The 53,231-nt window shown below is 65.9% G+C and carries 62 protein-coding genes, 1 tRNA gene and 1 pseudogene; 5 read left to right on the top strand and 59 right to left on the bottom strand.

What is annotated here, in order from left to right; translation table 11 throughout:
- Window positions 1–3,883 precede the first annotated feature (3,883 nt).
- From CZ375_RS03270 to CZ375_RS03070, 43 genes and pseudogenes are all read right to left on the bottom strand, one after another.
- Window positions 3,884–4,168 (bottom strand): hypothetical protein, encoded by a 285-nt coding sequence (locus CZ375_RS03270; RefSeq protein WP_077597875.1) that lies wholly within the window; start codon window positions 4,166–4,168, stop codon window positions 3,884–3,886.
- 68 nt (window positions 4,169–4,236) lie between these two features.
- On the bottom strand, window positions 4,237–4,533 hold the full coding sequence (locus tag CZ375_RS03265; RefSeq protein ID WP_077597874.1) for a hypothetical protein: 297 nt from the start codon (window positions 4,531–4,533) through the stop codon (window positions 4,237–4,239).
- A gap of 8 nt (window positions 4,534–4,541) precedes the next feature.
- On the bottom strand, window positions 4,542–5,129 hold the full coding sequence (locus CZ375_RS03260; RefSeq protein ID WP_077597873.1) for a phage tail tube protein: 588 nt from the start codon (window positions 5,127–5,129) through the stop codon (window positions 4,542–4,544).
- Window positions 5,130–5,141: 12 nt separating this feature from the next.
- Window positions 5,142–5,486: a hypothetical protein gene (locus tag CZ375_RS03255; RefSeq protein WP_143803064.1), complete on the bottom strand. Its 345-nt coding sequence runs from the start codon at window positions 5,484–5,486 to the stop codon at window positions 5,142–5,144.
- The gene (locus CZ375_RS03250) at window positions 5,483–5,779 is read right to left on the bottom strand and encodes a hypothetical protein (RefSeq protein WP_077597871.1); all 297 of its coding nucleotides are present in this window, start codon (window positions 5,777–5,779) and stop codon (window positions 5,483–5,485) included. Before CZ375_RS03250 ends, CZ375_RS03255 begins: the two co-directional genes overlap by 4 nt.
- Window positions 5,772–6,113, bottom strand: a complete 342-nt coding sequence (locus CZ375_RS03245; RefSeq protein ID WP_200799684.1) for a hypothetical protein — start codon at window positions 6,111–6,113, stop codon at window positions 5,772–5,774. The genes CZ375_RS03250 and CZ375_RS03245 overlap by 8 nt, the downstream gene beginning before the upstream one ends.
- Window positions 6,106–6,510 (bottom strand): Gp19/Gp15/Gp42 family protein, encoded by a 405-nt coding sequence (locus CZ375_RS03240; protein WP_077597870.1) that lies wholly within the window; start codon window positions 6,508–6,510, stop codon window positions 6,106–6,108. The genes CZ375_RS03245 and CZ375_RS03240 overlap by 8 nt, the downstream gene beginning before the upstream one ends.
- Window positions 6,511–6,513: 3 nt before the next feature.
- Window positions 6,514–6,723, bottom strand: a complete 210-nt coding sequence (locus CZ375_RS03235) for a hypothetical protein (protein ID WP_077597869.1) — start codon at window positions 6,721–6,723, stop codon at window positions 6,514–6,516.
- A gap of 12 nt (window positions 6,724–6,735) precedes the next feature.
- Window positions 6,736–7,614: a phage major capsid family protein gene (locus CZ375_RS03230; protein WP_077597868.1), complete on the bottom strand. Its 879-nt coding sequence runs from the start codon at window positions 7,612–7,614 to the stop codon at window positions 6,736–6,738.
- A 14-nt stretch (window positions 7,615–7,628) separates the two neighbouring features.
- Entirely contained in the window at window positions 7,629–8,087 is a 459-nt protein-coding gene (locus tag CZ375_RS03225; RefSeq protein WP_077597867.1) for a hypothetical protein, read from the bottom strand.
- Window positions 8,088–8,324: 237 nt separating this feature from the next.
- Window positions 8,325–8,513 carry a hypothetical protein gene (locus tag CZ375_RS08125; protein ID WP_143803063.1) on the bottom strand — a complete coding sequence of 63 codons (189 nt, stop codon included), beginning with the start codon at window positions 8,511–8,513 and terminating at the stop codon, window positions 8,325–8,327.
- A 161-nt stretch (window positions 8,514–8,674) separates the two neighbouring features.
- The gene (locus tag CZ375_RS03220; protein WP_077597866.1) at window positions 8,675–9,562 is read right to left on the bottom strand and encodes a VG15 protein; all 888 of its coding nucleotides are present in this window, start codon (window positions 9,560–9,562) and stop codon (window positions 8,675–8,677) included.
- Window positions 9,537–10,292, bottom strand: a complete 756-nt coding sequence (locus CZ375_RS03215) for a hypothetical protein (protein ID WP_234966830.1) — start codon at window positions 10,290–10,292, stop codon at window positions 9,537–9,539. Before CZ375_RS03215 ends, CZ375_RS03220 begins: the two co-directional genes overlap by 26 nt.
- 616 nt (window positions 10,293–10,908) lie before the next feature.
- On the bottom strand, window positions 10,909–12,336 hold the full coding sequence (locus tag CZ375_RS03205; protein ID WP_077597863.1) for a terminase large subunit domain-containing protein: 1,428 nt from the start codon (window positions 12,334–12,336) through the stop codon (window positions 10,909–10,911).
- Entirely contained in the window at window positions 12,333–12,779 is a 447-nt protein-coding gene (locus tag CZ375_RS03200) for a P27 family phage terminase small subunit (protein WP_077597862.1), read from the bottom strand. Before CZ375_RS03200 ends, CZ375_RS03205 begins: the two co-directional genes overlap by 4 nt.
- A gap of 215 nt (window positions 12,780–12,994) precedes the next feature.
- A complete protein-coding gene (locus tag CZ375_RS03195) occupies window positions 12,995–13,285 on the bottom strand; it encodes an HNH endonuclease (protein WP_077597861.1) in 291 nt (96 codons plus the stop codon).
- 302 nt (window positions 13,286–13,587) lie between these two features.
- Entirely contained in the window at window positions 13,588–13,812 is a 225-nt protein-coding gene (locus tag CZ375_RS08315) for a hypothetical protein (protein WP_200799683.1), read from the bottom strand.
- Window positions 13,809–14,258, bottom strand: coding sequence for a Mom family adenine methylcarbamoylation protein (locus CZ375_RS03190; RefSeq protein WP_200799682.1), 450 nt, complete (start codon window positions 14,256–14,258; stop codon window positions 13,809–13,811). The genes CZ375_RS08315 and CZ375_RS03190 overlap by 4 nt, the downstream gene beginning before the upstream one ends.
- Entirely contained in the window at window positions 14,243–14,836 is a 594-nt protein-coding gene (locus tag CZ375_RS03185) for a ParB/Srx family N-terminal domain-containing protein (protein ID WP_077597860.1), read from the bottom strand. The genes CZ375_RS03190 and CZ375_RS03185 overlap by 16 nt, the downstream gene beginning before the upstream one ends.
- A 50-nt stretch (window positions 14,837–14,886) precedes the next feature.
- Window positions 14,887–15,117: a hypothetical protein gene (locus CZ375_RS03180; protein ID WP_077597859.1), complete on the bottom strand. Its 231-nt coding sequence runs from the start codon at window positions 15,115–15,117 to the stop codon at window positions 14,887–14,889.
- Between the two features lie 148 nt (window positions 15,118–15,265).
- Window positions 15,266–15,478 carry a hypothetical protein gene (locus CZ375_RS08230; RefSeq protein WP_077597858.1) on the bottom strand — a complete coding sequence of 71 codons (213 nt, stop codon included), beginning with the start codon at window positions 15,476–15,478 and terminating at the stop codon, window positions 15,266–15,268.
- A gap of 12 nt (window positions 15,479–15,490) precedes the next feature.
- Window positions 15,491–15,802: a hypothetical protein gene (locus CZ375_RS03170; protein ID WP_077597857.1), complete on the bottom strand. Its 312-nt coding sequence runs from the start codon at window positions 15,800–15,802 to the stop codon at window positions 15,491–15,493.
- A 42-nt stretch (window positions 15,803–15,844) separates the two neighbouring features.
- Window positions 15,845–16,300 carry a hypothetical protein gene (locus tag CZ375_RS03165; RefSeq protein ID WP_143803062.1) on the bottom strand — a complete coding sequence of 152 codons (456 nt, stop codon included), beginning with the start codon at window positions 16,298–16,300 and terminating at the stop codon, window positions 15,845–15,847.
- A complete protein-coding gene (locus tag CZ375_RS03160) occupies window positions 16,293–16,544 on the bottom strand; it encodes a hypothetical protein (RefSeq protein WP_077597855.1) in 252 nt (83 codons plus the stop codon). Before CZ375_RS03160 ends, CZ375_RS03165 begins: the two co-directional genes overlap by 8 nt.
- Complete coding sequence (locus CZ375_RS03155) at window positions 16,537–16,782, bottom strand: hypothetical protein (RefSeq protein ID WP_077597854.1); 246 nt, start codon at window positions 16,780–16,782, stop codon at window positions 16,537–16,539. The genes CZ375_RS03160 and CZ375_RS03155 overlap by 8 nt, the downstream gene beginning before the upstream one ends.
- Window positions 16,779–16,979 (bottom strand): hypothetical protein, encoded by a 201-nt coding sequence (locus CZ375_RS08115; protein WP_143803061.1) that lies wholly within the window; start codon window positions 16,977–16,979, stop codon window positions 16,779–16,781. Before CZ375_RS08115 ends, CZ375_RS03155 begins: the two co-directional genes overlap by 4 nt.
- Before the next feature lie 13 nt (window positions 16,980–16,992).
- A complete protein-coding gene (locus CZ375_RS03150) occupies window positions 16,993–17,235 on the bottom strand; it encodes a hypothetical protein (protein WP_077597853.1) in 243 nt (80 codons plus the stop codon).
- Window positions 17,232–17,432: a hypothetical protein gene (locus CZ375_RS03145; RefSeq protein ID WP_077597852.1), complete on the bottom strand. Its 201-nt coding sequence runs from the start codon at window positions 17,430–17,432 to the stop codon at window positions 17,232–17,234. The genes CZ375_RS03150 and CZ375_RS03145 overlap by 4 nt, the downstream gene beginning before the upstream one ends.
- Before the next feature lie 40 nt (window positions 17,433–17,472).
- Window positions 17,473–17,805, bottom strand: coding sequence for a hypothetical protein (locus CZ375_RS03140; protein WP_077597851.1), 333 nt, complete (start codon window positions 17,803–17,805; stop codon window positions 17,473–17,475).
- A complete protein-coding gene (locus tag CZ375_RS03135; RefSeq protein ID WP_077597850.1) occupies window positions 17,802–18,326 on the bottom strand; it encodes a hypothetical protein in 525 nt (174 codons plus the stop codon). Before CZ375_RS03135 ends, CZ375_RS03140 begins: the two co-directional genes overlap by 4 nt.
- Complete coding sequence (locus CZ375_RS03130; protein ID WP_077597849.1) at window positions 18,323–18,682, bottom strand: hypothetical protein; 360 nt, start codon at window positions 18,680–18,682, stop codon at window positions 18,323–18,325. Before CZ375_RS03130 ends, CZ375_RS03135 begins: the two co-directional genes overlap by 4 nt.
- Window positions 18,682–19,149 carry a hypothetical protein gene (locus CZ375_RS03125; RefSeq protein ID WP_077597848.1) on the bottom strand — a complete coding sequence of 156 codons (468 nt, stop codon included), beginning with the start codon at window positions 19,147–19,149 and terminating at the stop codon, window positions 18,682–18,684. The genes CZ375_RS03130 and CZ375_RS03125 overlap by 1 nt, the downstream gene beginning before the upstream one ends.
- Window positions 19,110–19,526 carry a single-stranded DNA-binding protein gene (locus CZ375_RS03120; protein WP_077597847.1) on the bottom strand — a complete coding sequence of 139 codons (417 nt, stop codon included), beginning with the start codon at window positions 19,524–19,526 and terminating at the stop codon, window positions 19,110–19,112. The genes CZ375_RS03125 and CZ375_RS03120 overlap by 40 nt, the downstream gene beginning before the upstream one ends.
- A gap of 9 nt (window positions 19,527–19,535) precedes the next feature.
- Window positions 19,536–19,880 (bottom strand): hypothetical protein, encoded by a 345-nt coding sequence (locus CZ375_RS03115; protein WP_077597846.1) that lies wholly within the window; start codon window positions 19,878–19,880, stop codon window positions 19,536–19,538.
- Window positions 19,873–20,454, bottom strand: coding sequence for an ERF family protein (locus tag CZ375_RS03110; RefSeq protein WP_077597845.1), 582 nt, complete (start codon window positions 20,452–20,454; stop codon window positions 19,873–19,875). Before CZ375_RS03110 ends, CZ375_RS03115 begins: the two co-directional genes overlap by 8 nt.
- Before the next feature lie 23 nt (window positions 20,455–20,477).
- The gene (locus tag CZ375_RS08110; RefSeq protein WP_143803060.1) at window positions 20,478–21,224 is read right to left on the bottom strand and encodes a conserved phage C-terminal domain-containing protein; all 747 of its coding nucleotides are present in this window, start codon (window positions 21,222–21,224) and stop codon (window positions 20,478–20,480) included.
- Window positions 21,110–21,418, bottom strand: a complete 309-nt coding sequence (locus CZ375_RS08515; protein ID WP_143803059.1) for an ERF family protein — start codon at window positions 21,416–21,418, stop codon at window positions 21,110–21,112. Before CZ375_RS08515 ends, CZ375_RS08110 begins: the two co-directional genes overlap by 115 nt.
- Window positions 21,405–22,484 (bottom strand): DUF1351 domain-containing protein, encoded by a 1,080-nt coding sequence (locus CZ375_RS03095; RefSeq protein ID WP_077597842.1) that lies wholly within the window; start codon window positions 22,482–22,484, stop codon window positions 21,405–21,407. The genes CZ375_RS08515 and CZ375_RS03095 overlap by 14 nt, the downstream gene beginning before the upstream one ends.
- A complete protein-coding gene (locus tag CZ375_RS03090; protein WP_077597841.1) occupies window positions 22,474–22,761 on the bottom strand; it encodes a hypothetical protein in 288 nt (95 codons plus the stop codon). Before CZ375_RS03090 ends, CZ375_RS03095 begins: the two co-directional genes overlap by 11 nt.
- Entirely contained in the window at window positions 22,758–23,120 is a 363-nt protein-coding gene (locus tag CZ375_RS03085) for a hypothetical protein (RefSeq protein WP_077597840.1), read from the bottom strand. Before CZ375_RS03085 ends, CZ375_RS03090 begins: the two co-directional genes overlap by 4 nt.
- Complete coding sequence (locus CZ375_RS03080; RefSeq protein ID WP_077597839.1) at window positions 23,117–23,338, bottom strand: hypothetical protein; 222 nt, start codon at window positions 23,336–23,338, stop codon at window positions 23,117–23,119. The genes CZ375_RS03085 and CZ375_RS03080 overlap by 4 nt, the downstream gene beginning before the upstream one ends.
- 43 nt (window positions 23,339–23,381) lie before the next feature.
- A complete protein-coding gene (locus CZ375_RS08385; protein WP_234966828.1) occupies window positions 23,382–23,519 on the bottom strand; it encodes a hypothetical protein in 138 nt (45 codons plus the stop codon).
- Between the two features lie 368 nt (window positions 23,520–23,887).
- Window positions 23,888–24,088 (bottom strand): annotated as a pseudogene (locus CZ375_RS03070) (helix-turn-helix transcriptional regulator); the annotation flags it as partial.
- A 97-nt stretch (window positions 24,089–24,185) separates the two neighbouring features.
- Between CZ375_RS03070 and CZ375_RS03065 the strand changes: the two are divergent.
- The 3 genes from CZ375_RS03065 (at window position 24,186) to CZ375_RS03055 (ending at window position 25,980) form a co-directional block, all read left to right on the top strand.
- A complete protein-coding gene (locus CZ375_RS03065; protein WP_077597836.1) occupies window positions 24,186–24,818 on the top strand; it encodes a LexA family protein in 633 nt (210 codons plus the stop codon).
- Between the two features lie 223 nt (window positions 24,819–25,041).
- Entirely contained in the window at window positions 25,042–25,719 is a 678-nt protein-coding gene (locus tag CZ375_RS03060) for a hypothetical protein (protein ID WP_077597835.1), read from the top strand.
- A gap of 51 nt (window positions 25,720–25,770) precedes the next feature.
- Window positions 25,771–25,980, top strand: coding sequence for a hypothetical protein (locus CZ375_RS03055; RefSeq protein ID WP_077597834.1), 210 nt, complete (start codon window positions 25,771–25,773; stop codon window positions 25,978–25,980).
- Between the two features lie 11 nt (window positions 25,981–25,991).
- Here CZ375_RS03055 and CZ375_RS03050 read toward each other — a convergent pair whose 3' ends face one another.
- The gene (locus CZ375_RS03050) at window positions 25,992–26,258 is read right to left on the bottom strand and encodes a hypothetical protein (RefSeq protein WP_077597833.1); all 267 of its coding nucleotides are present in this window, start codon (window positions 26,256–26,258) and stop codon (window positions 25,992–25,994) included.
- A gap of 75 nt (window positions 26,259–26,333) precedes the next feature.
- Between CZ375_RS03050 and CZ375_RS08510 the strand changes: the two genes are divergently transcribed.
- Window positions 26,334–27,773, top strand: coding sequence for a recombinase family protein (locus CZ375_RS08510; RefSeq protein ID WP_407668502.1), 1,440 nt, complete (start codon window positions 26,334–26,336; stop codon window positions 27,771–27,773).
- On the opposite strand, the gene CZ375_RS03030 is transcribed toward CZ375_RS08510, so the two are convergent.
- The 13 genes from CZ375_RS03030 to CZ375_RS02970 form a co-directional block, all read right to left on the bottom strand.
- Window positions 27,732–27,806 (bottom strand) — tRNA-Asn (locus CZ375_RS03030). The two genes, CZ375_RS08510 and CZ375_RS03030, sit on opposite strands and share 42 nt — an antisense overlap.
- Window positions 27,807–27,964: 158 nt before the next feature.
- A complete protein-coding gene (rpoD, locus tag CZ375_RS03025; protein ID WP_097677372.1) occupies window positions 27,965–29,332 on the bottom strand; it encodes an RNA polymerase sigma factor RpoD in 1,368 nt (455 codons plus the stop codon).
- 51 nt (window positions 29,333–29,383) lie between these two features.
- Complete coding sequence (gene dnaG / locus CZ375_RS03020) at window positions 29,384–31,288, bottom strand: DNA primase (RefSeq protein ID WP_077597829.1); 1,905 nt, start codon at window positions 31,286–31,288, stop codon at window positions 29,384–29,386.
- Window positions 31,285–32,343 carry a riboflavin biosynthesis protein RibF gene (gene ribF / locus CZ375_RS03015; RefSeq protein WP_159438351.1) on the bottom strand — a complete coding sequence of 353 codons (1,059 nt, stop codon included), beginning with the start codon at window positions 32,341–32,343 and terminating at the stop codon, window positions 31,285–31,287. The genes dnaG and ribF overlap by 4 nt, the downstream gene beginning before the upstream one ends.
- Window positions 32,340–33,266 carry a tRNA pseudouridine(55) synthase TruB gene (truB, locus tag CZ375_RS03010; RefSeq protein ID WP_077597827.1) on the bottom strand — a complete coding sequence of 309 codons (927 nt, stop codon included), beginning with the start codon at window positions 33,264–33,266 and terminating at the stop codon, window positions 32,340–32,342. Before truB ends, ribF begins: the two co-directional genes overlap by 4 nt.
- Window positions 33,263–34,294, bottom strand: coding sequence for a DHH family phosphoesterase (locus CZ375_RS03005; RefSeq protein ID WP_077597826.1), 1,032 nt, complete (start codon window positions 34,292–34,294; stop codon window positions 33,263–33,265). Before CZ375_RS03005 ends, truB begins: the two co-directional genes overlap by 4 nt.
- Window positions 34,295–34,299: 5 nt before the next feature.
- A complete protein-coding gene (gene rbfA / locus CZ375_RS03000) occupies window positions 34,300–34,704 on the bottom strand; it encodes a 30S ribosome-binding factor RbfA (RefSeq protein ID WP_077597825.1) in 405 nt (134 codons plus the stop codon).
- A gap of 3 nt (window positions 34,705–34,707) precedes the next feature.
- Window positions 34,708–37,335 (bottom strand): translation initiation factor IF-2, encoded by a 2,628-nt coding sequence (gene infB / locus CZ375_RS02995; protein WP_077597824.1) that lies wholly within the window; start codon window positions 37,333–37,335, stop codon window positions 34,708–34,710.
- A gap of 49 nt (window positions 37,336–37,384) precedes the next feature.
- On the bottom strand, window positions 37,385–38,632 hold the full coding sequence (gene nusA / locus CZ375_RS02990; RefSeq protein WP_077597823.1) for a transcription termination factor NusA: 1,248 nt from the start codon (window positions 38,630–38,632) through the stop codon (window positions 37,385–37,387).
- 37 nt (window positions 38,633–38,669) lie between these two features.
- A complete protein-coding gene (locus CZ375_RS02985) occupies window positions 38,670–39,146 on the bottom strand; it encodes a ribosome maturation factor RimP (RefSeq protein ID WP_077597822.1) in 477 nt (158 codons plus the stop codon).
- A 299-nt stretch (window positions 39,147–39,445) separates the two neighbouring features.
- On the bottom strand, window positions 39,446–42,019 hold the full coding sequence (gene leuS / locus CZ375_RS02980) for a leucine--tRNA ligase (protein WP_077597821.1): 2,574 nt from the start codon (window positions 42,017–42,019) through the stop codon (window positions 39,446–39,448).
- 151 nt (window positions 42,020–42,170) lie between these two features.
- Window positions 42,171–43,007 (bottom strand): hypothetical protein, encoded by an 837-nt coding sequence (locus tag CZ375_RS02975; protein WP_077597820.1) that lies wholly within the window; start codon window positions 43,005–43,007, stop codon window positions 42,171–42,173.
- A gap of 116 nt (window positions 43,008–43,123) precedes the next feature.
- Window positions 43,124–44,068 (bottom strand): LysR family transcriptional regulator, encoded by a 945-nt coding sequence (locus tag CZ375_RS02970; RefSeq protein ID WP_200799681.1) that lies wholly within the window; start codon window positions 44,066–44,068, stop codon window positions 43,124–43,126.
- A gap of 143 nt (window positions 44,069–44,211) precedes the next feature.
- Here CZ375_RS02970 and CZ375_RS02965 point away from each other — a divergent pair, with 143 nt between their 5' ends.
- Complete coding sequence (locus CZ375_RS02965; protein WP_077597819.1) at window positions 44,212–45,585, top strand: Na+/H+ antiporter NhaC family protein; 1,374 nt, start codon at window positions 44,212–44,214, stop codon at window positions 45,583–45,585.
- A 273-nt stretch (window positions 45,586–45,858) separates the two neighbouring features.
- Here CZ375_RS02965 and CZ375_RS02960 read toward each other — a convergent pair whose 3' ends face one another.
- Window positions 45,859–50,421 carry a hypothetical protein gene (locus CZ375_RS02960; protein WP_077597818.1) on the bottom strand — a complete coding sequence of 1,521 codons (4,563 nt, stop codon included), beginning with the start codon at window positions 50,419–50,421 and terminating at the stop codon, window positions 45,859–45,861.
- A gap of 104 nt (window positions 50,422–50,525) precedes the next feature.
- Window positions 50,526–52,043, bottom strand: coding sequence for an IMP dehydrogenase (locus CZ375_RS02955; RefSeq protein WP_077597817.1), 1,518 nt, complete (start codon window positions 52,041–52,043; stop codon window positions 50,526–50,528).
- Between the last annotated feature and the right edge of the window lie 1,188 nt (window positions 52,044–53,231).

Genomic DNA, 53,231 nt, shown 5'->3' with positions numbered 1-53,231 from the left:
CAGCCGCCGGGACCTCGCGCGGCAGCGACGGGAAGCTCCCGGCTGGCTCCCAGGGGCCGCCGTTCGAGCGCGCCTCGACCTCGTAGGCCGTCGCGACCCTGGACGCGCCCGAGATGGAGACCGTGACGGAGCCCGCCGACGACTTGGAGAGCGTCACGGACGCCGGGGCCGCGGGCGTCGTGCGGACGGTGCCCGCCGCGACGTGGTCGCTCTCGAGGTAGCCGGAGGAGTCCGTGCGCGACCACGCGCAGAGTCGGTACTCGTAGAGGTGGTCGGCGGAGGTGCCGTTGTCGGCGTAGTTCGTCGCGCTCCATGGCAGCTTGGCGATGTTGACCCACGGCCCGCCGTCGGTCCTGCGGTCCACGTAGATGCCGGTCCAGGGACGCTCCCCGTCGAGGCCGGTGTAGTCGGCCTCCCACGAGAGCGCCTGCGACGTGTCGGAGACGCGCCTGACGGACGGGCTGGCGGGCGGCCTGGGCGCGGAGTAGCCGCGCTGCGGGATGGTCACGGAGAGGGCCGCCGTGGCCCCTCCCGTGTAGCTCAGGTACCCCCAGGCGGACACCGAGACGTCGTAGGAGCTCGCGCCCCTCCGCATGTCGCGGTAGCCCGAGCAGACGGTGGCCGTGGACCACTCGCCCAGCTGCACCCCGTCGGCGCTGGCGAGCTGCTGCCCGCCCACGGAGACGCTGCCCTGGGCGTTGGTGCTGCGGGCGTACTGCGACTGGATGCGGCAGGTCGCATGTATGCGCGTGACGGTCTGCGACAGGTCCTCGGTCCACACCTCGAGGACCGTGCGCCAGTCGTCGGTCGCGAGCCAGTCCGAGTAGGCNGTGGAGAGCGCCGAGCCGATGGCGCCGGCCACCTCGCCCTCGCCTGACGCGATGCCGCGCGCCCAGTCGCGCATGAGCGCCTTGCCCGAGTAGGTCGTGTAGCCGTGGCCGCTGAACGGCCCCTCCTTCGCGGGCGAGAACGGGAAGTACGCGCGTATCTTCTCCACGGCGCCAGAGACCGCCGACGTGACGGAGCCGATGGCGCCCATGATGCCGTCCTTCAGGCCGTTCAGGATGGCCCGGCCCGAGTCGTAAAGCCACGAGCCCGCTCCGGAGAAGAAGCCCACGATGCTGTCCTTGACCCCGGTGACGGTGGACACGACGGAGTCAACCCCGGACCTGGCCGCAGACTTGATGCCCTCCCAGACGCTGGAGAAGCGGTCCGAGACCATGCCCCACAGGGCGTCCCACGTGCCGCTTATGGCGTCGAGTACCGAGCCGATGATGCCCTGCACCGCCCCGATGTAGGTGGAGACTATCTGCTGCATCCCCTCCCAGACGGACGAGAGCAGCGACTTGATGCCCTCCCAGACGCCGCCCCAGTCGCCGCTCACGGCGGCGAGGACGATGCTGATGACCGACTGGATGACGCCCATGGCGGCGGTGACGACCGCCTGGACGAAGGGGAAGACCGCGTCGATGACGCCCTTGATGGCGGCCCCCCAGACCTCGAAGAGCCGCCGGACGAACGGCAGCACCGCCTGGACGATTGCGCTGATGCCGTCTATCGCGGGGGCGAGGCCCTGCATGAGCTGCGTGGCGAGCTGCACGACGTGGCCCACGACGGCGCCCAAGGCGGGGGCGATGGCCTCGAGCGCGCTGCCGACCACCGGCAGGACCGCAGCCGCGAGCCCGCCCACGGCGTCCGCCACCGACGAGAGCGCTGGCATAAGCTCGCCGGCGACCTTGCCCACGACGGGGGCCAGCGCGTCGCCGAGCGCGGACATGGCGGGGCCGAGCGCGCCGGAGATTGCCGAGGCCGCCCCGCGCACGCGCTCCATGACGCCGTCGATGGCGGACATCACCTGGGAGGAGTCCACCTGCGGAAGCGGGATGCCCATCCCCGCGACGGCGCCCGCCGCGACGTTCCACGCGGCAGCCAGCGCCTCGGAGACGAGGGGCGCGAGGACGCCCCCGAGGCCCGCCAGGACCTTCGGGAAGGCGTCGATGATGCCCTTGCCTATCTGCGCCACGCGCGGGGCCACGTTCTTGGCCACCGCGCCGATGGACGTGAGAAGGTCGTCGGTGAGCTTGGAGAAGTCGGCGTCGTCGCGCGCGAGGCCCGTGACGAAGTTCTGCCACGCCGCCTTGGCCATGCCTATCGAGCCGGAAATCGTGGAAGCCGCCTCCTTGGCGGTCGTCCCGGCGATGCCCTGGGCCTTCTGAACTCGGGCGATGGCCTCGATCACGTCGGCGTAGGAGTCGATCGTCAGGTCGTTGCCGTCCTTCATGACCCCGGGGAGCTTGTTGGCGTCGGAGAGGAGCCTCTGCATCTCCTCCTTCGTGCCGCCGTAGCCCAGCTTCAGGTTGTCGAGCATCGTGTAGTTCTGCTTGGCGAATCCCTGGAACGCGTTCTGCACGTCCTGCATGTTGCTGCCGAAGACGTTCACGTTGTCGGCCATGGAGGTCATGGCGAGGTCCGTGTACCTCGCGGCCTGGACCGTGTCGCCGCCCAGCGAGCTTATGAGCGACGCGGAGGAGCTCGTCGCTTGCTCCATGTACGTGTTGGCGTCCATTCCCGCCGTCTTGAAGGCCTCGGAGGCGTTCGCCATCATCAGGCGCTGGGCCTCCTCGAGCTGGGAGTACTTGCCGCTCGCCTCACCGACCGACTTCCCGACGCTCGCCGCGTACTCCTGAAGCGTCATGCCAGCCGTGCCGAACAGCTTGCTCACGCCGCCGGCGAGCTGCTCGTAGTCGGCATAGCTGTTCAGCACCGCACCCGTTACAACTGTTACCGCCGTGACCACCGCCACCGCGCCCACGCCTGCGGCCTTCGCTGCCGTCCTTAGGGCGCTCGTCACGTGGCCCGCCGCCTTGGACATGCCGTCCTTGAGCCTGGACGCCGCCTCGCTGCCAGCCGAGCCTAGGGCCGGGGCCATGGGCGCGAGCGCGGCCTTGGCGGTGGAGGCGATGGGGCCGAGGATGGTTCCCACGGTGGAGCCGAGGGACTTCAAGGGCGTCAGGATGTGCGTGGCCGCCGCGCCCATGATGGACNGGCATAGCTGTTCAGCCCCGCCCCCGTTACACCTGTTGCCGCCGTGACCACCGCCACCGCGCCCACGCCTGCGGCCTTCGCTGCCGTCCTTAGGGCGCTCGTCACGTGGCCCGCCGCCTTGGACATGCCGTCCTTGAGCCTGGACGCCGCCTCGCTGCCAGCCGAGCCTAGGGCCGGGGCCATGGGCGCGAGCGCGGCCTTGGCGGTGGAGGCGATGGGGCCGAGGATGGTTCCCACGGTGGAGCCGAGGGACTTCAAGGGCGTCAGGATGTGCGTGGCCGCCGCGCCCATGATGGACTTGCCCGCGCTCGCCGCCGTGGAGAGGCCGGTCTTCACCGCGCCCGAGACGGTGGAGAGCAAAGACCCGGCCCTGCCCGCCACGCTCTCCAGGGGCTGCGGTATCAGGTTCGCCGCAGCCGCCATGATTGACCTGCCCACGGAGGCGACCGTGGAAAGCCCCGCCCTCACGGCGGAGGCCGCGCCGGAGAGCTTGGAGGCCATGCCCTCCCTTATCCCCACGAACGCGCCCTTGATGCTGTTCGATGCGGACGTGGCGTAGCCCGTCAGGGTCTGCCACGCGCCGCTCTGCGTCATCGCGGCCCTGAGCCTCGCCCCCGACTCCTCGAAGGCGAGGGCCATGTAGCCCGCTTGGTCCTTGGCCGTGGCCGCGAGGTTGGAGATGGCGCCCCTCGACTTGGAGGCCCCCCTCTCGGTGCCGCCGGACAGGCCGTTGCCGAAGGTCTTCCCGGCGGACGTGCCGGCGCTGCCGAAGTCGCTGCAAATCTTCTTGGCGAACCCGTCCATGGATGGCATTATCGCCACGTATGCGGTCCCCACGTTAGCCATCTACGCGCCCCTCCAATCCCAGAAGCCTCGTTATCTCCTCCTTGTCGCGCAGGGCGCTGTCCCTGCGCTCCCTCGCCTCCGCCAGCTCCCCTGGCATCTTCACCGGCTCGGGCGGCCTCGGAGGCCTCCTCTTGGGGTCGGACATGCCCCACGTAAGCCCCGCAAGCTCGTTCTCGATGAGCCGGAGCAGGTACGCCTCCACGCCCCACTCAAGCTCGGGGCACTGCCTGCGTGCCGCCCTGGACTCCGCCGGGAGGTGCTTCCAGAGCAGCGCCATCCGCCCACAGTCCTGCGGCCCGCCCTCCAACGGGAGGGCGATGCCGTAGAACTGCTGGAAGTCCGCTACTACTTCGCCCCGGTGGCGTTCGAGGTCTGAGGCGAAGCCGAGGAGTTTTTTGCGTCCTCCCCCACCGCGTTCATCGCCGCCGTGACCAGGGTGTCGATTTGCGACACGTTGCCGCCGAGCCTGCGCATGTACTCGCTGTCGCGGCCCATGAAGATTCGCTCCATGACCTCGAACGGCGCGCCCATGTCCCCGTCGGCATTGAACATGAGCTTTGCCGTGTCGTAGTCCGTGAGCTGGTCGGCGTCGCAGGAGAACTCCCCCTCCACGCCCTCGACCGTGAAAACGACTTCCTTCATGTCCCCTCCTATGCGGCGTTCGTCTCGGTGGACTGGATGTAGTCGTAGCAGGTGTTGCCGCTCTCGTCGGTCAGGTACTTGGCCGTAAGCTCGCGGGCCGCGAGCTCGCCGACCGCGAGCGTCATGTCCCCAAGCTCCGAGCACTGGAACAGGGGCACGACCTTGCGCCACTTGCGGTCGTTCTTCAGGAGCAGGTCGAGGACGATGGCCCACGTTCCGCCCGAGTTGCCGTTGTGCTTCACCGTGATGACGCCCGCCTTGTCGGTCACGTTCTCGTCGCCGTACATGAGCTTGAGCGTCGTGGCCTTGATCTCGGCGAGCGTCAGCGTCGCGGTCTCCACGCGGGAGGTCTGCGGGCTGTCCATGAGGTCGCCGTTCATGTCCACCATGTCCTCGGAATCGCTCTCGACGCTCTCGGCGTAGCCGTCGGCGCTGATGAAGCCAAGGACCTTGAACTCGGGGCCGAGGGCGGTCTTGAAGTCGGTTGGGAGCTTCGTGCCCACAGGGGCGACGAAGATGTAGCCCCCGCGCACGCCCTTGGTGCTGGAAACGTTGTCGGTGGAGTTCGCCGTGTACTCCTTGTTGGTTCCGGCCATTTCATCTCTCCTTTACTCGCAGATGGTCAGCTCTGCGTTCGTCTGGTATCTCTCCTGCATCGAATCCGGGTCGGGCCAGCGGTAGGTGCCGTCCGGGTAGGCCTTGAAGACGTTCGGCTCCTCGGTCAACTCGTAGATGGCGACCTCAACCAGCCCCGCGATTTCCGCCGCCCGCCTGCGGGTCTCCGCCCACGACTGCACGGCCAGCGAGCATGTCTTTGGGTAGAGGCCGGGGCCTGAGCCGGTGAGCTCCACGGATATGAACTCCCTCGGCCTGTCCTCCGGCACCTCGAGCACCGCCTTGACGCCCGTGGCGTCCATGAGCCGCCTGGCGACCACGCGCTCGACGTCCATCATGACTTCCTCGAATCAAGCGCCTGCTTCAAGCGGTTGTGCTTGCGCTCGCTGTTGTTCGCGTGGGGCGTGCCGGTGGCGACGCCGCAGTAGTTGGACATCTTGCCCCGCGACCTGAAGACGCGGTACCCGGCGCCCAGCTCCTTCGCGCCCTTGGTGTAGGTGGAGTTGCACTCGGCGGCGATTGACCGCGCAGGGGCCTCGCACAGCGCCTGCACGGGCGCGGAGTCCAAGACCTCGACGTAGCCCGTCCGCTTCCACTTGTAGTCCTTGAGCTTGACGCCGCACCTAGCCATCCGTCCGGGTCACCTCCACGGTCAGGTTCCACGGGGTCGGGGTGTTGGCGTCGGTGTAGCGCTGCGGGTCTCCCACGACCTGAAGCGCCTCCCCGCGAACCTCCACCGAGCGGCCTTTCAGCTCTCCGGTGAAGGTCTTGGGGAAGCAGAGGGTGTAGGCCACGGTGACGCCCTCGGGGCGGGACGCGTCCAAGTCTGCGGTCGCGCCGGGGGCGACGACCACGTTTGAGACCTCCTCGCGGGTCGCCTCCCCGTAGGTCGGCTCGCCCAGCTCGTCGTAGGTAACGCCATCGGTCACGACCGTGACCGTCTCGCCCTTGATGAGGCTAAGCATCGTCCGTCACCTCGTCCCGCTCCTCGGGGGTCAGCACCCTGCGGCGCTGTCCCGTGAGGCCCAAGTCCGCGAGGTCGGTCTTGCCCAGCCACATGTCGCCCACCGCCCCGTCGAAGGTGACGGAGGCCGTGTAGCCCCCGGCACCTTGGCTGAACTGGGTGGCCCCCTCGTAGCCCTCGGGAGCCGTCAGGGCGTTGTGGACGAGCTTGCAGCACACCGCAGCCGCCGCGCGGTCGAACGCCGTGTGGGCGCCCTTCACGTAGGCCTCTCCCCAATGCGCCTCGTATGCCGAGAGCATCAGGTTCGAGGCGTCCTCAAGGAGCACCTTCACACGGGCCTCGCCGGTGACGGTGCCGTAGCGCTTGGTGTAGTCCCCTATCGCGGCGAGCGCTGCCATGTGCTACTTGACCTCCTCGTAGGCGAGCCCGGCCTTCACCAGCGCGTCAACGAGGGCGTTGTGCGCCTCCCGCGTCTGCGCAGCCGTGGCCTTGTCGCCCAGCTTCGGGAGCGCCCCCAAGAGCGCCCCGCCGTCCTCGGCCAAGAGAGCGACCTTGCCCGGGCAGATGGGCGACGCCTCCTCCGGCTTGTGGACGAAGAACCTCTGCACCATCTAGGCCACCCCCTAGGCGCTCTTCAGGACGGAGAAGCCCTTGGGGTCAAGCACGGCATAGGCAAGCACGGCCTCGGTGCGGTAGGCAACCTGGTTGCTGCCCTTCAGGTCAACGCCGGTGTTGTCCGGGTCGCCGTACTCGATGACCTCGGCGGTAATGTCGCGCACCATGCCCCACTTGATGAGGCCGAAGTCGCCCATGATGGCCTTGACGCCCGTTGCCTTGGCGGCGAGCTTGCCGTTCACGGTGCCGGAGGCGGCAGCGGGGATGCCGTCGATGTTGCCCAGGTTGAGGGACAGCGGGATCTCCGGGTAGAGGCGCTGGCCGGTGGATGGGACGCGAACCTTGCGCAGCTCGCTTGCGAACGCGCGGGAAACCGCGAGGCCGTTGATGTTGTACTCGATGAGCGCGTCGGTCAGCCTGTCGATGTCCGCCGTGGGGTCGCTCGTGGCCGTGACTGCGGTCGCGCCCGCCGTAAGGGCCTCGTAGCCGGTGAGCGCAGCGCCGCCCTTGGGGTTCACCGCGTGGTACACGATGTAATCGAGGGCGCGGCCAAGCGCGGCCGTCTGGTCGGCGATGATGTTGGTCACGATTTCGAGCTGGTTGTCCTCGTCGGCCCAGCGCAGCTCGTCGCTCACGCGGGTCGTGGTGACAATCTTGGCCCGCTTCGCCACGACGGGCTTGGTGTCGATGTTGTAGCTGCCCTTCTTGGCTCCCTCGGCCACGACCTCGGCCTCTGCGGTCGGGTTGAACACGAGATACGTCTTGTCCGCGAACTTCTGCGGCACGCTCGGGGAGAGCGCCGCGATGGTGGAGGTGTCCTTCACCTTGTTGATGAGCGTGGTGACCACCTCACGGGGAAGAACCACCTTGCTAGTGTCAGCTGCCATTTGCTGGCTCCCTTCTAGTCATTTCCGAGGAGCTTGCGCGTGAAGTCGCGCAGCCCCGCATCGTCCTTGCCATCGCCGCCCGTGGAGAACTTTCCGGGGTTGTCCACCTTGGCTGCGGGCCTCTTCTTGTTGAAGGCGAGGAGCTTGTCCGCCCATGCCTCCATCTCTTCCTCGGTGTCACCGGCCAAAAGGTCGGCTGGCACGCCCTTCTTTTGCGCGACCTCGGCTGCGAGCTTGCGCTTGGCCTCGGCCTTGTCGGCAGCTTCGAGCTTCGCTTCGAGCGCCGCGATGCGCTCGCCGGCAGACTTCTCGGCCTGCTCCGCCACCTTCTTGTTGGCCTCGGCCCGCTTCTCCCACTTGCGGGATTCCTTCTTCAGCTCTTCGTACTTCGCCTGCCAATCGACCTCGTTTCCCTGCGGCTCCGTGGGTTCGGTAGGCTCGTTGCCCTGCGGCTCCGTGTTGCCGTCTGCCATGTCGCTGCTCCTTCCCGCACCGTGCGGTGCGCCCCAAGGCCGTGCGGCCATTCCGGGGTCTGTGTGTATGTGCGCCGTGCGGCGCTTCGTGAAGGAGTGTCTAATACGCGTGAGATTTGCCCGTCTCGGCATGAAAAGGGCCGCCCGGAGGCGGCCCTTGGCGATTTGTGCTGCTATAATGCAGATAGGAACGGCATGCTGCCCTCTACTTTTGAGGTTTTCGGTGCCGTTCCTTTTTTATTTGACTGCCAGGTACCTACCGTCCTTTAGCAGCAAGCGGACATGAGCTACTTCTGGGTACTCCGTGACAAGCTCATTGGCTGCGCCTATTAGCGCCTTGTCGCTTATGTGCTCAGATACCGTGTTGTCCACGACCATGCATTTGACGCCTTCCTTTCCAGCTGTGCTGTCAAGGTAGTTCTTCATTGCGCCCCATGCGTTTCCAGACGTTCCGATTGTCTTGATCTCGATTCCGTTTTCCAGGTCCGGAAGACCTACCTTGCGCTTTCGCCCGTCTTCCTGAACCCACCTGTAATCTTGGATGAACGTCGAAGCAACACCGTGATGCGCCAGCCTCTTCGCCGTCCCTATCTCAGCTTTTGTGCCCGCTTCTTCACCTCTTTGCTGACAAACCCGACTCTTGGCTCTTCGCCGGTCTTGAACCACTTAGGGTCTCTCGTCTCGATTTCCTGCGAGACGCGCTTGTTGAGGTACTTCTGGAAGGCCGCGCCCTCCTTCTTGCCGTGGCTGGCGATGTACGCCTCGCGCTCCTCCTTCGGCAGCGCGTCCCACTCGGCGCGTATGCCGTCGCGCCCGCCCAGGGTTTCCAGGACGTCGTTGTAGCGCGAATACATGCCGTCCGCATCGTAGCCCTTCACGGTTGCCTTGCCGAAGCTCGGCACCACGCGGCAATCGCAGTCCGCGTGCACGTGGCTCGCTGCCTCCTCCGTGGTGTAGTGGAAGCCGAAGCTGGCCAGCATGAGGCAGAATCCGCACGTCTCGCCGCCGGTGGGCACGCGGGCATATCGCGGCTTCTTCGGGTCGCGCCGGGTGTTGTAGGCAACGCAGTTGTTGGCAGAGCGCCGCACGTCCGCGTCAATCCTCGACAGGCACTCGCGCCGGTACTTGTCCGTGTCACCGTTGACCACGTACTGAATCATGGCCTTCACGGCACCGGCAAGCGCCTGCGGGTCGCGCCTAGAGTCGGCAACGGCTCTGTGGGCACCGCGCACGCCCTGCGCCGCCCTACAGCCCTCGTAGAACTCCGCCGCCTTGCCTGCTGCATAGGTGTCGCAATAGGCGCTCTCGATTGCCTCCAGCGCCTCTATGCACTCAACGCGCAGCCCCGCCACGTCCGCGCCGTCCCACTCCCTGAAAATCTCGTCAAGCGCGGTAGCCGCCAACGCCTGCGCCGAGGTCGAAAGGGCGTTGACGGCCCCCGTCAGCTCGTCAAGCAGGCTGCGCGGTATCTCCATCGCCGTCCTCCTTCGGGGTCAGCAGGGAGAGAACCGCCTGATTGGCCTGCGCCCTCTTATAGTCGCTGTTGATGCGCTGCATCTGCTCGTCGGTGTATCCGAGCGTTTCCAGCGCCACGTCGCTTGCGGCAATCTTCGGGAGCGCCTGCACCTGCTTCAGCATCGCGTCGCTCTGGGAGACGACGGAGGGGTAGGCGGGGGACATGAACCGGGCGTTCACGTTGAGGCCTGCGTCGCGCTCCGTTGCGAAGTCCGTCCCATGGAGCACAGCGAGGGCCATGTAGGCCACGTTCCGCAGGGCGTGGCCGTTCTCCGCGTTCAGGTTCTTGGCATCAATGACCAAAGGCTCCAAGGCTGCCGCGATGGCATCCGAAGAGTTTGGATTGTCGTTCGAAACGCCGAAGAACGAGACGGGAACGTTGGTCACGCTGGACATTTGGCACGCCAACTGCCGCAGGTATTCCGTGAGCGGGGCCATTTGGAGCTGCGCGGCCTGCCAGACGGTCGGCACATCGCCATCAACGTCCTTCGTCACCTCGTTGATAGCTCCCATGGAGGCGTCGTACTTGTTGCCATCGTCCGTTATGCGCTTGTACGTCCCCAGAAGCCACGTCTGGGGAAGCGTGGCGCACTCCGATGCCACCTCCATGCGCGCCCGTTGCCTGATGGCGTCGTCGGTGATGCTCATTACGGCGCGGGAGATGCGCGAGGAGCCGAATGGACGCTCCAAGGTCGCGCCGTGGGCCATAGGCTCCATGAGCGGCCTTCCCATGCCGTGCTCGCGGTACTCCGCGACCCAGCCGTTGTCGCTGCGGCGGAGAACGATAATCGTGTCCGTGNTTGGGATCCCCCCCCCACACCCCCCGCCAGTATGGCCTTCATGGCATCGTCCCACACCGCCGATGCTGCTGTGGCGGGATAAGCGCTAATAACCGGATAATCGCCGCCAGACACCGTCCAGAAGCCGCAGCAATGCTTCAGCTCGCAAATCAGGTTCTTTCGGTACAGCGAATCGAGCGCGTTGGCCGCGTAGATGCCCCGCAGATCCTGCGTGGTGGATTCATCGTCGGTGGTGAAGCCGTTCAGAACGCTCCGGTCGGCCAGCGCGTGAACCGCCTTGCGCGGCCAGTCCACACGCGAGTCAATCTTCTTCGCTAGGCTCTCGGGCATGGAGATGCCCAAGTCCTTCACCTTCACGTGGCCGAGGTAGTACTTCTCCCGTAGAAGGTTCCTGCCGCACTTCCTCCGCCACACGTCCACCAGCTCGTGAACAAGCGCCTTGTCCTCCGGCGCAAGCCCCACGGCGCTGGCCACGCCGTCTGCAAAGTTCAGGTCAATCTCTGTCATCAGAAGCTCGCCTCCTGCACCCTCCTGGGGTCTCTCCTAGTGGTCCTTGCCGCCCAGAGCGCGAGGCTCGCCGACTCGATGGGGGTGGCCCTGCACCCCTCGCCGTCGCCGAAGCCCCAGCCGCCGTTGCTGCCTATGGCCCTCCTGACGCACCCCCTGGCCGACGCGTCGAGCGCGGGCGAGGCGATGTGCGTCAGGGTCCCCGCCGCCAGCTCGTCGCGCACCATCGACGCCGCCGCCTGGACGGTCGCCGAGGTGCAGTCCACGACCGCCCTCTTGGGAAACCCGCCGTCGAGGAGCCTCTGCACGAGCACGTCTCGCCCGTCCCTGCCGTCGATGCAGACGGCGGCGATCTCCGCCCTGTTGCGCAGGAGCGTGTCGGCTATCCCGGCGGTGCCTGCCGCAGCGCCCATCACGTCGTACAGCTCGACGTAGGAGCCACCGCCCCTCTCGGCCCTTGCCCAGGAAATCGCGACGCCCCTGCCGTCGGCAGAGAACTTGACGCCGAAGGCGAGCTTCCCTCCATCCATCGCGCCTGGCCTCTCCGCCTCGTCCCACCTCTTGGCGTCCAGGGCTGGCTCGAGGCGCCCGGCGACGGGCGACCACCAGCCGAGCCGCTCGCGGGCGAAGGTCTCGGAGGTCATCTGGTTGCACTCGCTCTCCACCGACCTGACGTTGAGCAGCGAGCCGAGCGACGGGTTGAACTCGAACCACCTGCTGCGGTCGCGCTTGTCGCCGACCTCGCCGGCGCCCCACTCGACCCACGCCATGGACGACTCGCCCTTGTGGACCTCGTCGTGCAGGTGGCGGAAGACGGTCCCCAGGCACTTGGTGTCTGGCGGCGTCCCGAGGTAGATGGTCTGCGGGTTCTTCTTCTTGCCCGCCGAGATCGCGGGGAGCAGCGCCGCCTGCTGCGAGTCGGTCAGCTCCTGCGCCTCGTCTATGATCAGCACGTCGAAGCTCTTGCCTCGACCGCCCGAGTCGGTGCGCGTGGTGAAGCGAATGAGCCCGCCGTTCTTGAGGACGATTGCCTGCTTGCCGTTAGTCTTGCGCACGTGCCTGAGGAGCGCACGGAGCTCGGGCTCGTCCTCGTCCTCGAAGGGGCGGCACAGCTCCTGGAACATCTCGTCCGAGGTGTCGCCGTGGTGGCAGGTGTAGAGAATCTTCTCGCCGTTGGCCACGGCCCCGTAGAGGCAGCGGGCGCGAACGTCCCAGCTCTTCCCGTTCTGGCGCGGGATGGATATGCCCGCCTCGGAGACGAGGTACTTGTCATGCTCGTCGCGCGCCAGCAGGACGTCCAGGATGTGCGGCTGCCACTCCATCGGCTCGCCGAAGTACGCAGAGGCGAGCAACGTGGCCATCTTCCCGTCGCCAGACAGGTCCTCCGGGACGTTGGCCTCGAAGGTCGGCGTCTGCCGCGCCCTCATGCGCCCGCCGCCTTGCGCTCCTTCTCGGACCTGTCGCCGAGCACGACGGCGAGCTTCCTGCCGTGCTCCGTCTCGACCTGCGTGGCCCGGGCCGCCCCCATGCGAGCCCTCGCCGAGGGCGTGAGGCCGAGCATGTCGCTGAGCGCGCGAATCTCGGCGCTCGCCTCCTTGAGGACCGCAAGAGCCGGGGTCTTGCGGTACATGCCGAGCTTGCGCCCGTCGGGGCCGCTGAAGGGCTTGACGCCCACCTTGTCGAAGATGCTTATCTGCCCGTCGCCTCGCAGGATGGACTGCTCGGCCTGGCGGGCCACCGCGTGCCAGAAGCAGAGGTGGCGCAGCGCCGGCACGTCGGCCTCGGCGAAGCCGTTGCCCTCGGGGGCGATGCACGCCCACACGGCGCCCTGCACCGGGTCTGCCGCTATGTCCTCTGGCATGGTGACCATTCCGCCCTCCCTCTGAGGGGGATGGTACGGGCGGCGTGAGATGCCCCCCCTATGCCACGGGGGCCTGCGGGGAAATCGGCCCTATGCCGCTGGGCGGGCCCAGTGACCCACCACCGGGGGCAACGCCCCCCTGGCCTCGCAGGACGCCGCCAATGCCACGCAACAGACCGCATGCGGCAAACGTGCCGAACGTCATGCGCGTGCCCTCCACGGCGCTACCAGAGCCTCGTGCGCCGTATCTCCGTCGCCGCGCCGGCCATGCGGTTGCCCTTGCGCTCGTTGCAGATGCGGTGCGCCGCCTGCACGTTCGCGTAGTCGTAAGGCGCCCCTCCGCGCGACAGCGGCACGATGTGGTCCAGCTCGAAGCTCCACGGGTGACCTGCCGGGAGGTCGTAGTCTATCGGCATGCCGCAGAGCGCGCACGGCCTGCCCTCCTTGCGAAGCCTCGCCGTCAGCTTGCGCTTCGCGTTCCCGTTGCCGCCCCATATGTCGCGCCTCTTGCCCATGGCCCGATGGTCCTCCAGGCGTGAGACGCCGTTCCACGGCGACGCCCCTCTGGGGCCGATGCGTCTCGCGGGGCGTCACCCGGTGGCTGCGCTACCCCTCGTCGAGCTCCGCGACGCGGCCGGTCAGCCGCTCCCGCTCCTTCCCCGTGCGCTCACTCACATCTTGCGGTCGCTCTTGAATAGGAAAAGGCCCCTCCGGAAAGGGGCCTTTCACTTCGATGGAGCGGAGGGGTCGGGATTGCGCCGCCGTCTCCCGGCTGGGTGCCGGGTATTCTCCTGCTTGAACTACCGCCGCGCGGCCATTATCCCACATCCGCGCGGCGCTCCGCAACGGAAACCTGCTCGCCCTTGTACATCCCCGCGCCAATCTCGTCTATCCGGCTGAACGGTATCTCCGGAACCGTCAGCCGCCCCCGCCACTCCTTGTCGATGAAGTAGATGTAGCGGAGCTGGTAGCCTTTCACCTTCTCGTACCCGCTGAACTCCTTCTGCCTTCCCTGATGGTAGGCCGCGATGCTGTGAATCACCCCCCCCGAGGGTCTTTCCGCAACGTGTCGTTCTGCTTTATTCCGGTGAGCACGAAGCCGGAGGCGCGGTAGATGGTGCCGTCGCCACACTGGCAACCGTCCGCGAAGCTCAGAACCCACTTCACGTGTGGCGCGTTCTTCTTCAGCAGCCGCATGGCCACCGCTATGCACCTGCTCTCGCTGTTCCTCGGCAGCACAGGGTCGAAGGCCATCCGGTTAAGCTCAAGCATCCCGTTCCACGGCGTGCCCTCCACCAGCCCTAGAACCTTGCGCTTGTCGGTGGGCGGGCCGAAGCTCATGACGCCGTGGAGCCGCCCGTTCAGAAAGGCCCCGAAGTGGAGGCAACTGTTGTTCACCACCTTGCCGCTGTAGTGAACCCGCTTGACGAACGGGTTGGCCACCTTGGCCGGAATCACGCGAAGCTCGACGTCTAGCGCCCTTCCCATAGGCGGCACACCTCGCAGACCTTGTTGCCATTGCCGTTGCCGCCCGTCATGACCGGCTCGACCGTCTCAAGCACGCGCTGAACCAGCTCCCACTGCTCCTCCGTGAACTGAAGCTCCATCGACTTGGCCTGCGGCGCGTCCCCGTCCGGTATCTCGAAGTCGGTACCGAAGCCATCTTCAGACGCTTCCAAGTCGAACCCGAAGCCCGCCATGTCGAAGTCCCCGGCCAGCACGTCCAGCTCGTAGGACAGCGTGTCCTCGTCCCACCCCGTCATCATGGTGGTCTGGTTGTCCGCCAGCGTGAGCGCCCTCCTCTGGGCGTCGGTCAGGTCGTCCACGAACATCACGGGGACCTTGGCCATGCCCAGCCCGTGCGCCGCCTCGACCCTGGCGTGCCCGGCCACGATCTCGGCCGCGCCGTCAGCGGCGTGCCACGCGAGGACGGGGTTGCGGAAGCCGAACTCCCTGATGGACGCCTCCACGGCGTCGAGCTGCTCGCGCGTGTGCTCCTTCGCGTTCTTCTCGTACGGCCTCAGGTCCCCGATGGGGACCTGCTCTATCTCGTATCCCACTGCCATCCGCTCCTCCAAGCGCGTCGTCGGGCGGGGCCGAGACCCCGCCCGTCCAGCTATGCCTCCTCGAACAGCGCGCACGCCTCGTCCGCCGCGCACGCGTCCTCGACCCTCCTCGGCACTATCTGCGCCGACACCGTGCAGAGCCCGCAGCCGTCCCTGCACGTCCCGGGGCTGCTCACGTACCACCAGCACTCCCCGCAGGTCGCGTCCCTCCCGTGGTGCCTGTCGGCCGCCGCGACCGCCGCCTCAGTGGCGATGCGGTCCACCTCCTCCATCGTCTGCATGTCATCCCCCTATCGCGGCGAGCAGCCGCCGCCTGTTCGACTCGCCGATGTCGTGCGCCTTGCGTGGCCGCTTCTCCTCAGCCGTCCATTTCGTCTCCGTTCTGGACATGCCCGCCCCAGTTGCCTCTGGTGGCGGGCGCTTTTGTACCTACATCTCATCCGCTACCTCGGCGGCTCGGTAGCCGTAGCCGTGGCCGTCGCCGTCGCCGCTGCCGTATCCGTCGCCGTATCCGTCGCCGTATCCGTAGTCGTATCCGTCGCCGCAGCCGTCGCCGTTGCCGAAGCCGTAGCCGTCGCCGTATCCGTCGCCGTCGCCGCATCCGTAGCCGTAGCCGTAGCCGTAGCCGTCGCCGATAGACATCCCCACCAGCCCCTAGGCGAGGTCGCGGATGGCGATGACGGAGATGACGGCCCGCCCGTGGATGCGCACGCTCCCGCAGGCGTCGAGCGTGTAGTCGGCGAAGTGCTCGGGGTCCGCGATGCCGCCGATGCCCAGGCCGTTGTCCCAGTGGCGCACGACGTGGGCATCCGACAGCAGCAGGTCGCCGCCCTCCTCGCCGGCCTTGCGGCCCTCGAATATCCAGCCGTTCGTGCAGATGACGCAGACGTGCTCGCCCTCCTCGTACTGGGCGGGCAGGTCGGCCCTCCTGACGTACTCCTCGCCGTTGATGGTCATGGTGTCCATGTCGTCTCCTCTTGTCTGGTTCCGATGGGTGGGCGCTGCGTGCTACGCGCCCGCTTGTGGTGCCGTTCCGTTCGCCCTCTCGGGCCCTCTGTCCTCCTGCCCATGGGGACTGGTCACGTCCAGGGAGTCCGTGGCGCAGCGGCGGTTCCAGGCGCGGACGGCCCTCTCCCTCGCCGTCTCGTCCTCGGGGCCGGGCTTGTGCCCGTGGAAGTCGGAGCGGTCGAGCGTCTCCAGCTCGTCCTCGGCGTACGAGTGCCACGGCCCCCACGTGTACGGGAGCTTGGCCTTGCACCTGCCGCACCACGCCTGGAAGCCGAAGGACCAGTCGTAGACGTCGACCGTGTTCTCGACCTCGCCCTCGGAGATTCCGGACTCCGGCATGCCTGGGTGGAAGTCGAAGACGGTCCCCTCGGGGTGCCCCTCGTTCTGCCGGTAGCGGACCTTGGAGCGGACGTGCATGGTCCCCCCGCAGAACGGGCAGGGGAGCAGCTCACACATCGCCGTCCACCACCCTCGCGCCGCAGCCGGGGCAGAAGTTGAAAATCTCGTCCTTGATGAACCCACGGGCGCATCGGTATCCGCACTGGTCGCACTCGCAGATGTCGCCACGGAATCGCCTGCCAGGAACGTACTCGCGGACAATGCGGAAGTGGCACGTGCGCTCGGGGACCTCCCCCCATCCGGCGAGGTCCGCCATACCGACCAGCGTGTCGCGCAGCTCGCCGTGCGTTGCCTCACTCACCGCCGTCGCCCCCGTCCGGGTCTATCAGGTCGGCGAGGCGGCGCAAGAGCCGCTGGTCGGCTTCCTCCATCTCGCCAAGAGTTGCCATCGGCCAAGATGGCGCCATGTCTTCGTGGCCGACCATCCTTCCGATGGCTATGACCAGGCTTCTCCCTCCACATGCGGTGATGGCGTTCTCGTCTGCCGCGTCCCGCAGCCTCGCCGCCACCTCGCGGCGCTCGTCGTCTGTCGGTCTCATGCGTCCTCCCTCCGCTCTCGCAGCACCTTGACCAGCGCGAGCAGCGCGTTTGCCGTTGCCTGCTGGGCCATCGCCTCTACCAGCCGCACGTCAACGGAGGTCCCCTCGGCCTGCCTCAGCGACCACTCGGCCCTTTCCACGCACTCGTCGGCTGTCATCGGTCGTCCTCCCTCTCGAACTACGTTATGGTTTGCCATGTTGTCTCCTTGGTCACTGGCCTTCCCTTGGCCGCCCCCACGCGCAGAAGTCACCGGGCGCGACACGGGCGTGGCTCGGTGCCAGGTAGGTGAAGCCGTCGCCAATCGCCACTGGGTACTCGCGAAGCAGGATTTCGCAGAACTCCCCGCACTTGCAGTGCTCGCAGTCGCGGCAGCGCACCACCGGCTCCCTTACCTCCGTGTCCCACGTCTCCTTGTCGGTGGGCGTCACCGCGCAGACGCGCTCCTCGGTCATGCGCCCCTCCCCCTGGACGTGATTCGTATCGACTCCCTCTGCGGCTCGAACTGCGAGCACCTCCCGCCCCTGAGCAGGGCGTTGCAGGCGGGGTCGTCGGGGTGCGCCAGCATGATGTCCTGAACGGGGCAGCTCCTGAGGTGGCGGCACCAGTCGCACCAGCGCCAGCGGTGCTCGTCCCACTCGGCGGGGGTCATGCGCCCTCCCTCTGGACGCACTCCTGCACCAGCTCCTCGGTCATGACTCCTCCTTGACGAACACGACCCAGTGCGTCTTGCTGGACCTCGGCCTCCTGTTGCCGTAGAGCGGCTCGGCCGGGAACGCCCTGCGCACATCGGAGAGCGGCAGCTGCACGTCGCTCCACTTGAAGACCAGCGTCCCCAGCGGGGCGAGCACGCGCCAGCACTCCGCGAAGCCGCGCGCCAGGTCCGGCTCGCAGCGGAACACGCGCCCGTCGCAGAGCGTCGCCGACCTCGGGTGGGCGTCCACCGTCAGGACGTGGCCACGGGCGAAGTAGAAGCTCTCCCCGCCGCAGCAGGCGTCCAGGACGGGCGGGAGCGTCGCGCTCACGACTCGCCCGCCAGCCTGCGGCAGCGCTCCACAAGGTCAGTCGTCGAGTAGTCGGGGCCGTCGCCCACCATCTCCTCGGCCCATCCGCCGAGGTTATAGGCGTCGTCGATGATGCGCTCCCAGCTGTCGGGGCGCTCGTGGGTCAGGTCCTCGGCGTCGAACCCGACTGACGCGCCCGAGCCGTCCGGCGCAGCCCCGATCTCGGGCTCGCCGCCCTCGTGGTAGTACGTGATGCGGTCTATGACGAGCTCGCTCCCCCCGCCCGTGAACACCGTCTCGCCCAGCCGCAGCGGCTCCCCGTCCGCGCCAACGGGCAGGGGCAGGTAGTCGCGCTCCATGGTGTCGGCGGTGGCGGTGAGGGCCGCAGCGAGCGCGTCTGCCGTGTATTCGTAATCGAGTACCTCGACCTCGCCGAAAATGGCTTTGCACACAGGGTATGAGCATCCGACGAGACTCTTTCTGTTCTTGCGTGCCACGTCTGCCGACTCGCGCAGCAGCGCGGGGGTGATTCGCTTGGTCATTCGGCTTCCACCTCTCTCGCCTTCGCCATGTCGTAGGCCTCTCGGTACTCCTCGTCGAGGAATGCGTAGAGGTCCTGCCTGCCCACCCCGAGCGCGTCGGCGCGCCATTCCCTCGTCACGGCGTCGCGGTAATCCTCGAGCGTCGCCCCCTCGCCGCAGCCGATGGCGTAGCGTGCCACTTCCTTGAAGAGGGCCTCCCTCGCCGCCTTGCGCAGCGCAGCCTCGGCCTCCGCCGCCTCGCGCAGGATCTGGCACTGCGCCTCGAGCCTCCCCACCTCGTCCTGCAGCCTCACGACCTCGCCGGCCATGTGCTCCAGCTCGCCGAGGACGTACTGCTCGCACGTCATCGCTTCCATCACATTTCCTCCCTGATCTTCCTGATGACCCTGCCGCCACGGTCGCGCACGACCCAGCAGCCCAGCCCGTACAGCCCGGCGGCGTTCCCCTCGTAGAGGTCGCCCGGCAGGCGCCCCTCCCACCAGTCGGAGCCGTCTCCGTCCCACTCCCACGCGATTCGCAGGAGGCCCGCGTGCACCATCCCGTGGCATCCCGTGGTCCCGCTGCCGCAGAGGGCTATGAGGGCCGGCCTCAGACCGTGCCCCGCAAGCGGGAGCGACGCCCTGCCGCCCCCCATGCCCACCTGAGGCTCGTGGTGGGAGTTGGTCGCGGGCGCCCCGCAGACGGCGCACCTCGCGCCCCTGACGAGGCGGTTGGTGCGCACGCCGGAGCCCGCGTAGTAGGCCCCGAAGTGCGGCTTGCCCATCTTCTCGGCGCCCGTCACGGTCATGCCGCGCAGCGCCACGGCGCTCGGTACGTAGCCCATNGGGCGGCCTGCGGCTGCTGCGGCGCGTACTGTGGCGCCGGCGCGTACTGCTGGGGCTGCTGCGCCCTCCTGAGCACGACCACCGTCTGCGCGCGGGCGCTGGTGCGCCAGAAGGTCTGCCCGTCGCGCGTGGTGGTCTCCCTGCTTGACACCTCTCCGCTCACGCTGACGAGGTCGCCCACGGACACCTGCATGGCCTGCTCGACCGCGTCCCTGAGGCACTCGACCTGGGCGCTGAGCGTGTAGTCCCTGCCCGCCTGGCTGGTGCCCTGCTTGTAGGCTATGACGAGGTCGATGACCGGGGTGTTGCTCTCGCCGAAGGTTCGGTCCTTGCGGCTGGTGACGGTCCCCTGGACGGCGAACGCTGAGTGTGGCATGTCTCTCTCCTATCTGGGCTGGTTGGCCCACTCCTTGTCGATGCTGCTCTGCAGCACCCTGATTCGCAGCTTCAGCGCGTTGATAAGCTCCCTTGACGCGTCGTGCATCGCCTGGGAGGAGTCGCGGGCGCACTTCATGTCCGCGATCTGCTCGTCCCCCCGGCATATGTCGCCGATGATGGTCACCGGCATCCCGGCCGCCCTCTCCTGCCACATTCGCGTGGCGAGGGCCTTGCGGTAGGCGCGCTCGTTGCGCGCCAGCTGCAGGCCGGACCTACGCATGCTCTCGACCTCCTCCATGAGCTGCTGCTGGAGGGCCTCGAGCTCGGCGTAGTCCTCGACGCCGCTAGGCATCTACGACCCAGTCCGGATTGCCGCAGCAGGTCGCCGTGGCCGCGAAGGCCTCGTACTGCTCGCGGGACGCGAACGTGTAGGCCGTGCCGCAGGTCCTGCAGCGGGCGGTGAAGGGGCCGCTCTCGGGTGCCTGCCTCCCCTTGGGGTTCTCGGCGGGCGCGGCCTCGTCCGGGTCTCCGTCGCCGTCCACCGCGAAGAGGCCGCAGAGGGCGTACTTGCGCGCGTAGGAGGAGGCCATGCCGGTCACCTGCGCGTCGTCGCTTCCCTTCTTGTGCTCGTCCTCGCGCGCGTAGGCCGTCGCTGACGCCTCTCCATCCCCGCCGTCGGCGAAGCGCGCCGTGGCGGTCGAGCGGACATAGGTGCGCTCCCCCACGGCCACGACCTCGTCGCTGAGCGTGACCACGAGGCCGTGCTTGGCGCAGGCCCTCTTGACCGAGGAGACCAGGTCCTCGAAGCTTCGGTAGTGGAACTTCCCGAAGGCGTTGTACTTGGCCTTGGGCACGACCACGTCCGCCTGCGCTGACGATATGGCCTCCCAGATGCTCTTTTCCGCCCTCTCGCTAGCGCCGCTCATTGGCACTCCTCAGGCNGCCCCCATCACGCGCCGCCCATCCGCTCGCGCAGCTCGCGGTCGCCCTCGGCGGAGCCGGTGACGAAGTAGCCCGGGGCCGTGGCGGGCCTGTCGGCCCTGGCCTCGCTGTTGAGGTAGCCCTCGAAGTTCGTGGGGCGGAACAGCGTCGAGGGGCGCAGGTACTCGCCCATGTCGCGGCCGTCGCGGCTTGTCACGCCTATCCAGTCGGCGCACTTGGCGTCGATGACGCGCTTGAAGTCGGCGACGGTGAAGCCCTCGGCGAAGCGGGCGTTGATCAGCGACGTGGTGGCCGTGGTGTCGGGCTTGAAGGCCTTGCCCGTCATGGCGTTGAGGTGGTCGATGATCTCCCGGCGCTCCTCCGCCGTGGCCTTGCGTCGGGCCTCTGCCCGACAAGCACATCCGTCAGGATGTGCAACAGTTAGCTTTTCGTTAGAAAAGCTAACCTTCTCTTTCTCACTCTCACTCTCACTCTTTATAGGATTGCTTTCGTTTTGGTTTTCACCTTCGGAAAGCAATTGGTTTTGGTTTGGTTTTGCGCTCTCGGAAACCAATTGCTTTCCGTTTGGTTTCTCTCCGTCAAAACCAATTGGTTTCGCTTTGGTTTTCCTCGGTCGCCCGCCGCGTCTGCCGTTCTCGCTCAGCTTGCGGGCGCGCTCCTTTGCCTTGTCGATGCGCGAGAGGCAGAGCGCCACGCCGAACGCCGCCTTGGCGTCGCGGACCTCGGGGGCCTCGCCCGTCTCGTCGTACTCCACGAGGGCGGCGAAGAACTCGCCCTGCTGCCTCNCTTGGCGCAGGCCCTCTTGACCGAGGAGACCAGGTCCTCGAAGCTTCGGTAGTGGAACTTCCCGAAGGCGTTGTACTTGGCCTTGGGCACGACCACGTCCGCCTGCGCTGACGATATGGCCTCCCAGATGCTCTTTTCCGCCCTCTCGCTAGCGCCGCTCATTGGCACTCCTCAGGCACTCGATGTGGGTTGTGACGCTCGCGTAGGTCTCGGGCGTGAGGGCTATCACGCTGGCCTCGACGCCCGCCGAGGCGAGCGCCTGGCGCGCGGCCCTTATCGCGTCGGCGGTCAGGGACGGCATGAGCGCGACCGCGCAGACCGACTCGGGCGCGGGAGGGGCCATGGGTGGCGCCATCGGGGGGGCCGGAGGCTCCTGGCCCGTGGCGACGCGCCTCTGCAGCGCCCCCTCTGCCTCGGCAAGCCTCTCGCGCCTGTCGCGCTCCTCGGCCTCGGCCCTAGCCTGAGCCTCCTCGGCCTCCCGCCTCTCGCGGGCCTCCTGCGCCTCGCGCATGGCGCGCTCCGCCTCCTCGGCGCGGCGCCTCCTCTCGGCCTCGACCTGGGCGATGCGCTCGCGGCGCTCCCGCTCCTCCTGCGCCTCGCGCATGGCGGCGCTGAGGTCCAGGCTCTTGCAGTAGCTGGCCTTGATGGCGGCCTTCTCGCCGTCGTCGTAGGGGCTGGCGTCGATGGTGGCCCAGTCGCGCTCGATGGCGCCCACGCGCTCGTACACGTCGGCCTTGATGGCCTCGGCGTTGGCGCCGTAGTTGCCCCACTTGCCCTCGGCCGAGTAGCGGTCCCAGATGGCCTTGAAGGGCACCATCGCCGCCATGTCCCCCTGCGTCTCCAGGTACCAGGCCTCCACGCCCTGCGTGCGGGAGTCGATGACCATCTCCTCGTAGCTGGAAAGGGCCGACCTGTAGGCCTCGTCTATCCCCTTGAGGGGCGTCAGCAGGTCGCGCACGTCGGCCTCGAAGGCGCTCACCGCGTCCTTGAGGGCCTTTGTCTGCGCCCTCTTGGCGTCATCCACCTCCTTGATTGCGTTTCGTGCCAGCGTGCGGGCGCGCTTGCTGTCCCTGTAGTCCTTGGCGCTCGTGATCTCGTGCGGCTGGAACTCCTCGGCGATGCGCTCGACGCGCTCTCGCTGCTCCGACACCCAGCGTGCGGCGCCGGAGATAACCTCGGGCGGGTCGATGGGCGTGGCCTCGGCCTCGATGGTCTCGCTACTCGCCATCGCGCTCGCTCCCGTCCCCACCCGCGAGCTGGCGGCGCAGGTCGAGGTATGCGTGCATGGCCGCGCTGATGTACTCGCAGGCCTCCGCGTCGGCGGTCAGCGACCCGTCGACGAGCCCGACGGCGAGGGCGACCCCCTCATGCATCCCCATCGCGAACTCCGTCAGGTCAATAGGCTCTCCGCCGCCCTTTGGCACCGCCTTGGCCTCGCTTAGGCCGTCGAGCGCCACGCCGACCTCCCTGAGCCTCTCCACGCACCTTCCGCTGATGACCCTCATCGCATCCCTCCAATCGCCATGGCCGCGAACGTCCGCAGCGTCATCGTCACGTACTGCTCGCCGGGGTCTGAGACGCCACGGCGCTTGTGGATGACCACGCCCACGTCCGCCCCGTCGTTGGCCCTCTCGGCCTCCGCCTCGCCAAGCCACCCGGCGAGGTCCGTCCTCGCCACGTCCTTGCACTCCACGACGGCCCGCAGGCCGTTCGCGCGGACGTTGGCAACGTCGCCCCTGTCCCTTGCTCCCGTCTTCACCCTGCGGTCGATTGACGGGTCTCCGAGCGCCGCCGCCAGGAAGTCGGCGACCTCGCGCTCGAACCTCGCCCCGGCCTTCCGGGCGCTCGTCCTGCTGCGGCTCATTGCATCGCCACGAGGGCCGCGCCCACCGTGGGGACCGCCCAGAGCCACACGACCGCAGCCAGCGCCATGGCGCCAAGGCCGAGGCCCAGGAGCAGGCCGCAGAGGAAGACCTCGCGGCGGTCTCGCGCGGGTGATATCCTCAGCGTGGCCTCGTTGCCGTGGCGGGCTCCCGTGACTTGGTGGTTGGGGGTGCCCGCCTCTCTTCTCACTCTCTTCACAAATTCCTCCTTCGTTTCGCGTTTCCGCAGCTCGCGCCTACTGTCATTTCTCTTTCATCGATTTGAGGCTGCTCTTGGCGCGGCTCTTGCGCGAGTAGAGCCGCTGCCTCTCCCGGTTCATGTCCCTCTCCCGCATCACCTCCCTCTCCATCTCCCTGACCTGCTCGGCGATCTCGCCCACCCGCTTCTCCTTGGTGCAGCAGGAGCACCATCCCGTGTCCTGCGAGAGGGGCCTGTAGGTGACCCGCCCGCACCTCGGGCACTGCCACGAGCGGCGCAGCGAGATGCCGTACCGGTGGGCCTGGCACACGACCGAGGCCCTGGACCTCCCAAGGGCATGCGCCACCGCAGCCGCGCCCTCGCGGGCGTGCCGCTCCAAGTAGCCGATGTCCCCGGTGGTCCACCTCAAAGCCCGGGCCTGCCAGCCTTGACCCACTCGCGGTAGAGGGCGATGACGCGCGACGCGAACCACACCTCGTAGGTCAGCGGCTCGAAGGGCTCCTCGTCCTTCTCTTCGTTCATCTGATTGGCCTCTCAATAAATGTTTGTTTAATTGACCTCTTGCGGCAAAAAAATATCGGCGACACTGCAGTGTAGAAACTTGCAAACACTCTTCGCCTGCTCAATCGTCATTTTTTCCTGCTGGGTTTCGTAGCGGTTGTAAGTCTGACGGGAGATTCCAAGGTAGTCTGCCACTGCCTTTTGCTTGACGCCTCGCTCTTGGCGAACGTCCTTAAGTGACCTCATTCGCCTCCTCCTTTCGTTAAGAACATGTTAGTTAATCAAACATGGTTTGGTCAAGTTAAATCGCCTAAAATGTTCTAAAAGATTGACAAGAGGAGTAGATATGTCCGTCTCATCAAACATAAAGCGATTCAGGGACTCCATCGGCCTGACTCAGAACGAGCTGGCAGACAGGCTTGGTGTTGCCCGGTCTACTGTCACACAGTGGGAGAACGGATGGTCGAGCCCACGCATGGGAATGGTCCAGAAGCTCGCTGGAGTATTTGGCGTGTCAACATCAGACATCGTCGCCGAGGAGCGGCCGGCTGGGTCGCTGTCACTTGCAGGCGCGTCAGGGATGGTCCCGCTGCTTGTGCTCGGCTCGACGCACGCGGGTGACGCCATGGAGGAGATTCTCGACAAGCGTGAGGTGGAAGTGCCAGAGAGCGTCGCCAGAAACCATCCCAGGGCATTCATGCTCAGTGTAGAGGGCAACTGCATGAATCGATCATACCCAGAGGGCTGCCTCGTGATGGTTGACCCAGACCTAGAGCCGTGGAATGGCTGCGCCGTCGTTGCAGAGCCATCTCCGGGCGAGTCGGTGCTTCGCAGGTATCTCAAGGGCCAATCGAGCCTGATACTTGTCGCCGACTCGTTCGATGACTACGAGGACATGGTATTTACCGGAGAAGACGCTGACGTGAGGCTGATGGGGACGGTGGTCTGGTTTCAGGCGGCATCCGAGGAGACCGCATAGCCACATGACGAGAGAGAGGTGCGATTGGAACCAAAACACGCGGAAAATGAATCTCTGGATTCCGAGCAACGCGAACTCATTGGACTATTTGAGGCGTTAGACAGCGACCTGCGTCACTCCGTTCTCCATCTGTTGAGGGCGTTGGTTGATAGCTGCGGAGAATGGCGTCGCGGCGACGCCAGCTAATTTTCCCCCATAGCTGGGGGTTGAGCAGGAGGAAGACGTGGGACTTTTCGACGGCAAGAAGGCGGCGGGAGACCCGCCAAAGCGCGGGGGTCTCGGCAAGAGACTCGCAACGATCGTGGTGGCCCTGGTCTTCGTCAGTGCGGCCCTTGGAAACTGCGGAAAGCAGCAGGCGCAGCCAACGGAAGGCGACGACAGGGGGAAGGCCCCCGTAGCCTCCAAGGAAAAGCCCGAGAGGGAGGAGCCTAAGGAGATAGACCAGCTCGGAAGGTTCGTTGACGAGTACAACGCTATCGCCGAGACGCCGATAACGCCTGTCGAGCGCTTCGACCCACACGACAGCAGCGGGACGCACTACAAGAGAGAATTCCGGCTCCAGGCTTTCGACGGGTCTCTTGGGCTCGCCGGTACATGCGGCGATCTCAGCGTTCAGCTGGTCAACTATGGGAGCTACGGGGGTTACTACAGCTCACGCTCCAGCTTCAGGGCATACGCGTCCGGGCCATACGAGCAGGTCATAGAGTTCTACCGCGTGGCAGCAAGGGTGCTCGACCCCAACGTCAGCGACGCCTCTATAGATGAAGCGGTCGAATATGCCCTTAGCGCTGGTGGAAGCGCGGTCATAAAGGACAGCACCATCAACCCAACAATCCTTTCCGCGCATCCGCAGAGAACCTCAGAGGCGATGCTAGATACAGGAAAGTACGCTGCCAGCTGACGCAACAAGGCCGTCCGCTGAGCACGAAAAATCCGCGACGAGAGGCAAAGCATGAAGTTCGGCATCCGCAAGCCCAGCATCAAGAAGTCGATAAGCGCCCGCACCAAGGGCAAGGTGACCCGCAAAGTCAAGAAGGCCGTGGTTCCCGGCTACGGCAAGAGGGGCATGGGGTGGCTGCACCCGAAGCGCAAGGTGCAGTCGGCGATCTACGAGCGCACGACGGTGAGCGCCTGGGATCTGCTGCGGAAGGCGTTCAAATAGCTGCGCATCCGCTAATGGCACGACTCAGGCGCCAGCCACAGCCCCTCCAGCACGCCCTCGTCGTTGACGGAGACGGTGATGCGCCTGGGCTGGCCGACGGGCTCGAGCACGACGTGGGGGCGCCTCACGCCGTTCAGGAGGCCGAGGACTTTCACCCTCCCCTCTCCCTCGCTCACCTTCGTCATGCGCCATCGCTGCTCGCCCCTGCCGGGACGCATGTCTATCAGCTCGTCGCCAACGGCGGGCGTCCTGCGGCTGCGGGCGTCCTTCGGCTTCATTTTGCAGGCACCTTCCGAGATTGGGGTTCGAATGCGTAGGCACATTGTCAGGGAGCCGCGAGAGGCGGCTTGGGCATGACGAAGAAGGCCGTGATATACGCCCGCTTCTCCTGCTCCAAGCAGCGCGAGGCGTCCATCGACGACCAGCTGAGGGTCTGCGGCGAGTGGTGCGGGCGCGAGGGCTACGAGGTCGTGGCCGAGTACTGCGACCACGCCATGAGCGGCAGGACCGACGAGCGCCCGGAGTTCCGTCGCATGATAGGCAACGCTGGCGAGTCCGACGTGGTCGTGGTCTACATGATGGACCGCTTCTCGCGCGACCCCTACGACGCCCCCGCCTACAAGCGCGAGCTGGCCTCGAAGGGCGTGCGCCTCGTCTCGGCCATGGAGGCCATCCCCGACTCCCCCGAGGGCATCATCTACGAGAAGCTGCTGGAGGGGCTCGCCGCGTGCGAGTCGGCGAAGACCTCCGCGCGCGTCAGGCGCGGCATGCGCGGAAACGCCCTGAGGTGCCTCACCAACGGCGTGCGCGTCTACGGCTACCGCACCGGCGGCGACGGGCGCTACGAGGTGGTCCCGGAGGAGGCGCGCCACGTCAACGACGCCTTCGAGATGCGCCTCGCGGGCATGTCCTGCAACGCGATCGCGCGCGAGCTGGCCGGCAGGGGCGTCACGACCTACACCGGCAGGCCATGCGGCCCCTCGATGGTCCAGCAGATGCTCAGGAACGAGAAGTACGTGGGGACATACGTGTGGGACGACGTGAGGATGGAGGGCGGCATGCCGTCGATAGTGGGCCGCGAGACGTTCGACAGGTGCCAGCGCGTCAGGGCGCGCAAGGTCCGCTCCGACGAGGACTGGGGCGACTTTGCGCTGTCGGGGAAGGCCATATGCGCCTCCTGCGGTCGCGGCCTCGTGGGCCTCTCGGGGCGCGGCAGGGGCAACGTCAAGTACGAGTACTACGGCTGCAAGAGATGCGGCGTCAGGCCCGCCAGGCGCGACTGGCTGGAGCCCGAGGTGGCCGGGAGGTTCCGCGCCGCCATGGGGGACCGCAGCGAGGCCCTGAGGCTCGCCAGGGCCATCCTCGAGGCCGGGAGGTCCTCGGAGTCGGGCGGGCGCATGGAGGCCGCCCGGCGGGAGCTGAGGGCCGCAGAGGACGGCCTCAGGCACATCATGGACGCCATCGAGGCGGGCGTGGTGCACCCGCAGGCTCAGGAGCGCATCCGCGCGCTGGAGGCGCGCCGCAGGGACGCCCAGGCGGCCCTGGACGAGGCTGCGGTGCCCGAGATAGACCCCGAGGACTTCGCGGACTTCCTCCAGTGCGCGGGGGCGATGTCGGACGCCCAGATCCTCGATGCCTTCGTCCACCAGGTGGTCATGTCCGAGGAGGACGTGGTCGTAGTCATGCGCTACGACGGCAAAAAGGGCGAACCTGCCCGATTCACCATCGGAAGGGTTCGCCCAGAAGCTGCCTGGCTCCCCGGGCAGGATTCGAACCTGCGACACGCTGATTAACAGTCAGCTGCGCTACCACTGCGCCACCGGGGAATATGTCGTGCGCGTTCGCACGTTTGATAACTATAGCGGAATCGCTTCGTGGCGCAAGGGTCAATTTGAGAAATTTCGATCGGGCCCCCATGGGAGCGCGCCCCACGCCTTGCGTGACGTGGGGCGCGCCTGACATGACGAGAAAGGCGGTGCGGATGCTATTCCTCCATGTAGTCCCTGAGCCTGCCCGAACGAGAGGGATGCCTCAGCTTGGCCAGGGTCTTGCTCTCGATCTGGCGGATGCGCTCGCGCGTGACGCCAAACTCCCGGCCAACCTCCTCGAGCGTGCGAGGGTGCCCGTCCTCGAGGCCAAAGCGGAACTTGATGACCTTGCGCTCGCGGTCGGCAAGGCTGTCAAGGACCTGCTCGAGCTGTTCCCGCAGCATGGAGTCGCTTGCGGCGTCAGGAGGCGCTACGGCGCTGGAGTCCTCGATGAAGTCCCCCAGCTGGGAGTCCTCCTCCTCGCCGATCGGAGTCTCGAGGGAGACGGGCTCCTGGCTGATCTTCTGAATCTCCCGCACGCGGTCCGCGGAGATGCCCATCTCCTCGCCGATCTCCTCGGGAGAGGGGTCGCGGCCAAGGTCCTGGAGGAGCTGACGCTGGACGCGAACCAGCTTGTTGATAGTCTCGACCATGTGGACCGGAATGCGGATGGTGCGGGCCTGGTCTGCGATGGCGCGCGTGATGGCCTGACGAATCCACCAGGTTGCGTAGGTCGAGAACTTGAAGCCCTTGGTGTAGTCGAACTTCTCGACGGCGCGGATGAGGCCGAGGTTGCCCTCCTGGATCAGGTCCAGGAAGAGCATGCCGCGACCCACATAGCGCTTGGCGATGGAGACGGTCAGACGAAGGTTTGCACTGATGAGGGCCTGCTTGGCCTCGAGTCCGACCTGCTCGATGCGCATGAGGCGACGCATCTCGGCGCGGGTGAGCTCAATCTCGCCCATCTCGGCCGCCTCGAGCTTGTCGCTCGCCTCGCAGCCTGCCTCGATCTTCATGGCAAGGTGCACCTCTTCGGAGGCGGTCAGGAGGTCAACCTTACCTATCTCCTTGAGGTACATGCGGACGGGGTCCCCCGTAAGCATGACGGTCGCGTTGTCCGTGCGGCGTGCGCGCGCACGGCTGGAGCGCTTGCGTGGTTTGGGCTTGGGCGCCGAGCGCAGGACTTCGTTGGCAACGCGGGCCTCGGCGCGCGCCTCGCTCACCTCGTCGTCATCGCCGTCCTCGTCCTCGGGGAGGTCGTCGTCACCGTCGAGGTCGTCATCACCGTCGAGGTCGTCATCGTCTACGGCGACGGGGACGCCCTCGGACTCGTCGGCGCTCACGATGTCGACGCCCCTGGAGCGGATGGAGTCGTAGATGTCAGAGAGCTCGTCGTCATCCACGTCAATGTCTGCAAGGGCGAGCTGGACATCGTCCTCGCTCACCTGCTTGGCGGACTTGGCCGACTGGCCGACGAGCTTATCCACAACCGCCTGGAGCTCGTCCGTGAGCTTTGGCTCATTGCTAGACTTCTTCTTAGCCACTGACTTCCTTTCGACGCACACAGACTTATGGATGATACCCATTTTTGCGAGTTACACTCGCGAGGAGAGGGAGCTTGTGAGCTCATTGATTCTCTTCTGCAACTCGGTTGCCCTGACGAACAGGGCCTTGGCCCCCTCGTCAACGCCAGAGCCGGAGGCAAGGCGCAGCTGCGCCTTGATGGAGCGAACCTCGCGGCGGCAGGACCAAAGCTCCACCACGTCGACGAGGAACGCCGCACGCTGATCAACCGTGAGGCTGGACACCAGCTGGAGCCTGCCTCCCGCCAGCAGCACCGGCGCACCAGGCACGACGGCCTCTGCGGCACGCACGAGCTCCTTTGGAGGCGTTCCCGCGGCGCAGGAGAGCATGGACCAGGCCATGGCCTCGTTGCGCGAGTCAACCCAGGACACGCTGGCGAGACGGCCGCCATAGGGGCGAACCGCGTCTGCGTTGGTGACGAGCAGGGCAAGGAGTTCCCCCTCGGCCACGACCTGCAGGCGCTCGTCCTTGGAGAGCGCGTCGAGCGACACGCCCCCCTCGGGCACGGCGGCGGGTGCCTGCCAGGGCGGCTCCTCTTGCAGGGGGGAGGCACCATAGGCATCGAGCGGCACCTCGTCCGCGGAGGCCTGACGTGAGGGACGGCCCTGGCGGGGCTGCACCTCGCCCTTGGGCAGCGGCGTCTCTCGGACCATGCGCTTCGTCTCGTCCACGCTCACGCCCAGGAGGTCCGATAGCTGGGTTGCATACTCGTCCAAGAGAATCGAGTCCTTGAGAGGAGCCAGGAGCTTGGCCATGTCCTCGAGGGCGGCGACACGCCGTCCCGGGACGCTCAGGTCCATGCCGGAGAGGCGCTTGTCGAAGACGAAGGACATGAGGGGGGGCGCTGCGGCAAGCCGCTCGCGAAGCGCATCCGCGCCGTGGGCCGCAAGGAACTCCGCAGGGTCCTGCCCGTCGGGCAGAACGACGCAGAGCAGCTCGGCAGAGGTCTTGTCTATGTACTGGACGGCCCTCTCCGCCGCGCGCTGGCCCGCCTCGTCTCCGTCGAACATGCAGATGATGCGACGCTTCGCGAAGCGCTCGATGGCCTTTACGTGGTCGAGGGTGAGGGCCGTGCCCAAGGCGGCGACCACATTGGTGAGCCCCGCCTCGTGCATGGCGATGACGTCGGTGTAGCCCTCGCAGACGATGGCGGTGTCGCTCGCGGCCATGGCCTCCTTCGCCCTGTGGAAGGCGAAGAGGTGCTTTCCCTTGTGAAATACCGAGGTGTCCTTGGTGTTGAGGTACTTGGGCTTGGCATCCGTCAGAACGCGGCCACCAAAGCCGATGGTCCTGCCCTGCTCGTCGTGGATGGGGAACATGGCGCGGTCGAAGAAGCGATCGCGCAGCTGGCCACGCCCCTCGAGGGCGAGGTCGGCTGCCACCAGCTCCTGGCGAGAGCAGCCCTTCTTGAGCAGGTGCTCGACAAGGGCGCCATGGCCTGGGGCGAAGCCCAGCCCCCAGCGCCGGCAGACGGCGGAGCCGAAGCCTCTCCCGGAAAGGTAGGAGCGAGCCGCGGCGGGCCCCTCTCCCCTTCCGCGCAGCAGAAGCATGGTGTAGTAGCCCTCGGCCTCGGCCAGGCACTCCATGAGCCGGTTGCGCCTGGGGCCTCGACGCGACGAGCGCTGCTCCTCGGCGAGCTCAATGCCCGCGCGGTCCGCGAGGAAGCGGATGGAGTCGGGAAACTCCAGGCTCTCGCGCTTCATGACGTAGGCGAAGACGTCACCGCCGGCACCGCAGCCAAAGCACTTCCAGAGGCCCGTCGCGGGGTTCACGTGAAACGAGGGGCTCTTCTCCCTGTGAAAGGGACAGCAGCCCCAGAAGTCGGAGCCGCGCTGCCGCAGCTCCACCGTCTCGCCCACAAGCTGCAGGATGTCGGTGGCCTGACGGACGCGCTCCTTGTCCTCGTCTGTTATCAACGTCCCACCTCCAGCATTCCGGAGCCAAGGTTCTCTTTCACCCAGTCAATGTTCCCCAGAACCACCGCCTCGAGCTCCTCCTTGGACGAGAAGGGGCGAGACGGGCGAAGCCAGTCGGTAAAGAGCAGGTCCACCTTACGGCCGTAGAGGTCCCCCTCGAACCCCAGGAGGTTGGCCTCGAGAAACGCCGCTTGGGGAGCTGAGAAGGTGGGAGGGGCCCCCACGTTGACGGCGGCGGGCCAGACTCTCCCTCCCTCATGCAAAAGGCCTGCGTAGACGCCCTTGCGCGGCAGGCAGGCACAGCGCGCGACGCTCAGGTTGGCTGTGGGAAAGCCCAGCCCACGACCCTCTCCCCTGCCATGGACGACCTCGCCGCGCACGAAGTGCAGGCGCCCCAGGAGCCTGGCGGCAAGCTCGACGCCGCCGTCAGAGAGTGCCTCGCGGACGCGCGTCGATGAGATGGGGGCACCCTCCATCCGCACCAGCTCATGACCGATCACATCCACGCCATGCAAGGCGCCCAGCTTCGCGAGGGCGCGGACGTCTCCAAGGCCCATGCGGCCCAGGCGGAAGTTGCTTCCCACGTGCACCGAGGACGGGTGAACGATGCGCGGCAGAAGCTCGAGCAGGAACTGCTCGTACCCCAAGGACGCAAGCCCCCTGTCGAAGTCGAAGAGAACGATGGCGTCAGGCGAGAGGGACTCGAGCGCCCGCACGCGGTCCTGGCTCGAGAGCAGCCTGCCCGGGGCGTGGGCGCGTCCCAGAAATTCGGCGGGCAGGGGATCGAAGCTCACCACCACGGATCGGCAGCCACGCATGCGGGCGTCCTCGATGGTTGACCTCACCAGGGAGCGATGCCCAAGGTGCAGGCCGTCGAAGGCCCCTATGCAGACGCAGGCCTGCTCCGTGGGCGCAAGCGGCACGCCCTCGGCGAGGAAGAGCGCCCCGCCAGGAATCTTGCGCTCGCTGTACCTGCCGTCGGATCCGAGGAAGAGCGACCTGGCGGCGGCGCTGGCCAGGTCGTCCCCGCTCAGCGCAGGCAGCTTGGCGCTCACGAGAGGACTCCCGAAATGCCCTGGGGGAAGTTGGCCACGCAGACGAGGCGAGAGCCCCTCCGGCACCACACGCCGACGAGGCGGCCGTCGTGAACGAGGCTGACCCTCTCGCCCTCCTCCACCTCGGAGGGGGCAAAGAGCTGGTGGCCGCAGGAGACGCGCTCGAAGCCCCTGTCGTCAAGCCGCATCACCGCATGCCCCAGCGCGCTTGTGGGGTCTATGATGCAGCGATCGAGCATCTGGGTCCCTGCGGCCTCGAGCGCCGCCAGCGGAAGGCAGCCCTCGATGCGCACGCTTCCCGCGCCCGTGCGCCTCAGGCCGACGAGGTGCGCGGCCGTCCCCAGACTGCGGCCGAGGTCGCGCGCGATGCTGCGCACATAGGTGCCCTTCGAGACGACGAAGCGGCAGCGCCACACGAGCTCGTCGGCCTCCTCGATGCCGACGAGCTGGGCCTTGTCTATGCGAATGCGGCGAGGCTCGAGAACCACCTCCTCGCCCGCGCGGGCGAGGTCGTAGGCACGCCTGCCATTCACGGAGATGGCGGAGTATGCCGGGGGCAGCTGGTCCTGCTCGCCCAGGATCGCCGAGAGGGCCTCCCTGGCAAAGGCGGGGTCATGAAGCGCTTCTGGCACGGGGGCCGTGGCCGTGACCGTGCCCTCGCCGTCCTCGGTGTCGGTCTCGCTGCCAAAGGCAACCAGCGCCTCGTAGGACTTGTCGTCCATGGCGAGCAGTCCCATCAGGCGCGTGGCCTGCCCCACGCCAACCACCAGCACGCCCGAGGCGGCGGGGTCAAGCGTGCCGGCATGCCCCACGCGCCTCTCGCCCAGCGCCCTTCGCACGCGGGAGACCACGTCATGGCTCGTCAGGCCCAGGGGCTTGTCAAGCGCCAGAAGCCTGTTGATGCCGCTCTCGCCGCGCCTCACCGCCCGGCCTCCCCCTCCGGCCCCGCCCCTCGGAGCAGCAGGCGAAGCTTGGGAAGGGCGAGGGAGAGAACCTCGTCGAGGTCCCCCTTGACGGTGAAGCCCGCGGCAGCCTTGTGGCCGCCCCCTCCAAGCTCGCGGGCGATGGCGCAGACGTCGTGGTCTGCCTTGGACCTGAGGTTGCCACGGATGCATCCGCCGGGCACCTCCTTGAGGAAGAGGATGAGCTCCGAGCCCGCAACGCTGCGCACCACGTCGACAAGACCGTCGCACTCGTCCAGGCTCGCGCCCGTGCGCTCGAGGTCCGCCGTGGTCGAGTAGCTGTAGGCGATCCTGCCTCCCTCGAAGGTGGTGATCCTGCCCATGACGGCAGCCTCCAGGTGCAGGTATGAGAGGCTGTAGTTCTGGTACACGTTGAGCGCAAGCTCAGAGGGAGAGGCGCCCGCCTCCACCAGAAGCGCGGCAATGTTGAACGCCTCGCTGTCCGCGTTCTGGTACTGGAAGCGCCCGGTGTCGGTGGCGATGGCGCAGTACAGGCAGCGCGCCATGTCCGGCGTGAGCCCGACCCCCAAGTGCTGCGCGAACTCGCAGATGATGACGCCCGTCGCCGCCGCGGACGGTCTCACGAGCCAGAGGTCCGCGTTTATCTCGGCAAAGGGGTGGTGGTCTATGACCACGCGCCTCCTTGCCGCCGACCAGATCCCTTGGGCCTGGTTGAGCCTTGCGCCCCCGGAAATGTCCACGCAGATGAAGAGGTCTGCCGTAGCGCCAAACTCGCAGGCATGGACCATGCGCCCCGCCCCCGGCAGGAAGCGATAGATGCGCGGCACCTCGTCCTCGTCGGCGAGGAGGGCCACCACCTGCTTCCGCGGCCAACGGACCTCGATCAGCTGCTGCAGGGCAAGGGCAGAGCCGATGGCATCGCCATCTGGCGCGGTGTGCGCACAGATGGCGATGCTCTGGCTCTGCTCGATGACGCCGGCAATCTGAGAGAAGAGCTCCTCCTGCCGCTCCTTCGTCATCACTCCCATAGGGGCTAGGCCTCCTCCGTCTCTTCCGCGGCGGCCAGGGGGTAGCCCTCGTCGTCCTTCTCCACGCCCAGGGTGGGAGGAACGTTGGTGAGGGCCCGCGCTATGCGCTCGGCCTCGTCTGCCGTGGTGTCTATCTCGAAGATGAGCTCGGGGGTGACGCGCCAGCCAAGGGCATGCCCCAAAAGGCTCCTGATCCTGCCCCTGGCACGGCCGAGGGCCGCCGAGACCTCCTCGTAGCGACCGCTGTCGCAGCTCACGTAGGCGCGCATGACGGACTTGTCGACCGAGACCTCCACGCCCGTGAGCGTGACGAGGGCAAGGTCTGGGTCCGAGACCTCGAAGAGGAGGATGCCGGCAAGCTTCTCCCGGGCAATCTGATTGACCCTTCGCGAGTTCTGGTTCTGCTTCATGTCTTACTCCGTACGGGCGACCTGCTCGATGCGGAAGGCCTCGATGATGTCGCCCACGTGGATGTCCTGGAAGTTCTCGAGGCCGATGCCGCACTCGAAGCCCGCCTTGACGCTCTTGACGTCGTCCTTGTAGCGGCGCAGGGAGGCAAGCCTGCCCTCGTACACCACGATGCCGTCGCGCACCAGGCGGCACCGGTCGTCGCGGGTGACCTCGCCCTCCTGGACCATGCAGCCGGCGGCGATGCCCACCTTGGGCACCTTGAAGGTGCTGCGGACCTCGATGGAGGCCGTCTCGCGCTCCTCCTCGGTGGGCTTGAGCATGCCGATGCGGGCGGCATCGATCTCCTCGATGGCCTTGTAGATGATGCTGTAGGTGCGGATCTCCACTCCCTGGCGCTCGGCGGCGCTGCGCGCCTTGGCCTCGGGACGCACGCCGAAACCGATGATGACGGCGTTGGAGGCGTCGGCGAGGATGACGTCCGTCTCGGTGATGGCGCCGACGGCGGAGTGGATGGTGTTGATGCGGACCTCGGACTGGTCGAGCTTGTCGAGGGAGTCCTGCAGCGCCTCGATGGAGCCCTGGACGTCGGCCTTGATGATGAGGTTGAGCTCCTTGACCTCGGCGTCCTCCATCGTCGCGAAGAGGTTCTCGAGGGTCACGTGCTTGACGCGGTTCTGCTCCTCGATGCGTGCCTTCAGTGAACGCTGCTCCGCGAGCTGGCGGGCGTCGCGCTCGTCCTGGAACACGCGGAACTCGTCACCGGCCATGGGCACGCTCTGCAGGCCCAGGACCTCGACGGGGTCCGACGGGCCAGCCTCGGTGACGGACTGCCCGCGAGGGTCGACCATGGCGCGGATCCTGCCGAAGGCAAGGCCGGCCACAATGGAGTCGCCCACGCGAAGGGTGCCGCGGTTGACCAGCAGCGTGGCAACGGAGCCACGGCCGCGGTCGAGCTTGGCCTCCAGGACGTTGCCGGAGGCGAAGGTGTCGGGGTTGGCCTTCAGCTCGAGGACGTCGGCCTCGAGGAGGACGGACTCGAGCAGGGTGTCGATGCCCTGGTTCTTCTTGGCGGAGATGTCCACGAACATGTTCTGCCCGCCCCACTCCTCGGGGATGACGCCGTACTCGGTGAGCTCCTGGCGCACGCGGGTGGGATCCGCACCCGGCTTGTCGATCTTGTTGACGGCCACGATGATGGGCACGCCGGCTGCCTTGGCATGGTTGATGGACTCTATGGTCTGGGGCATCACGCCGTCGTCTGCGGCGACGATCAGGATGACTATGTCCGTCACCTTGGCGCCGCGGGCGCGCATGGCCGTGAAGGTCTCGTGGCCTGGGGTGTCGATGAAGGTGATGATGCGACCGTTGATCTTGACCTGCGACGCACCGATGGCCTGGGTGATGCCTCCCGCCTCGCCCTCTGCCACGCCGGTATGGCGGATGGCGTCGAGCAGCGAGGTCTTGCCATGGTCCACGTGCCCCATGACGGTGACCACGGGCGGGCGGCCCTTGAGGGTGTCGGGGTCGTCGTAGAAGGTGAAGGAGTTCTCCTCCTCCTTGCTCATGACCTTGACGTCACGCCCGAGGTCGTCCGCCACGAGCTCGATGAGCTCGTCGGACATGGACTCGGTGAGGGTCAGCGGGGTCCCCAGAAGGAACAGGCGCTTGATGATGTCGTTTGCGGGGACGCCGAGAAGGTCGGCCAGCTCGGTGACCGTGGAGCCCTGGGGCACCTTGACGGTGTCAAGCTGCGAGAGGTCCTGGTCGTTCTGGATCGCCTCCTCGATGCGCTGCTGCTCGGCCGCCTCGGCCTGCTGCTGACGCCTGCGCTCCTTGCGCTTCTTGCGCCTTCCCGTGGACTGGCGCGCCTCCTCGACGGCCTCGCGGGCCTCCTCGAAGACGTGGCTGGAGCGCGTGTACTCCTCGGCCTCGCGGGCCATGCGGCTGTAGCGGTCCTCGTCAGAGCCGCCGCGGTGGGCTGACTTCTTGCCCTTGCGGCCATGGGCGTCTGCGGGCTCCGACTCCGCGGGAACGACCGGCGCCTCCACGTTGGGCCGCTCGACCCGCTTGCCACGCTGCTTGGGCTCCGCGCGACGGGAGCCGTTGCTCTCCTCCGCCTTCTTCTTTGCGGACTCCTCAGCCTGCTGCTTGAGGACCTTCTCCTGCTGGGCGATCTGGTCGAGCAGCGAGGTGAAGGAGGGCACGGCCTTGGGAGCGGTGTCCTTGACGCGGTTGCGCTCCGCCTCCTCGGCGAGGCGCCTCTCCTCGGCAAGGCGCTCCTCCTCGGCCCTCTTGCGGGCGGCCTCTGCCGCGGCGCGCTTTCGCTCCTCCTCGGCACGCTCGGCCTCGCGCCTCTTCTCGGCGGCGATGCGCTCCCGCTCCGCCTCCTCGGCGGCGATGCGCTCCTGCTCCGCCTTGGCCTCCTCCTCGGCGCGCCTCTGGGCCTCGATCTCTGCGGCGCGGGCCTCGAGGATGGGCTGGAGCTTCTTGCGCACGATGGAGACGTAGGCGTCCTCGAGCGTGGAGGATGCCGACTTGGCGGGGATCTTCATGTCTGCGAGATGCCCGAGCATCTCCTTGCTGGTCAAGCCATATTCCTTGGCGAGGTCATGCACGCGGGTCTTTGCCATGTGCGACCACCTTCCTATCTGGTGTCGGACGGACGGGTGCCTTCCGGCACTAGATCAAAGAGTCGGGATCGTCGGAGGCGACGACCTCGCCCATCTCGGCGAGCTTCTCGTGGATGCCGCAGTAGCGAGAGTCGGGGCGCGCCATGTTGCGGCACTGGATGCCCGTGGGCCCCACGTACTCGCAGCGATGCTCCCCCTCCTCGGCCTCCGCCTCGACCTCGCGGGGCAGCTCGCGCATGACGTCTGCGGCAAGCGACTCGTTCTTGATGTCGATGTGCATGCCGGTGAGGCGGGCCGCCAGGCGGGCGTTCTGGCCCTCCTTGCCGATGGCGAGGGTCAGCTGGTCGTCTGGGACGATGGCGGTGGCGTGGTTGGTCTCGCCGTCCACAATCACACGGGTGACGCGGGCGGGCGAGAGGGCGTTGGCGACGCAGCGGGCGGGGTCGTCGCTCCAGAGGACCACGTCGACGCGCTCGCCGCGAAGCTCGGAGACCACGGTGCGCACGCGGCTGCCCTTGGGACCCACGCAGGCACCTACGGGGTCGAGGCGGGTGTCGATGGACGAGACGGCCACCTTGGCGCGGGCGCCAGCGTCGCGCGCCACGGAGCGTATCTCGACGATGCCGTCGTATACCTCGGGGACCTCAAGCTCGAAGAGTCTGCGGATGAGGTCCGGATGGGTGCGCGAGACCACGATGGAAGGGCGCTGGCGCTCGGAGCGGATGGGCGGCTGGGAGCTGTTGGGGTCGCGCACGTCCACGATGATGGCACGGATGCGCTGGTTGTGGGCATAACGCTCGCCCTGGGGACGCTCGTTGCGCTCGTCGGGGTAGCGCTTCTGATCGAAGTAGGGAAGCTCGGCCTCGACGCCCTCGCGGATCTTAATGAAGGCGAAGTCGGGCGTGGTCTGCAGGACGGTGCCGGTGATGATATCGCCGATGCGCTGCGAGAACTCCTCGAAGATCTGCTGGCGGGCGGAGTTGCGCACGATCTCGTTGATGACGCTCTTGGCGTGCTGGGCGGCAACGCGGCTCGTACCCTTGGGGGTCACGTCCACCTCGTCGAACTCGGTGTAAAGGCCCGTCTCGTCGTCGAAGGACTCCTCCCTCGGGACAAGCTCGTAGACGTACACCCTGCCAGTGGCGCGGTCAATGGTGACGCGCGCGCCGTCCTGGAGGTGCAGGACCTCGGCGTAGCTCTTGGCGAGCGACTGCTCGAGCTGGTCTATGAGGTAGAGCTCGTCTATGTGCTTCTCCTGGCACAGGGCCATCAGCGCTTCCATCATCTCAGATGCCATGTGGGTGTTCCTTCCTTGCGCGGGGGTCTGGTGGGGTCTAGTTATCGAAGCTGGGCTTGAGCTTGCAGGACTTGATGTCAGAGAGAGCGACGGAGAGCTCCTCTCCCTCGCACTCGACGAGCACGCTGTCGCCCTCGAGGGCCCTGAGGGTGCCCGTGAAGCGCCGGCGTCCCTCCTCTGCGTTGGTCGAGAGGCTCACCTGGCTGCCGCAGAAGCGCTCGAAGTCCCGCCTCCTGCGCAGGGGCCTGGAAAGCCCGGGCGAGGAGACCTCCAGGGTGAAGCTTCCCTCGATGGGATCGGCCTCGTCTATCAGCTGGTTGATCCAGCCCGTCTCGGCGGCGACCTCGTCCAGGGAGATGGGGCCCGCCCCCTCGTCCGCATGGTCTATGCGAACGCGGACGGTAGGCGCCTTGCGCGATCCCACCACCTCGACGTCAACGATGTCGATGGCATGCTCTGCCCCATGCTCCTCGAGCACGGCGAGCAGCTGCGTCTCGAGCTCCGTCTGCGCCATGCGCAGCTCCCTTCTTGCCCTGCGGCGTCACTACATACAAAAGGAAGCAGGGCAAAGAATCTGCCCCGCTTCCTCGAACCTCCACGATTAAGCTTCTCAACTATAGCATCTTAGCTGCGCCAACACAATCGGTCCCGCTCGCACACAGCTCCTGCAAACCAAGGGCGGCAGGGTGGGCGAATGCGGCTTCCACGGCGCCTCCCAGAAGAAAAAGCTCCCGCCCGCCCATCCGAAGGCGAGATGACCCGCCAAAAAGGGCCGTCCCCGAAGGGACGGCCCATGGGCGCGATGTGGGTGCCCTAGACGGCGACGATGTTCACGAGCTTGCCCGGCACGACGATGACCTTCTTGACGTCCTTGCCTGCGAGCTGATCGGCGATGGCGGAGCGGCCCCGCGCCTCGATCTCTTCCGCACCGGCGTCCGCCGGCACGTTGATGCGGGCGCGAATCTTGCCCTTGAGCTGCACCACGATCTCGACGGTGTCGCTCTTTGCCTGGCTGGGGTCGAACTCGGGCCAGGGCTCGTTGTAGACGGAGCCCGTCTGGCCCAGCGCCTCGTGGAAGAGCTCCTCCGCCCAGTGGGGGCAGATGGGCGCGAGCATGGTCACGATGTCATGGGCGGCACGGTGGCACACGGCGGCGCTGCGGCCGTCCTCGTCCGTCTCGTTGAGGTACTTGCTCGCGGCATTGACCAGCTCCATGCAGGCCGAGATGGCCGTGTTGAACTGACCGCGGTCGAAGTCCGCGGTGCAGCGCAGGCCCATCTCGTGAACGCTGCGGTTGAGCTCCTTGGAGGCGTCATCCAGACCGGCAAGGTCGAGAGGGGCCGAGGCGTCAGCGGCGCAGGCAAGGCCCCAGACCACGCGCCAGGCGCGCCTGATGAAGCGGTTCGCGCCCTGGACGGCCTCCTCGTCCCAGTCGAAGTCCTTCTCGGGAGGGGCGACGAAGAGGATGGCGAGGCGCATGGTGTCCGCGCCGTAGGGTTCTATGACGCTGGAGGGGGGCACCACGTTTCCCTTGGACTTGCTCATGGTCTCGCCGTTGGCATCCTTTACCATGCCCTGGCAGAGCAGGTTGGTGAAAGGCTCCCCCTCGTCTATCATGCCCAGGTCGCGCAGGACCTTGGTCCAGAAGCGCGAGTAGAGCAGGTGCAGGATGGCGTGCTCGATGCCGCCGATGTAGTTGTCCACGGGCATCCAGCGGTCCACGCTTTCCTTCGAGAAGGGAATCCCCTCGTTGTGGGGGTCGCAGTAGCGCAGGTAGTACCAGCTCGAGCAGGTGAAGGTGTCCATGGTGTCGGTGATGCGCCTGGCGGGACGACCGCACCTGGGGCAGGTGGTCTCGTAGAATGGCGCGTACTCGGCCAGAGTCTGACCGGCTCCCAGGTCAAGGTCGTCCGGCAGTGTGACGGGCAGGTCCTCCTCGGGAACGGGCACGTCCCCGCAGCAGTCGCAATGGATCATGGGAATGGGGTTCCCCCAGTAGCGCTGACGGCTGATGAGCCAGTCACGCAGGCGGAACTGGACCGTCTCGCGCCCGAGTCCCCTCTCCTTGAGCCAGGAGACGATGGCCTCCACCGCCTCGGAGTGCTTGCCGCCAGGGAGGCCCGTGAACTCGCCCGACTGCACCAGGTAGCCCTCCGCGTCCATGGCGCCGTCCCAGTCAACCGAAAGGACGCGCAGCTCGCGCTCGTCCTTGAGCTCCTCGTAGAGAGGGTCTTCCTTCTTGCAGATGATGGGCGCGATCTCAAGCCCATACTTCCTGGCGAAGTCGAAGTCTCGCTGGTCGCCACAGGGGACGCCCATGACGGCGCCGGTGCCATAGTCCATGAGGACGTAATCCGCCACCCAGATGGGAGCCGGACGCCCGTTGATGGGGTTGATGGCGAAGCGGCCGGTGAAGACGCCATGCTTCTCGCGGGCAGAGCCCTGGCGATCAACGCTGGAGACCTTCTCGGTCGCGCTCTTGAGCTCGAGGTAGGCAGCCTCGTGCTCGCTTCCCGCAACCAGCTCCGCAGCCAGGGACGACTCGGGGGGCAGCACGAGGAAGGAGACGCCGAAGAGGGTGTCCGCGCGCGTGGTGAAGCAGGTCAGCGTGCGACCCGTCGGCGTTGTCCCGTCCTTGTCCGCCAGCTGGAAGTCGATCTCCGCTCCCTCGGAGCGGCCGATCCAGTTGCGCTGCTGGGCCTTGACGTTCTCGGGCCATCCCTCGAGCCTGTCGAGGTCGTCCAGGAGCTCCTGAGCGTAGTCCGTGATCTTGAGGTACCACTGCGAGAGCTCTCGCTTCTCGGGCACCGTGCCGCATCTCCAGCAGCGGCCGTCCACCACCTGCTCGTTGGCAAGGACGGTCTGGCAATGGGGGCACCAGTTCACCGGCGAGGTGGCGCGGTAGGCGAGGCCCTTCTCCCACATCTTGATGAACATCCACTGGCCCCAGCGGTAGTACTCGGGGTCGCAGGTGTTGAACGTGCGGTCGTAGTCATACGAGAAGCCCATGCGCTTCATGGTCTTGATTGCCTGGGCTATGTTCTGGTGGGTCCACCTGGAGGCCTGCGTGTTGTGCTTGATGGCGGCGTTCTCCGCAGGAAGGCCGAAGGCGTCGAAGCCCATGGGGTGCAGCACGTCGAAGCCGCGCATGCGGGCCTGGCGGGCCATGGCGTCACCGATGGTGTAGTTGCGCGCATGCCCCATGTGCAGGTCTCCGGAGGGGTATGGGAACATCTCCAGCACGTACTTCTTGGGCCTCGAGGGGTCCTCGTCCGTCTTGTAGAGCCCGTCCTCCTCCCAGCTCCGCTGCCACCTGGCCTCTATGGCCTGGGCGTCATAGCTGGGGATGCCGGCATCGTTGCGCTCGGTCTCGCTGTTGTCTGACATCTGCGTCCTTCCTCAATACAAGCTTGCGCAAGTGTTGATTATATGCCCCGACTGGGCACAGACGCACCCACGAGATGCCCCGCAACACAAGAGGCCCGCGCCTGGGAGGAGTCTGCTCCAGGCGCGGGCAAGCTTGCGCTCTCTTGCGGCCCTACGAGCCGTACGAGTAGCTGAAGTCGTACGTGCTTACGGTGTCGTACTCGCTGTCCACCAGCTCGAGCTTGCCCTCCACCTGCTTCAGCGCGTCCAGGGTTGACCCACCCAGCTCCTTGGAGTCGAAGTACATGAAGGCCTGCGCGTAGGTTCCCGGCTTGACGGTCTCGGCCAGCCCCCAAGGGTCGATCATTTTCCCGTTCACGGAGAAGCTCGAGTATGAGGGGTGGAGCGTCAGCTCCTTGTCGCTCTTGTTGGTGACCACGATGTCAAACCCAGGGTCTCCCCACTCGTCAACGACCACGGAGGTGGCCTTGATGCTCACGTAATCGTCGTCTGCGATGGTGTAGTCGATGCTCTCCCTTGCCTCCTTTGAGGACTCTTCCTTCGAGGAGCCCGAGGAGCTCGTGCCGGAGCTTGACGCCTGCCCCCTCTCGAACACCATCTTGGAATCCCCGTCCGAGCCTACCAGCTTCCCGTCCTCGAACTTGAACTCGGATGCGGCCGTGTCCTCGAACTTGATCTTGATCTTGTCCGCGCCAGAAACCTCCCAGCTGAGCTTTTCGGGCTCCCCAAAGAACGACATGCTCCCGCTGCCGTCTTCCTCCAGCACCATCTCGATGCTCAGGCCGAACGCATTGAGGTCATCTGCCGTGAGCTCGCCCAGCTCTGGGTCTGATAGGGAGGAGGCAACCCAGCTGCCGACGACCACCTCCTTCTTGAGACTGCCTCCAGAGCCACCACATGCCGTGAGGAGAACGCAGCACGCCAAAGCAAGCGCCGACAACACGGCCAGAGCGCTCCCCTTCCCACGCCTCAAGACCTTTGCCAACATGTCGTCTCCTTCCCCTTGGCCGACACTCCGTCCGCTCGAGGGCACAGCCGAAGGTGAGCCCCCGTTGGCTAGGATTTTGGGCCCGGACGACCACGCGCGCCAGAGTAATTCGACTCTTATCGCCTCCGTTCGTCCCGCTCGCGCACCTGGCGCCCCAAAAGCTCCGAGAAGCCCTCCACCACGCTCCACACGTGCTCCGACGCCCTCCAGGCGACGCTGATGGAGATGCGTGCCTCCCCTCCCAGGTCGAAGGCCTCGAGGCCGGCCTGGGGGTACTCCCGCATGGCAAGGTCCGCCAAATCCGACGGGACGAAGCAGGCACCGGCGGAGCGCGACGCAAGCCCCACCAGGGTCTCCGAGTTGGTGGAGCTCACGCGCACCCAGGGACGCACGCCATCGCGCGCAAGGAGCCTGCGCGACAGGTCTCCGGGCTCGTCGCCCTTGCCAAGCATCAGGAAGGGGCACCCCGAGAGCCGAGACAGGCTGCCCGTATGCCTGAGGTCGAGCGCAATCTTGCCGGCATCTTTCCCATAGAGGGACCCGAGCAGGTCGCGACTGACGAGCAGCACCACCCTCTCGTCGCAGAGGTGCCTCACCACCAGCCCGGGGGAATCCGGCGGGATGGTTGCCACGGCCAGGTCTATGGAGCCCTCCCGCAGCAGCTCGATGAGACTGCTGTTCTCGGCCTCGCGCAGATGGACGTCTATGCCTGGGTGCTCCCGCTGGAAGTCCGAGAGCGCCTGGGGCATGAGCATGTGCCCTCGCGTGGAGGCGATGCCCACGCCAAGAAGCCCCCTCTCGTCTCCCGAGATGTCCTGGAACTCTTGCCTCATGGCACGCTCGCGCGCCTGGAACTCGCGGGCATACTCGAGGAACTCCCTGCCCGCATAGGTGAGCGTCAGGGGCACCCTGCGGTTGACGAGACGCACCCCCAGCTCGCGCTCGGTTGCCGCCACGTGGGCCGAGAGCGTCTGCTGCGTTATGGAGAGCCTCTCGGCCGCCCTCGTGAAGCTCTGCTCCTCCGCGACGGCCACGAAATAGGACATGGTGCTGAAGTTCACATTCGCCTCCCGCGCGACGCTTGTGTCACAAATTTTTACTGTTTTCCATATCGAATATAACAGTTGGACGCACATCGCAGCGGGCCTTAAGCTAGCTGCGCGCCAAAGTACCGAACGACTGCAGAGGAAGAGAAGATCAGCAGATGGTCGAGTCAGCCGTACTCATCGCCTTCGCCCTGTCGCTCGTTGCGGGGATGCTCTTGGGCCTGCCTCTGGAGCTTTCGCTCTTTGCGGGCCTTGTGCTCTTCGTCCTGTACGGGGCCTGGCGAGGAAACGGCCTCGGGGAGCTGGCGCGCATGGCCCTGCGAGGCCCCAGGACCATTGGCTCGGTGATCGTCCTCTTCGTGGTCATAGGAGCCCTCACCGCCTCCTGGAGGGCCGCCGGCACCATTCCCGCCATCACCTGCTGGAGCAGCTCGCTGGTGAGCGCGGCAACGCTGGTTCCCGTGAGCTTTGCCCTCTGCTGCGCCATGTCGCTGCTCACGGGAAGCTCGTTCGCCACCGCGGCAACCGTCGGCGTCATATGCATGACCGTCGCCGAGGCCATGGGGGCAAACACCGCCTTGGTGGGCGGCGCGATAATGAGCGGAAGCTTCTTCGGGGACCGCTGCTCCCCTCTTTCCAGCGCGGCGGTGCTGGTTGCCACGCTCACCGGCACTCAGGTGTTCGACAACGTCAGGCGCATGGTGCGCACCGCCATGCCTCCAACGCTGGCGAGCCTTGCCGCCTACGCCCTGCTGGGCCTGCTCTTCCAGAGGGCGGGAGAGGCGCCCTCGTTCTTTGGTGCCTTCTCCGCGAGCTTCGACCTCTCATGGTACGTCTACCTGCCCATGGCGGTCATACTCGTCCTCTCGCTCATGAAGCGCCCCGTGGTGCAGACCATGCTCGCCAGCCTCGCCTGCTCCCTGGTGCTCTGCGTCGTGGCGCAGGGCACTGCCCTGACGGAGATTCCCGGCCTGCTCCTGTTTGGCTATCGGAGCGGCGACCCCGCCCTGGCACGCATGGTGAACGGGGGCGGCATCCTCAGCATGGGAGAGATTGCCCTCATCATCACCATAGCCTCCACCTACTCCGGGATATTCGAAGAGACGGGCCTGCTCACGGGCCTCAGGGACTATGTCAACCGGCTCGCGAGCGGCTGCACCCCCTTTCTGAGCGTGCTGCTCACCAGCATCGCCACCTGCGCCATCTCCTGCGACCAGGTTGTGGCAATCATGCTCACGGCCCAGCTCTGCTCCGAGACCGAGGGCGACGGCAGCGCCCTTGCCCTCGACCTCGAGAACAGCGCGGCCATCATTCCCGCGGTGGTTCCCTGGTCAACCTCCTGCATCGGGCTCATGGCCTTCGTGGGCATGCCCATGGAAAGCCTGGCCTACACCTTCCTGCCCTGCCTCATCCCGCTCTGGACCCTGGCGCTCTCGGTGTGGGAGCGCAGGCATCCCGAATTCGTGGACGGTAGGCCCGCGCGGATGCTGGGCCTGGACGAGAGAGACGACGCCAGGCGCTTCGCCGCGTAGGGCACGCGCTAAGGCCGCTCTCATATGCAGATGCCCCGGTATCCTGCCACCTTGCGACAGGATACCGGGGCGCGAAACTACCGGAACATCATCGTTCGGCATCCGTACCCTGTCACTTGATGACAGGGTACACGGCGATGGCCTGCTCCCGCACCCCTGGACTTCGGGTTGGAAGCATCGGATGACGCAAGGGAAAGGGCGGGGGCTCGACCAGAGTTGGTCGAGCCCCCGCCCTTCTAGACATGTGCTCTTACAGCGCCGCCTGACGAATGCCTATCTGCTGTTCCTGTGACGCAGGAAGACAGCAATCCCCACGAGGGCGACGGCGATGCCCGCTATTCCGGCAGGGACCAGCGCGGAGACGGTGTCGTCGCTCGTCTGGGGGAGCTTGGACTTCACCCTCCTGATGACCGTGGTGACGATGGTCGTGCCGCCGTCGGTGCCCGGCTTCTCGGTGGGCTCGATGGTGAGCTGGATGGTGGCGTCATCCGTTGCCACGGCGTCTCTGCCCTCAGCCCACTGCGTGCCCGTCCAGGCGAACGAGAAGGCCTTGCTCTTGCCGCTTGGGACGCGCGCATAGGACATGAAGCTGCCCTGGACGTCACCGACGATGGTGAGCTGCTTCCCCGCCTCGGCCTCGGCAGAAACCTTCAGGCCGGGGATGGTCAGCCTCATCCAGCTGGGATCCGTCTCGCCCGCGTCGCCGGTGGCGTCGACCACCTTCTCGAGCTTGTCGTAGGTGTCGATGGAGGCGGGGTCGACGAGCTCGAAGGTCACCGTGACGGTCCTGCCCTCGACCTTGACGCCACTCACCTTGAAGCCGTTGCCGAAGGCCTCGGCCCTCACCTTGGTGGCATCGAGGTCGGTCGGGAGCTCAATGCCCTCGGGGACCGTGAAGCTGGCGGTGAAGGAGAAGTCACGGATGTCCAGGCTGATGTCCTCGTGCCTGACGCTAGGATAGAGGGCCTCGATGGCCTCCATCTGCCTCTTGACCGAGGCGACGTTCACAGCGCCCGTAAGGTCGAAGCTGCTGCCCTTCTCCTGCTTGATGACGCTATCGTGCTCCGTGTTGGTACCCACGAGCATGTCGCCCTGGAGCTCTGCGTCCATGGTGCCAACGGTCTTTATGGTCAGCTGGACGGAGGGGTCTCCGTCGCGGAGGATGGCATCTCGGCCCGCATCGGTCTGCACGCCCTTCCAGGCGAAGGAGAACACGCGCTTGGTGCCACCCTCAAAGGAGGCGTTCGAGTCGAAGCCGCCCTCAATGGTGCCAACGACCGTCAGCTGCTTTCCGGGCTGACCGTCATCGTCAACCTTGACGTCCGGAACGGTCAGGCGCATCTGGTCCGACACGGAAGAGACGGCATCCTTGAGTTGCTTGTAGTTTTCGATGCCATCCTTGAGGCCCATCTTCACCGTGAGCTTCTTGCCATCGACCGTGACGTCGCCTACGGCAAAGGTGTCCTCGAAGCCTTCGAGCTTCACGTTGTCCTTGGTGGGGATGGTACCGAAGCTCATTCCCTCAGGAAGCGTGAATGTGGCCGTAAAGCTGGAGCTCAGCTCGCTGAGGCTGATCTTCTCGAAGTCCTCATCCGTTGTCTTGCCAAACTGCTGCTCGATGAGAGACATCTGCCGCTTGATGCCAGACACATCCACGACCCCGGTGAAGTTCAGGCTGTCGCCCAGGAAGGCTTCGCGAACCGCAACGTGCTCGGTATCGCCGTCCGCCTCAAGGTCAGCGGGAAGGGTAAGCTCGAGGGGCCTTACGGCTACGATGGTCTGCTGGATGGCCTTGCCCTCGGGGTCCTCTGCGGCATCCAGCTGGTCGGCCGTCCAGTTGAACTTGAAGCGCTTGATTGAGGCATCGTCCTTGGCGATGGCGAAGAAGTTACCGCTGACCTCGCCGGTGGCGGTGAGCTTCTGGTCGTTCTGGACGCTGTCGTCCAGCTTCAGGCCAGACACCGTTGCGGTGATGAAGCTTGAGAGGTCAAGCGGGCTCACGGAGCGGTCCGCAGGCTGACCAGTGGATGCAACGGCATCCTTGAGCTGCTTGTAGTTGGTGATCCCGTCTGCCAGCCTGAAGGCGATGGTGACCTTCTGGCCCTCCACCTTGGTGGACTCCACCGAGAAGAGCTTGCCCAGGCCCTTGACGTCTACCACGGGATTCGAGGGGACAACAACACCAGCAGGCAGCGTGATGGTAGCCGTGAAGCTTGACTTCAGGTCAGAGAGGGCGATCTGCTCGAGCTCCTCGTCGGTGGACTTGTTGAACTGGGCCTCTATGGCCTTCATCTGCTCCCTGATCTTGGCGGTGTCCACGGCGCCTGTCAGGCTGAACTCCCGACCCACGCGCTTGTACATCAGCTGGTTAGTGACATCGAGAGACTCGCCCCACATGTCAGCATCAAGGACTGCGTCGGCCGAGATGGTCTTGATGGCCGGGTCGTCCTTCCACTTGAGGTAGTAGGTGGTGTCGGCGTTAATTGCGGGATCCTCGCCGGAGACAGGAAAAATCCCAAAACGCTTATAGTCTGAGAACCGCAGCTTGCCCGTGCCGTCGGGGCTGGAATACCAGTTGTATGCATCCGACAGCAAGGAGGCAAGCTTGCTTGCAGAGGCGTTCTTTGGGTCGATGCCGTTGTGGTCCACAGAACCAAGCAGCTCCCGCAGCTTCTTGCCGTAGGTGGCCCTCTGCTTCAGGACGGCAACCTCGCCGCCGCTCTTGTCCTTCTCTATGGCAAACACCTCGGGGTTCTTCTTGAAGACGCTGTCATCTCCAAAGCTGCCGCCGTTCGCGGAGAAGGCAACTCGATACTCGTTGTTGGTGTACTGGGCGTAGAGGTCAAGCTGGGTCACACCGGCGGCAAACGTGAGCACATCCCCCGCCTCCGGCTTGTTACCGCTACCGTCAGGCGCAGTGGACCAGTTGGCGAAGGTCTTTCCCGCAACGCTGAAGTCAGACTTCTCGGCAACTATCGAATCAAAAGAACGAACCTGCGCGGTATCAGACGAGGCGCTGATGGAGTCGATGAACTCTGCACCCGCGCCGTTGTGATAGATGACCGTCTTGGAGTCCCACTTGGCATAGACCTCGGTGTCTGCGTCAAACTGCGTGTCCGCGAAGCTGAACTCGTGCTCCTGACCCGAGGCATCCTTGTAGAACCAACCCAGGAAGGCGACGCCCTTGGAGTCGGAGGGGGTGCCAGGGTCAGCCGTGCCCGTCACAAAACCAAGCCTGTATCCGCGGACGGTGCTCTGGGTCTTGCTCTCGACGCTGCCATCGGCAAAGCTGGCGTTGGAGTTGTTGAGCTTGAAGGTCACCTTGGCCGCAGGAACCCACACGTGCTTGAGCCCATCCTTGGAGGCATTGGCCACCTGATACTCGTAGCGAACGCCGTTCTTGTTGATGGGGTTGACCACCATGGTGCTCGAATCGGCAAGGGTGAGCAGGCTCAGCCACTCGTCCCCATTCTCCGCGCCGTTGGTGGGAGTCGTGACGTCGTGGTTAAAGCTGGGGTCATACGCAACGAGGAACGAGCCACCCGTCACGACATAGGTGCTACCGGTGTTGCGGTTTGCGCCACCATCGTCCGCAGTCTTGTCCTTCGCGTCCGTGTTGACGACGCTGCTGCCCTTGAAGGTCAGGTGGCAGGGGCCATCAGACTGCCCCGTGCCATAGGACGGGGTCCAGCTCATGTTGGTGGTCTCAAGGGTCGAATTGTTGAACACGGCTTCCGCAGGTTTGTAGTTAATGTTCAGTCCACCAACCGTACTGTTCTTGATGACGACCTTGGAGTCATCGACCGTCAGATGTGCGGAGAGCGTGATTCGGGACCCGTCACCCGTCAGTGTGGAACCATTCTTCAGATCGGAATCGGCGAGTATTGCCATTACCTGCTTGTAAGCGGGGGATCCCGTTGCCTTGTATGCGTAGAAATCGGCGTGGTCCAAGTGGACGCCTGCCCCTGGGTTGAAGTAGTACCAGACGCCACGCGTGGTGAGCGACGCATCCGTGAGGTAAAGGGCTGCGTACTGCTCGCTGCCCTCGTTCTTTGCCTGGACGTCGATGGTGCAGCCGCTGAAGCGGGAGGCACTCGCATAGGCGAAGGCCCCGCCACTGCTGTTCAGGGCGGAGACCTTCAATGCCTCGCGGGAGCTGCCGCTGATGCGCCCGCTCCCCTGTACGGCAAATCCAATCGCGTTGCCGTCCAGCACGTAGCTTCCGTCTCGCACGACCGCCCCGTCGCCAACGGTGAGCGCGGTGCCAAAGCCGCTCATGGTGAGCGTTGCGCCGGCCTTGCACTGGAGCGCCGAGCCAGACTGGAGCGTGATGCCTGCGGCACCAGCGCCGGTCATGGTGACGTCATCCGCAACGAGCAGCGTCACGCCCGCAGGAATGGCCGCCTTGGAGGAAGCCGCGTCGAACGTCCCCTTGATGTTGATGGTCACAATCTTGTCGTTGGCCTTCTGGAGCTCGAGCGCCCTGGCGATGGTCTTCAGCGCCTCGCCCTCGCTGGCGCCGCTCTTCTCGTCGGAGCCAGCCGTGCCGTCAACCCAGAGCTCGGTGATCTCTGTGGGGTCTGCCGCAGGAGCCTTCAGCTCGGGCGCCAGCACAGGTGCCGAGGGCGCCTCCGCGGGGGCAGGGGCAGAGGCCGCTCCGGTCTCGTCAGCGCCAGGCGCAGGGGCAGCGCCCTCAGAGGTGGCAGTTGGCTCAGAGCCGGCCCCTCGGGCCACGGCGGGAGACAAGGGGACAGACTGAAGCGCAAGGGCGAGGGCGAGGGCGAAGGAGAGGGCCCTTCTCCCCGGGCTCAGCCACCTGGGATGACCTTTGAGCATATCGGCTCCTTTCATACGTACAGAGATTAGGCGATGGTAATGATATTTATACTCCACCAAAACATCCCATTCAACGAGGCATCCCAGGGAATCGCGTGGGCGCTCTATGAGCGGAAGTTCACGTCCGAGCTGGAGTCCTTGAGCATGACGTCATGGGCGCCGCCCTCGACCAGGGAGGTGGCGGACACCAGGGTGATCTTGGCCTTCTCCTGGAGCTCCTTGATGTCCAGCGCGCCGCAGTTGCACATGGTGGAGCGCACCTTGGTGAGCGAGTTGTCCACATTGTCCTTGAGAGGTCCGGCATAGGGAACGTAGGAGTCCACGCCCTCCACGAAGGAGAGGCCCTTCTTCTCGCCACCCAGGTCATAGCGGGCCCAGTTGCGGGCACGTGCGGAGCCCTCGCCCCAGTACTCCTTCACGTAGGAGCCGTTGACGTTGAGCCTGCGGGTGGGAGACTCGTCGAAGCGGGCGAAGTAGCGGCCCAGCATCAGGAAGTCTGCGCCCATGGCAAGGGCAAGGGTCATGTGGTAGTCGTACACGATGCCGCCGTCGGAGCAGACGGGCACGTAGACGCCGGTCTGCTCGAAGTACTCGTCACGTGCGCGACAGACGTCGATCAGGGCAGACGCCTGGCCGCGGCCGATGCCCTTCTGCTCACGGGTGATGCAGATGGAGCCGCCGCCGATGCCCACCTTGACGAAGTCCGCCCCGCAGTCCGCCAGGTAGCGGAAGCCCTCGGCGTCAACCACGTTGCCGGCGCCCACCTTGACGGAGTCGCCGTAGTTCTCGCGGATCCAGTCCAACGTAAGCTTCTGCCACTCCGAGTAGCCCTCGGAGGAGTCGATGCAGAGCACGTCCGCGCCCGCCTCGACGAGCAGGGGCACGCGCGTGGCGTAGTCACGCGTGTTGATGCCGGCACCCACGATGTAGCGCTTGTGCTCGTCGAGAAGCTCGTCGGGGCGGGACTTGTGGGAGTCGTAGTCCTTGCGGAAGACCAGGGAGGAGAGGTTGCCGTCCTTGTCCACGATGGGCAGGGTGTTGACCTTGTTGTCCCAGATGATGTCGTTGCATACCTTGAGGGAGGTGGTGACGTCCGCGGTGACGCACTCCGCGGCGGGAGTCATGAACTCGCTCACCTTCTTGGTGCGGTCATCGCGCGAGATGCGATAGTCGCGGCTGGTCACGATGCCGCAGAACCTGCCGTTGGGGCTGCCGTCCTCGGTGACGGGCATGGTGGTGTGGCCCGTGCGCTCGCGCAGCTCCAGCACGTCATCGAGGGTCATGTCGGGGGTGAGGGTGGAGTCGGACACCACGAACCCGGCCTTGTAGGTCTTGACCTCCCTGACCATGCGGGCCTCGTCCTCTGCGGACTGGGAGCCGTAGATGAAGGAGACGCCGCCCTGCTGGGCCAGGGCTATGGCCAGGCGAGGGCCGGAGACGGCCTGCATGATGGCGGACGCCATGGGGATGTTCAGCTTGATGGAAGACTCCTCGCCGCGCCTGAACTTGACGAGGGGCGTCTCGAGGGAGACGTTTGCGGGGATGTTCTTGTGTGACGAGTACCCTGGAACCAGAAGATACTCAGAGAAGGTGTGGGACTCTCCCTCAAAGAACGTTGCCATGCAGCTCTCTCCCGTCTCTAGGTATGCCACTGGCCGCCCCGTGGCGGCCAGTGTGTCGATAACGTTGCGTCAATTGTAGCATCTACAAGGGACTTCATAGACTCCTCTCGCAGGAGCTTTCATACCCCTAGCGCAATAAATAGCACAAGAGTACTCATATTTTATGAGCCTTTTCCCAACAGGCACCGCCATTTGGAACTGTGAGGGATAGGCGGCACACGCCAGGATATGCCAGAAGACGATGTACCCGATGATTTTTGCTAACCCGTAAGTAGCATTTCAATGGCGGTGCCACATGAAGAAGCTTCGTTTCTTGATGGGCGTACTTCTCCTGATCTCCCTCCGCGTTGCGTCTCTCGTATGCTCAAAGGGCATCTTGGAAGTACTTCTCGCGCGCTCGATTGACTCATGATTGTCAGAGCAACCCAGGGTCTACACCGCACAGCTTACCGACAGCCAGAGAGACACATTTGCCTCTGCGCTTCAGGATCTCTCCGGCAAGGAAGGCTTTGTAGCGATAAGCCGAAGCAAGGAACTCCTGCAATCGAGGGCTATCCTCTACACCTTCAGCACGCTGGGCACTCCAGGCACAAGTGACATCGTTTATCTTCTGTGCGTTGCCGCAATCTTCGGCGGTTGCCTATACATCGATCAACCCATTGATATCTATGCCGAGCTGGGCCGCACGCGCACGGCATGGAGCGAATATGAGAACTGGTCGGTAGTGAGGGACTTCACTTTTGGGGGGCGCGCTTCAAAGGCGACCCGATGCGCCTGTCCCAAGAGATGTATGCCTGGTATGCCAAGCACGAGCATGGGGAAGGAGTCTACCTTTCAAATGCCAGCCACGTCGAAACGACAACCATACGCGCCTACATGGCCACAGAATCAAACTTGGCGCCTGAGCCGTTCTGGTACCTTGCCGCATCTCCGTCCTACCTCAGGCTAGCTGGAGTAAACATTCCTGAAGAAGCCATCGAGAGGGCCGAGCGGGGCACGCGCGTATATCTTCTGTCACAATCCTTGGGTTCATCTGAGGCAAAGACACTGCGAGAGTTCCTCATGGCCTCTCAGAGGCCAACCGACTCCGACATCGTCACGGCGTTCACGGAGAATCCCAAATACGAGTTTGTCGCCTACGACGCAGACAGTGAACATGGCATCCATGTGCGATCGCACCCTGCGCAT

Origin of the sequence: Olsenella urininfantis (assembly GCF_900155635.1) — a bacterium.
GTDB lineage: Bacteria > Actinomycetota > Coriobacteriia > Coriobacteriales > Atopobiaceae > Olsenella_G > Olsenella_G urininfantis.
This window is presented reverse-complemented; position numbering and strand designations above follow the sequence as displayed.

Bases quoted from the DNA above. Each gene is read 5' to 3' on its own strand.
- CZ375_RS03270 (WP_077597875.1), bottom strand. From the start codon at position 4,168: ATGGCGCTGCTCTGGAAGCACCTCCCGGCGGAGTCCAGGGCGGCACGC.
- CZ375_RS03265 (WP_077597874.1), bottom strand. From the start codon at position 4,533: ATGAAGGAAGTCGTTTTCACGGTCGAGGGCGTGGAGGGGGAGTTCTCC.
- CZ375_RS03260 (WP_077597873.1), bottom strand. From the start codon at position 5,129: ATGGCCGGAACCAACAAGGAGTACACGGCGAACTCCACCGACAACGTT.
- CZ375_RS03255 (WP_143803064.1), bottom strand. From the start codon at position 5,486: ATGATGGACGTCGAGCGCGTGGTCGCCAGGCGGCTCATGGACGCCACG.
- CZ375_RS03250 (WP_077597871.1), bottom strand. From the start codon at position 5,779: ATGGCTAGGTGCGGCGTCAAGCTCAAGGACTACAAGTGGAAGCGGACG.
- CZ375_RS03245 (WP_200799684.1), bottom strand. From the start codon at position 6,113: ATGCTTAGCCTCATCAAGGGCGAGACGGTCACGGTCGTGACCGATGGC.
- CZ375_RS03240 (WP_077597870.1), bottom strand. From the start codon at position 6,510: ATGGCAGCGCTCGCCGCGATAGGGGACTACACCAAGCGCTACGGCACC.
- CZ375_RS03235 (WP_077597869.1), bottom strand. From the start codon at position 6,723: ATGGTGCAGAGGTTCTTCGTCCACAAGCCGGAGGAGGCGTCGCCCATC.
- CZ375_RS03230 (WP_077597868.1), bottom strand. From the start codon at position 7,614: ATGGCAGCTGACACTAGCAAGGTGGTTCTTCCCCGTGAGGTGGTCACC.
- CZ375_RS03225 (WP_077597867.1), bottom strand. From the start codon at position 8,087: ATGGCAGACGGCAACACGGAGCCGCAGGGCAACGAGCCTACCGAACCC.
- CZ375_RS08125 (WP_143803063.1), bottom strand. From the start codon at position 8,513: ATGAAGAACTACCTTGACAGCACAGCTGGAAAGGAAGGCGTCAAATGC.
- CZ375_RS03220 (WP_077597866.1), bottom strand. From the start codon at position 9,562: ATGGAGATACCGCGCAGCCTGCTTGACGAGCTGACGGGGGCCGTCAAC.
- CZ375_RS03205 (WP_077597863.1), bottom strand. From the start codon at position 12,336: ATGAGGGCGCGGCAGACGCCGACCTTCGAGGCCAACGTCCCGGAGGAC.
- CZ375_RS03200 (WP_077597862.1), bottom strand. From the start codon at position 12,779: ATGGTCACCATGCCAGAGGACATAGCGGCAGACCCGGTGCAGGGCGCC.
- CZ375_RS03195 (WP_077597861.1), bottom strand. From the start codon at position 13,285: ATGGGCAAGAGGCGCGACATATGGGGCGGCAACGGGAACGCGAAGCGC.
- CZ375_RS03190 (WP_200799682.1), bottom strand. From the start codon at position 14,258: ATGGGAAGGGCGCTAGACGTCGAGCTTCGCGTGATTCCGGCCAAGGTG.
- CZ375_RS03185 (WP_077597860.1), bottom strand. From the start codon at position 14,836: ATGGCAGTGGGATACGAGATAGAGCAGGTCCCCATCGGGGACCTGAGG.
- CZ375_RS03180 (WP_077597859.1), bottom strand. From the start codon at position 15,117: ATGCAGACGATGGAGGAGGTGGACCGCATCGCCACTGAGGCGGCGGTC.
- CZ375_RS08230 (WP_077597858.1), bottom strand. From the start codon at position 15,478: ATGTCTATCGGCGACGGCTACGGCTACGGCTACGGCTACGGATGCGGC.
- CZ375_RS03170 (WP_077597857.1), bottom strand. From the start codon at position 15,802: ATGGACACCATGACCATCAACGGCGAGGAGTACGTCAGGAGGGCCGAC.
- CZ375_RS03165 (WP_143803062.1), bottom strand. From the start codon at position 16,300: ATGTGTGAGCTGCTCCCCTGCCCGTTCTGCGGGGGGACCATGCACGTC.
- CZ375_RS03155 (WP_077597854.1), bottom strand. From the start codon at position 16,782: ATGAGACCGACAGACGACGAGCGCCGCGAGGTGGCGGCGAGGCTGCGG.
- CZ375_RS08115 (WP_143803061.1), bottom strand. From the start codon at position 16,979: ATGGCAAACCATAACGTAGTTCGAGAGGGAGGACGACCGATGACAGCC.
- CZ375_RS03150 (WP_077597853.1), bottom strand. From the start codon at position 17,235: ATGACCGAGGAGCGCGTCTGCGCGGTGACGCCCACCGACAAGGAGACG.
- CZ375_RS03145 (WP_077597852.1), bottom strand. From the start codon at position 17,432: ATGACCCCCGCCGAGTGGGACGAGCACCGCTGGCGCTGGTGCGACTGG.
- CZ375_RS03135 (WP_077597850.1), bottom strand. From the start codon at position 18,326: ATGACCAAGCGAATCACCCCCGCGCTGCTGCGCGAGTCGGCAGACGTG.
- CZ375_RS03130 (WP_077597849.1), bottom strand. From the start codon at position 18,682: ATGGAAGCGATGACGTGCGAGCAGTACGTCCTCGGCGAGCTGGAGCAC.
- CZ375_RS03125 (WP_077597848.1), bottom strand. From the start codon at position 19,149: ATGGGCTACGTACCGAGCGCCGTGGCGCTGCGCGGCATGACCGTGACG.
- CZ375_RS03115 (WP_077597846.1), bottom strand. From the start codon at position 19,880: ATGCCTAGCGGCGTCGAGGACTACGCCGAGCTCGAGGCCCTCCAGCAG.
- CZ375_RS03110 (WP_077597845.1), bottom strand. From the start codon at position 20,454: ATGAGCGGCGCTAGCGAGAGGGCGGAAAAGAGCATCTGGGAGGCCATA.
- CZ375_RS03095 (WP_077597842.1), bottom strand. From the start codon at position 22,484: ATGGCGAGTAGCGAGACCATCGAGGCCGAGGCCACGCCCATCGACCCG.
- CZ375_RS03090 (WP_077597841.1), bottom strand. From the start codon at position 22,761: ATGAGGGTCATCAGCGGAAGGTGCGTGGAGAGGCTCAGGGAGGTCGGC.
- CZ375_RS03085 (WP_077597840.1), bottom strand. From the start codon at position 23,120: ATGAGCCGCAGCAGGACGAGCGCCCGGAAGGCCGGGGCGAGGTTCGAG.
- CZ375_RS03065 (WP_077597836.1), top strand. From the start codon at position 24,186: ATGTCCGTCTCATCAAACATAAAGCGATTCAGGGACTCCATCGGCCTG.
- CZ375_RS03055 (WP_077597834.1), top strand. From the start codon at position 25,771: ATGAAGTTCGGCATCCGCAAGCCCAGCATCAAGAAGTCGATAAGCGCC.
- CZ375_RS03050 (WP_077597833.1), bottom strand. From the start codon at position 26,258: ATGAAGCCGAAGGACGCCCGCAGCCGCAGGACGCCCGCCGTTGGCGAC.
- CZ375_RS08510 (WP_407668502.1), top strand. From the start codon at position 26,334: ATGACGAAGAAGGCCGTGATATACGCCCGCTTCTCCTGCTCCAAGCAG.
- CZ375_RS03005 (WP_077597826.1), bottom strand. From the start codon at position 34,294: ATGGGAGTGATGACGAAGGAGCGGCAGGAGGAGCTCTTCTCTCAGATT.
- rbfA (WP_077597825.1), bottom strand. From the start codon at position 34,704: ATGAAGCAGAACCAGAACTCGCGAAGGGTCAATCAGATTGCCCGGGAG.
- infB (WP_077597824.1), bottom strand. From the start codon at position 37,335: ATGGCAAAGACCCGCGTGCATGACCTCGCCAAGGAATATGGCTTGACC.
- nusA (WP_077597823.1), bottom strand. From the start codon at position 38,632: ATGGCATCTGAGATGATGGAAGCGCTGATGGCCCTGTGCCAGGAGAAG.
- CZ375_RS02985 (WP_077597822.1), bottom strand. From the start codon at position 39,146: ATGGCGCAGACGGAGCTCGAGACGCAGCTGCTCGCCGTGCTCGAGGAG.
- leuS (WP_077597821.1), bottom strand. From the start codon at position 42,019: ATGTCAGACAACAGCGAGACCGAGCGCAACGATGCCGGCATCCCCAGC.
- CZ375_RS02975 (WP_077597820.1), bottom strand. From the start codon at position 43,007: ATGTTGGCAAAGGTCTTGAGGCGTGGGAAGGGGAGCGCTCTGGCCGTG.
- CZ375_RS02965 (WP_077597819.1), top strand. From the start codon at position 44,212: ATGGTCGAGTCAGCCGTACTCATCGCCTTCGCCCTGTCGCTCGTTGCG.
- CZ375_RS02960 (WP_077597818.1), bottom strand. From the start codon at position 50,421: ATGCTCAAAGGTCATCCCAGGTGGCTGAGCCCGGGGAGAAGGGCCCTC.
- CZ375_RS02955 (WP_077597817.1), bottom strand. From the start codon at position 52,043: ATGGCAACGTTCTTTGAGGGAGAGTCCCACACCTTCTCTGAGTATCTT.